The organism is Psychrobacter sp. NPDC064578, from assembly GCF_044901245.1.
Lineage (GTDB): Bacteria > Pseudomonadota > Gammaproteobacteria > Pseudomonadales > Moraxellaceae > Psychrobacter > Psychrobacter cibarius_C.
This window is the reverse complement of record NZ_JBJDPI010000005.1, coordinates 115,343-173,013: the sequence shown is the minus strand read 5'-3', so window position 1 is coordinate 173,013 and position 57,671 is coordinate 115,343. Positions and strand designations below refer to the sequence as shown.

The 57,671-nt window shown below is 42.0% G+C and carries 51 protein-coding genes, 1 tRNA gene and 1 pseudogene; 31 read left to right on the top strand and 22 right to left on the bottom strand.

Going from position 1 to position 57,671, the window contains the following annotated elements; translation table 11 throughout:
• Nucleotides 1–543 precede the first annotated feature (543 nt).
• The 9 genes and pseudogenes from pilG (at nucleotide 544) to ACI2JM_RS07675 (ending at nucleotide 13,904) form a co-directional block, all read left to right on the top strand.
• A complete protein-coding gene (gene pilG / locus ACI2JM_RS07715; protein ID WP_045453505.1) occupies nucleotides 544–921 on the top strand; it encodes a twitching motility response regulator PilG in 378 nt (125 codons plus the stop codon).
• A 282-nt stretch (nucleotides 922–1,203) separates the two neighbouring features.
• Nucleotides 1,204–1,566, top strand: a complete 363-nt coding sequence (locus ACI2JM_RS07710; protein WP_045444033.1) for a PleD family two-component system response regulator — start codon at nucleotides 1,204–1,206, stop codon at nucleotides 1,564–1,566.
• Nucleotides 1,567–1,569: 3 nt separating this feature from the next.
• Nucleotides 1,570–2,100 (top strand): chemotaxis protein CheW, encoded by a 531-nt coding sequence (locus ACI2JM_RS07705; protein WP_055124771.1) that lies wholly within the window; start codon nucleotides 1,570–1,572, stop codon nucleotides 2,098–2,100.
• 516 nt (nucleotides 2,101–2,616) lie between these two features.
• Nucleotides 2,617–3,690: pseudogene (locus ACI2JM_RS07700) on the top strand (methyl-accepting chemotaxis protein); the annotation flags it as partial.
• 99 nt (nucleotides 3,691–3,789) lie between these two features.
• On the top strand, nucleotides 3,790–4,764 hold the full coding sequence (locus ACI2JM_RS07695) for a CheR family methyltransferase (protein ID WP_404643334.1): 975 nt from the start codon (nucleotides 3,790–3,792) through the stop codon (nucleotides 4,762–4,764).
• 30 nt (nucleotides 4,765–4,794) lie between these two features.
• The gene (locus tag ACI2JM_RS07690) at nucleotides 4,795–11,703 is read left to right on the top strand and encodes an Hpt domain-containing protein (protein ID WP_404643332.1); all 6,909 of its coding nucleotides are present in this window, start codon (nucleotides 4,795–4,797) and stop codon (nucleotides 11,701–11,703) included.
• A complete protein-coding gene (locus ACI2JM_RS07685; RefSeq protein WP_404643330.1) occupies nucleotides 11,693–12,697 on the top strand; it encodes a chemotaxis protein CheB in 1,005 nt (334 codons plus the stop codon). The genes ACI2JM_RS07690 and ACI2JM_RS07685 overlap by 11 nt, the downstream gene beginning before the upstream one ends.
• A gap of 17 nt (nucleotides 12,698–12,714) precedes the next feature.
• The gene (locus tag ACI2JM_RS07680) at nucleotides 12,715–13,230 is read left to right on the top strand and encodes a hypothetical protein (protein WP_404643328.1); all 516 of its coding nucleotides are present in this window, start codon (nucleotides 12,715–12,717) and stop codon (nucleotides 13,228–13,230) included.
• 146 nt (nucleotides 13,231–13,376) lie between these two features.
• Nucleotides 13,377–13,904 carry a cytochrome b gene (locus ACI2JM_RS07675; RefSeq protein ID WP_404643326.1) on the top strand — a complete coding sequence of 176 codons (528 nt, stop codon included), beginning with the start codon at nucleotides 13,377–13,379 and terminating at the stop codon, nucleotides 13,902–13,904.
• Nucleotides 13,905–14,013: 109 nt separating this feature from the next.
• On the opposite strand, the gene minE is transcribed toward ACI2JM_RS07675, so the two are convergent.
• The 5 genes from minE to ACI2JM_RS07650 form a co-directional block, all read right to left on the bottom strand.
• Entirely contained in the window at nucleotides 14,014–14,304 is a 291-nt protein-coding gene (gene minE / locus ACI2JM_RS07670; RefSeq protein ID WP_404643324.1) for a cell division topological specificity factor MinE, read from the bottom strand.
• Nucleotides 14,304–15,119 (bottom strand): septum site-determining protein MinD, encoded by an 816-nt coding sequence (gene minD / locus ACI2JM_RS07665; protein ID WP_045444058.1) that lies wholly within the window; start codon nucleotides 15,117–15,119, stop codon nucleotides 14,304–14,306. Before minD ends, minE begins: the two co-directional genes overlap by 1 nt.
• A gap of 450 nt (nucleotides 15,120–15,569) precedes the next feature.
• Nucleotides 15,570–16,448 (bottom strand): septum site-determining protein MinC, encoded by an 879-nt coding sequence (gene minC, locus ACI2JM_RS07660; protein ID WP_404643321.1) that lies wholly within the window; start codon nucleotides 16,446–16,448, stop codon nucleotides 15,570–15,572.
• A 126-nt stretch (nucleotides 16,449–16,574) separates the two neighbouring features.
• The gene (locus ACI2JM_RS07655; RefSeq protein WP_404643461.1) at nucleotides 16,575–17,636 is read right to left on the bottom strand and encodes a hypothetical protein; all 1,062 of its coding nucleotides are present in this window, start codon (nucleotides 17,634–17,636) and stop codon (nucleotides 16,575–16,577) included.
• A 340-nt stretch (nucleotides 17,637–17,976) separates the two neighbouring features.
• Entirely contained in the window at nucleotides 17,977–18,939 is a 963-nt protein-coding gene (locus ACI2JM_RS07650; RefSeq protein ID WP_404643319.1) for an acyltransferase, read from the bottom strand.
• Between the two features lie 351 nt (nucleotides 18,940–19,290).
• Between ACI2JM_RS07650 and ACI2JM_RS07645 the strand changes: the two genes are divergently transcribed.
• The 7 genes from ACI2JM_RS07645 (at nucleotide 19,291) to ACI2JM_RS07615 (ending at nucleotide 28,179) form a co-directional block, all read left to right on the top strand.
• Nucleotides 19,291–19,944, top strand: a complete 654-nt coding sequence (locus tag ACI2JM_RS07645; RefSeq protein ID WP_055124860.1) for an OmpA family protein — start codon at nucleotides 19,291–19,293, stop codon at nucleotides 19,942–19,944.
• 490 nt (nucleotides 19,945–20,434) lie between these two features.
• Nucleotides 20,435–21,895, top strand: coding sequence for an imelysin family protein (locus ACI2JM_RS07640; RefSeq protein WP_404643317.1), 1,461 nt, complete (start codon nucleotides 20,435–20,437; stop codon nucleotides 21,893–21,895).
• A gap of 307 nt (nucleotides 21,896–22,202) precedes the next feature.
• Nucleotides 22,203–23,870: a di-heme oxidoredictase family protein gene (locus tag ACI2JM_RS07635; protein WP_404643459.1), complete on the top strand. Its 1,668-nt coding sequence runs from the start codon at nucleotides 22,203–22,205 to the stop codon at nucleotides 23,868–23,870.
• A 184-nt stretch (nucleotides 23,871–24,054) separates the two neighbouring features.
• Nucleotides 24,055–25,203 (top strand): imelysin family protein, encoded by a 1,149-nt coding sequence (locus tag ACI2JM_RS07630; RefSeq protein ID WP_404643315.1) that lies wholly within the window; start codon nucleotides 24,055–24,057, stop codon nucleotides 25,201–25,203.
• A gap of 3 nt (nucleotides 25,204–25,206) precedes the next feature.
• Complete coding sequence (locus ACI2JM_RS07625) at nucleotides 25,207–26,748, top strand: DUF1513 domain-containing protein (RefSeq protein ID WP_404643313.1); 1,542 nt, start codon at nucleotides 25,207–25,209, stop codon at nucleotides 26,746–26,748.
• A gap of 2 nt (nucleotides 26,749–26,750) precedes the next feature.
• Nucleotides 26,751–27,419 (top strand): M48 family metallopeptidase, encoded by a 669-nt coding sequence (locus ACI2JM_RS07620; protein WP_404643311.1) that lies wholly within the window; start codon nucleotides 26,751–26,753, stop codon nucleotides 27,417–27,419.
• Nucleotides 27,420–27,573: 154 nt separating this feature from the next.
• Nucleotides 27,574–28,179 carry a methyltransferase domain-containing protein gene (locus ACI2JM_RS07615; protein WP_404643309.1) on the top strand — a complete coding sequence of 202 codons (606 nt, stop codon included), beginning with the start codon at nucleotides 27,574–27,576 and terminating at the stop codon, nucleotides 28,177–28,179.
• Here ACI2JM_RS07615 and ACI2JM_RS07610 read toward each other — a convergent pair.
• On the bottom strand, nucleotides 28,157–28,840 hold the full coding sequence (locus ACI2JM_RS07610) for a hypothetical protein (RefSeq protein ID WP_404643307.1): 684 nt from the start codon (nucleotides 28,838–28,840) through the stop codon (nucleotides 28,157–28,159). The two genes, ACI2JM_RS07615 and ACI2JM_RS07610, sit on opposite strands and share 23 nt — an antisense overlap.
• A 45-nt stretch (nucleotides 28,841–28,885) precedes the next feature.
• Complete coding sequence (locus ACI2JM_RS07605) at nucleotides 28,886–29,794, bottom strand: hydrogen peroxide-inducible genes activator (protein ID WP_404643305.1); 909 nt, start codon at nucleotides 29,792–29,794, stop codon at nucleotides 28,886–28,888.
• A gap of 348 nt (nucleotides 29,795–30,142) precedes the next feature.
• Between ACI2JM_RS07605 and ahpC the strand changes: the two genes are divergently transcribed.
• Nucleotides 30,143–30,709: an alkyl hydroperoxide reductase subunit C gene (gene ahpC / locus ACI2JM_RS07600; RefSeq protein ID WP_045453533.1), complete on the top strand. Its 567-nt coding sequence runs from the start codon at nucleotides 30,143–30,145 to the stop codon at nucleotides 30,707–30,709.
• A 173-nt stretch (nucleotides 30,710–30,882) separates the two neighbouring features.
• Here ahpC and ACI2JM_RS07595 read toward each other — a convergent pair whose 3' ends face one another.
• The gene (locus ACI2JM_RS07595) at nucleotides 30,883–31,131 is read right to left on the bottom strand and encodes a YdcH family protein (protein WP_045444089.1); all 249 of its coding nucleotides are present in this window, start codon (nucleotides 31,129–31,131) and stop codon (nucleotides 30,883–30,885) included.
• 502 nt (nucleotides 31,132–31,633) lie between these two features.
• On the opposite strand from ACI2JM_RS07595, the gene ahpF reads away from it, so the two are divergent.
• Entirely contained in the window at nucleotides 31,634–33,211 is a 1,578-nt protein-coding gene (gene ahpF, locus ACI2JM_RS07590; RefSeq protein ID WP_045453535.1) for an alkyl hydroperoxide reductase subunit F, read from the top strand.
• Between the two features lie 91 nt (nucleotides 33,212–33,302).
• Here the strand turns inward: ahpF and ACI2JM_RS07585 are convergent, their stop codons facing one another.
• The 5 genes from ACI2JM_RS07585 to ACI2JM_RS07565 all read right to left on the bottom strand — a co-directional run bounded on the left by ACI2JM_RS07585 (nucleotide 33,303) and on the right by ACI2JM_RS07565 (nucleotide 38,573).
• On the bottom strand, nucleotides 33,303–34,838 hold the full coding sequence (locus tag ACI2JM_RS07585; protein WP_404643302.1) for a reverse transcriptase domain-containing protein: 1,536 nt from the start codon (nucleotides 34,836–34,838) through the stop codon (nucleotides 33,303–33,305).
• A gap of 463 nt (nucleotides 34,839–35,301) precedes the next feature.
• Complete coding sequence (locus ACI2JM_RS07580) at nucleotides 35,302–35,634, bottom strand: TIGR01244 family sulfur transferase (RefSeq protein ID WP_404643300.1); 333 nt, start codon at nucleotides 35,632–35,634, stop codon at nucleotides 35,302–35,304.
• An 80-nt stretch (nucleotides 35,635–35,714) separates the two neighbouring features.
• On the bottom strand, nucleotides 35,715–36,041 hold the full coding sequence (locus tag ACI2JM_RS07575; protein WP_201600578.1) for a beta-lactamase hydrolase domain-containing protein: 327 nt from the start codon (nucleotides 36,039–36,041) through the stop codon (nucleotides 35,715–35,717).
• Between the two features lie 216 nt (nucleotides 36,042–36,257).
• On the bottom strand, nucleotides 36,258–37,967 hold the full coding sequence (locus ACI2JM_RS07570; RefSeq protein ID WP_198330186.1) for a SulP family inorganic anion transporter: 1,710 nt from the start codon (nucleotides 37,965–37,967) through the stop codon (nucleotides 36,258–36,260).
• Between the two features lie 237 nt (nucleotides 37,968–38,204).
• Entirely contained in the window at nucleotides 38,205–38,573 is a 369-nt protein-coding gene (locus ACI2JM_RS07565) for a helix-turn-helix transcriptional regulator (RefSeq protein ID WP_319020723.1), read from the bottom strand.
• A 279-nt stretch (nucleotides 38,574–38,852) separates the two neighbouring features.
• Here ACI2JM_RS07565 and ACI2JM_RS07560 point away from each other — a divergent pair, with 279 nt between their 5' ends.
• The 3 genes from ACI2JM_RS07560 (at nucleotide 38,853) to trxC (ending at nucleotide 40,609) form a co-directional block, all read left to right on the top strand.
• On the top strand, nucleotides 38,853–39,725 hold the full coding sequence (locus tag ACI2JM_RS07560) for an MBL fold metallo-hydrolase (protein ID WP_198330187.1): 873 nt from the start codon (nucleotides 38,853–38,855) through the stop codon (nucleotides 39,723–39,725).
• Nucleotides 39,726–39,891: 166 nt separating this feature from the next.
• The gene (locus ACI2JM_RS07555; RefSeq protein WP_198330188.1) at nucleotides 39,892–40,074 is read left to right on the top strand and encodes a DUF2892 domain-containing protein; all 183 of its coding nucleotides are present in this window, start codon (nucleotides 39,892–39,894) and stop codon (nucleotides 40,072–40,074) included.
• 97 nt (nucleotides 40,075–40,171) lie between these two features.
• Nucleotides 40,172–40,609, top strand: a complete 438-nt coding sequence (trxC, locus tag ACI2JM_RS07550) for a thioredoxin TrxC (protein ID WP_198330189.1) — start codon at nucleotides 40,172–40,174, stop codon at nucleotides 40,607–40,609.
• 160 nt (nucleotides 40,610–40,769) lie between these two features.
• Here trxC and ACI2JM_RS07545 read toward each other — a convergent pair whose 3' ends face one another.
• The 4 genes from ACI2JM_RS07545 to ACI2JM_RS07530 form a co-directional block, all read right to left on the bottom strand.
• Entirely contained in the window at nucleotides 40,770–41,171 is a 402-nt protein-coding gene (locus tag ACI2JM_RS07545) for a hypothetical protein (RefSeq protein WP_045444098.1), read from the bottom strand.
• Nucleotides 41,172–41,318: 147 nt separating this feature from the next.
• The gene (locus ACI2JM_RS07540; RefSeq protein ID WP_404643296.1) at nucleotides 41,319–41,678 is read right to left on the bottom strand and encodes a SirB2 family protein; all 360 of its coding nucleotides are present in this window, start codon (nucleotides 41,676–41,678) and stop codon (nucleotides 41,319–41,321) included.
• A 92-nt stretch (nucleotides 41,679–41,770) separates the two neighbouring features.
• Complete coding sequence (locus ACI2JM_RS07535) at nucleotides 41,771–42,094, bottom strand: BolA family transcriptional regulator (protein WP_055124744.1); 324 nt, start codon at nucleotides 42,092–42,094, stop codon at nucleotides 41,771–41,773.
• A 368-nt stretch (nucleotides 42,095–42,462) separates the two neighbouring features.
• Nucleotides 42,463–43,275, bottom strand: coding sequence for a M48 family metallopeptidase (locus ACI2JM_RS07530; RefSeq protein ID WP_045453551.1), 813 nt, complete (start codon nucleotides 43,273–43,275; stop codon nucleotides 42,463–42,465).
• A gap of 653 nt (nucleotides 43,276–43,928) precedes the next feature.
• On the opposite strand from ACI2JM_RS07530, the gene ACI2JM_RS07525 reads away from it, so the two are divergent.
• Nucleotides 43,929–44,003, top strand: a tRNA-Gly gene (locus ACI2JM_RS07525).
• Between the two features lie 289 nt (nucleotides 44,004–44,292).
• Complete coding sequence (locus tag ACI2JM_RS07520) at nucleotides 44,293–45,084, top strand: glucose 1-dehydrogenase (RefSeq protein ID WP_404643293.1); 792 nt, start codon at nucleotides 44,293–44,295, stop codon at nucleotides 45,082–45,084.
• A 202-nt stretch (nucleotides 45,085–45,286) separates the two neighbouring features.
• Here the strand turns inward: ACI2JM_RS07520 and ACI2JM_RS07515 are convergent, their stop codons facing one another.
• Nucleotides 45,287–46,525, bottom strand: coding sequence for an amidohydrolase family protein (locus ACI2JM_RS07515; protein WP_404643291.1), 1,239 nt, complete (start codon nucleotides 46,523–46,525; stop codon nucleotides 45,287–45,289).
• 431 nt (nucleotides 46,526–46,956) lie between these two features.
• Here ACI2JM_RS07515 and ACI2JM_RS07510 point away from each other — a divergent pair, with 431 nt between their 5' ends.
• From ACI2JM_RS07510 to ACI2JM_RS07495, 4 genes are all read left to right on the top strand, one after another.
• A complete protein-coding gene (locus ACI2JM_RS07510) occupies nucleotides 46,957–47,316 on the top strand; it encodes a hypothetical protein (protein WP_045444104.1) in 360 nt (119 codons plus the stop codon).
• Nucleotides 47,317–47,504: 188 nt separating this feature from the next.
• Nucleotides 47,505–48,233, top strand: a complete 729-nt coding sequence (locus tag ACI2JM_RS07505; RefSeq protein ID WP_404643289.1) for a BLUF domain-containing protein — start codon at nucleotides 47,505–47,507, stop codon at nucleotides 48,231–48,233.
• A gap of 4 nt (nucleotides 48,234–48,237) precedes the next feature.
• Nucleotides 48,238–48,771 carry an ATP/GTP-binding protein gene (locus tag ACI2JM_RS07500; RefSeq protein WP_060491787.1) on the top strand — a complete coding sequence of 178 codons (534 nt, stop codon included), beginning with the start codon at nucleotides 48,238–48,240 and terminating at the stop codon, nucleotides 48,769–48,771.
• An 8-nt stretch (nucleotides 48,772–48,779) separates the two neighbouring features.
• Nucleotides 48,780–49,196 carry a hypothetical protein gene (locus ACI2JM_RS07495; RefSeq protein WP_140412966.1) on the top strand — a complete coding sequence of 139 codons (417 nt, stop codon included), beginning with the start codon at nucleotides 48,780–48,782 and terminating at the stop codon, nucleotides 49,194–49,196.
• Between the two features lie 156 nt (nucleotides 49,197–49,352).
• Here ACI2JM_RS07495 and ACI2JM_RS07490 read toward each other — a convergent pair whose 3' ends face one another.
• The 4 genes from ACI2JM_RS07490 to nadR all read right to left on the bottom strand — a co-directional run bounded on the left by ACI2JM_RS07490 (nucleotide 49,353) and on the right by nadR (nucleotide 52,639).
• On the bottom strand, nucleotides 49,353–49,562 hold the full coding sequence (locus ACI2JM_RS07490; RefSeq protein WP_198329500.1) for a hypothetical protein: 210 nt from the start codon (nucleotides 49,560–49,562) through the stop codon (nucleotides 49,353–49,355).
• Nucleotides 49,563–50,105: 543 nt separating this feature from the next.
• Complete coding sequence (locus ACI2JM_RS07485) at nucleotides 50,106–50,558, bottom strand: DUF962 domain-containing protein (RefSeq protein ID WP_198329499.1); 453 nt, start codon at nucleotides 50,556–50,558, stop codon at nucleotides 50,106–50,108.
• A 195-nt stretch (nucleotides 50,559–50,753) separates the two neighbouring features.
• Nucleotides 50,754–51,485, bottom strand: a complete 732-nt coding sequence (gene pnuC / locus ACI2JM_RS07480) for a nicotinamide riboside transporter PnuC (protein ID WP_404643286.1) — start codon at nucleotides 51,483–51,485, stop codon at nucleotides 50,754–50,756.
• 113 nt (nucleotides 51,486–51,598) lie between these two features.
• The gene (gene nadR, locus ACI2JM_RS07475) at nucleotides 51,599–52,639 is read right to left on the bottom strand and encodes a multifunctional transcriptional regulator/nicotinamide-nucleotide adenylyltransferase/ribosylnicotinamide kinase NadR (protein WP_404643284.1); all 1,041 of its coding nucleotides are present in this window, start codon (nucleotides 52,637–52,639) and stop codon (nucleotides 51,599–51,601) included.
• Nucleotides 52,640–53,202: 563 nt separating this feature from the next.
• Here nadR and ACI2JM_RS07470 point away from each other — a divergent pair.
• From ACI2JM_RS07470 to ACI2JM_RS07455, 4 genes are all read left to right on the top strand, one after another.
• Nucleotides 53,203–53,415, top strand: a complete 213-nt coding sequence (locus ACI2JM_RS07470; RefSeq protein ID WP_045454060.1) for a PspC domain-containing protein — start codon at nucleotides 53,203–53,205, stop codon at nucleotides 53,413–53,415.
• Nucleotides 53,416–53,902: 487 nt separating this feature from the next.
• Complete coding sequence (glyQ, locus tag ACI2JM_RS07465; RefSeq protein ID WP_404643457.1) at nucleotides 53,903–54,892, top strand: glycine--tRNA ligase subunit alpha; 990 nt, start codon at nucleotides 53,903–53,905, stop codon at nucleotides 54,890–54,892.
• A gap of 9 nt (nucleotides 54,893–54,901) precedes the next feature.
• On the top strand, nucleotides 54,902–56,995 hold the full coding sequence (gene glyS, locus ACI2JM_RS07460; protein ID WP_404643282.1) for a glycine--tRNA ligase subunit beta: 2,094 nt from the start codon (nucleotides 54,902–54,904) through the stop codon (nucleotides 56,993–56,995).
• Nucleotides 56,996–57,352: 357 nt separating this feature from the next.
• The gene (locus ACI2JM_RS07455; RefSeq protein WP_372860152.1) at nucleotides 57,353–57,649 is read left to right on the top strand and encodes a hypothetical protein; all 297 of its coding nucleotides are present in this window, start codon (nucleotides 57,353–57,355) and stop codon (nucleotides 57,647–57,649) included.
• Nucleotides 57,650–57,671: the final 22 nt, after the last annotated feature.

Below are 57,671 nucleotides of genomic sequence, written 5' to 3'. Positions count from 1 at the left end.
TTTTATATTACTGACCAGTTCGAATATTGGCTCACTCATAACTGGAAATTAGTCGATAACTGTGCTAAAACAAACATAACAAAATACAATGATACATTTTTATCACAAAAGAAAATTATTCAGCAATGTGCCAAGTGTTTCTATATAATGCAGAAATATCATAAGGTTGATGGTTATTCTACTTCGGGCTTACCTCTTTTATCGTCAAGGTCATCAGTAATAAAAGGTACTTTACCTTGTTTTAGACCAAATACGGTTGCAGTGGACGATAATAAAAGCAAAATAAGTCGTCTAGAAAGCCATAGATTTGGCGCAATTTAGTAAGCTTATTAATTAGAAAGTGCGTATAGTAGCCCATGTTGACGCTCTGTTTGACAGGCAGATACTGGCAGATGATATGTCGACTGTCATAACATATGGTAATGCAAATTTAGCGTCTCATATCAGTCCAATAATGAATGATATGACAAGTTGAAATAACCGTTAAATTTTTGCATTGATGGATGGTATTAAGAATAAATAGTCGTTTATAGGACACTGATAATGGAAAATAATTTTGATGGTTTAAAAGTAATGGTGATTGATGATTCAAAAACCATTCGCCGTACCGCAGAGACTTTATTACAAAAAGCGGGTTGCGAAGTTGTGACCGCCATTGATGGTTTTGATGCTTTAGCAAAAATTGTCGATAACAATCCAGATATTATTTTTGTCGACATCATGATGCCGCGTTTGGATGGCTATCAGACTTGTGCGCTAATAAAAAACAACCCTGATTATGCCAGCAAACCTGTGATTATGTTGTCGTCTAAAGATGGCTTATTTGACAAAGCGCGTGGTCGTATTGTGGGTTCAGATGAGTATCTGACCAAGCCATTTAGTAAAGATGAGCTGTTCGAGGCAATTAATCAGTACCGCTAATATAAATAAGTCCACTTGTAGACATATCATTAAATATTGTCTTACAAGTTGGTATGATTTATGCATTGCTATGCTTTATATAGAATCAGATAAATTAGGCTAGGCATTACGGTTAAGAGATTTAGTATTGATAAAATATTACTAATAACTGCTCAATATTTAATCGAAACTGTTAAGAGAGTTGCCCTGCCATTCATGGTTGGCGTGCTACTTTCAGTCGGATTGTCTCAATAATATAACAACATATCCTTATGGATACTTTCGAAAATAAAGGAAATTCCTATGACTACAGTTTTAGTCATTGACGACTCACCATCTGAGATGGCGAAATTTCGCGACATGCTTGCCAGACATAATTTTAAAGTATTAGAGGCGATAAATGGTGAGCAAGGTTGCCAGATGGCCATTGATCACTTACCAGATGTCATTTTAATGGACGTGGTTATGCCTGAGATGAACGGTTTTCAGGCCACTCGCAAAATTACTCGAGGTAAAACCACCGCGCATATTCCAGTGATTATGATCAGTACCAAAAATCAGGAAACCGATCGAGTTTGGGGAAAACGCCAAGGCGCTAAAGAGTATATGGCAAAGCCCGTTGACGAAAATGGATTGGTTAATATCATTCGTAAAGTAATGGAGTAGATTGTGGCTTCCAGAGGGTTTATTGAGCTTCTGCGTTTAGCAGACTTGGCACGCGCGCGCAAAAGTGGTCGCCGCGGTGGACAAGAGTATGACTGGCAAGGTGTGGTATTCGAGATTGGCGGACAGCGGTTAGTTGCACCGATGGGTCAAGTATCAGAAGTATTGGCCATGCCAGAGTATACCAGCTTGCCTCTAGTGAAGCCTTGGATGCTAGGCATCGCCAATATCCGCGGACGCCTATTGCCAATCACTGATTTGTCTCAGTTTTTACAGGTTCCTAGTCGTTTAACGCAAATGAGCCAACGCAAAGTCATTGTCATTGAACATGACAATCTCTTTTCAGGACTGTTAGTGGATCAAGTTATTGGGATTGAACAATTTACGCATGATCAATACCGTGCCGAAGCTATAGAGCCTAATTCGCCCTTTGCTCCTTATAATCACGGTAAGTTCTTTAAAAATGAGCAAGATTGGTATGTTTTTATGCCAAGCCTGCTCGCACAAGACCTGCAGTATACCGATGCTGCAATATAGCAGTCGATAACAGCTATCTGGCTGCTATAACGATGACGAAATAATAGCGAATGACATGATACGGTTGGGTGTCAGTATTCATACAGGCTTTGCTAATCACTGTTGTTTTTATAACAATAAGATTGTCAAAGTCAGTCACGATGAGACTTTGATGATTGTTTGAAAGGAATACGTACGATGAGTGATGTTATAAAGAAACCTGTAGCTGGTACGAACAATACAACAGATGGCAAGGACGCTAATAGCAAGTGGAAGTTATTGTTAGGGTTTTTTGTGCTAATCAGTGTGGCCTGCCTGATTTGGCTAGTCAATTCGTTATCGTCAGTAAGTCAGTACTTGGCTGATTTTAATCAATCCGTTACTTTACCAGCGATTATATTTGTCGTAGGGGTATTAGGCATCCTCTTTGCTCTGTATCAGTTACTGAAGCAGCGTGGGGGATCAGAGCGCCTACTCATTGAAAAAGAAACCTTGCGTCGTCGTCAGGAAGCAGAAGCGGAATCTGAGCGAGCGCGTCAAATTCAAGAAGAAAACGAACGTAACCAGATTGCTATTCTACGTTTACTTGATGAATTGGGTGATTTAGCAGAAGGTGATTTGACGGTTAATGCCACCGTATCAGAAGATTTTACTGGGGCAATTGCTGACTCAGTGAACTTTGCGATTGACCAATTACGTCAATTGGTTTTGGTTATTAACAACACGGCTGACCGCGTTTCGCAGTCTTCAGACCAAACACAGATGAATGCAGTCGAACTTGCTGAAGCATCTGAGCACCAAGCACAAGAAATTGCTGGTGTATCAGCGGCTATTAATGAGATGACAGTATCGATTGACCAAGTTTCGAACAACGCTTCAGAATCAGCGACTGTTGCTCAGCGCTCAGTAGCTATCTCTCATAATGGAGCGGAAGTTGTACAGCGCTCTATTGAAGGTATGAACGTGATTCGTGATCAGATTCAAGAGACCTCAAAACGTATCAAGCGTCTTGGTGAGTCTTCGCAAGAAATTGGTGATATCGTTGGTTTGATTAATGATATTGCTGACCAGACCAACGTTTTGGCATTGAATGCTGCTATTCAGGCATCGATGGCAGGTGAGGCCGGTCGAGGCTTTGCGGTCGTTGCTGATGAAGTCCAACGTCTTGCTGAGCGTTCAGCTAACGCTACCAAACAGATTGAAACCTTGGTAAAAACCATTCAGGCAGATACCAACGAAGCGGTTATGTCAATGGAATCGACGACCTCTGAAGTTGTGCGCGGTGCACGCTTGGCAAAAGATGCTGGTGAAGCCCTAGAAGAAGTGCAGAGCGTTTCTAATACCTTGGCTGACTTGATTCAAAACATCTCAAACGCCGCTTTGCAGCAGGCCGAATCTGCTGGTCACATCTCCCATACGATGAATATTATTCAAGATATTACCTCACAGACCTCTTCTGGCACAATGGCAACCGCGCGCTCTATTGGTGAGCTGAGCGAAATGGCTGCAGCATTGCAAGAGTCAGTCACTGGTTTTAAAGTATCAAACGATGATGAGCTACTAGAAAATGAGATGTTGGATACCGAAGAAGCGTTATCAGCAAATGTGTAATGACAAGTAGGTGTTAGACCACTGACCTTTTTTAAATTAATGTGTTAATAATATACTGTGCAGATACGATGATTTGCAGCAGTGACTATAGCAGGTGACGTGAATAATTTTACTCAACCAGACAGCAATTCTATCAAAGCAGTCAAACCCTCGTTGATTAAGGGTCTGCTGCAAACAGACAGTTTTGATGTGCAGCAGTGGCAGCGATATATAGAACAAGAGATTGGTTTCGTTCTACCCAATGTCCAGCTGCAATGGTTGATAAATGCAATTGAGCACACGGCATTATCACATGGATTGACAGTTGAAAAGCTGTGGTGTCAACTACCAAAGAATGATGAAATACGTCAGCAGTTATTGGATAAAGTACTGATTCACGAAAGTCGTTTTTTTCGCCATATGCCTTCTATCGATTTTGTCACAAAGTGTGCATTACAGCATCAGCGCCAGCAGCTTACTGCCACTAGTACTGATCGTGGTCACAACAATGATGCTAATGATTTATTTCGCATTTGGAGTGTTGGTTGTGCCAGTGGACAAGAAACATGGTCATTGGCGATGAGCTTGGCTTCTGAACAATTGATTAATTATACGATATTGGGTACTGATGTTAGCCAACAAGCCATTACAAAAGCACGACTAGGGCAGTATGATAAGCGGCAGCAGTCGTTAATTCCAGACCTGTGCCAGCAGTTCGTTCAGCCATGGCGAGCTAAGTGTGATATCAGTCAATCGCATTTTTATAAGGTGTCTACCGCAAAAAAGGCGATGACTGGCACTCAGACCGACTGGCAGATTGCGCCAATGTTACGACGCTATGTTAGCTTCGCTTTACACAATATTATTGAGCAAAAACCACCCACTTCGCACCTTCAGCATGTCATTATCTGTCAAAATATGCTGCTATATTTTCGCAAGTTTGATCAGCGTGATATTTTGGCAAGGCTATCAGAGCAGTGTGCGTTAGGTGGATATATTATATTGGCTCCAGGTGAGGCGTTGTTTTGGCGTCCTTCAAATATGCGCCGTATTGCGCACCCACAGGTTAATGTGTGGCAAAAAATTAATGTCTAGATTAGTGCCTAGACAAGCTAGGATAACCCTATGAAAAACCAGCCCAATGACATAGTGACGCTTGAGTGGTTATTACCACTGTTTAATCAGCAATTATCACAGATATCTGATGGCTGGCAGTTAGACGCTGATAGCACTTATTACGATCAGATGGTGCAACATTATCATCAGGTTGGCGGCGCGCTAACGATGATTCGCCTTAATTTGTTAGCAGATCTTGCCAATAAACTGAGCTTGCTGGCAGACGTGAGTAGTCGCGATCGTATTTCTGCTAACGACCGCCGCATTGGTCAGTTTTCTCATCGCTTGCTACAGCGTGAATTGAATCAATACGCAGGTATGGGTAATCACAACACCATTTTAATTGATAATGCTGCTGACGAGCTTACTCAAGCGCTAGCGAAACTGGGGGTAGCGCCAGATATCTCGGTCAGCTTGGCGAATACTCAGCATAAGAATCTAAATAATCATGCTATCGATGATCATATTATCGATGGTATCAATAGCATCGAAGTGATGATGCCGGCGAATAGAACGGCGACGCATTTAGCTGATTATCACTATCAACAATTATTACTGGTTTGGCGACAGCAAGTACAAGCGTTATTGGGTGCCAATACCAATCAACCGTCCTTATTGGCTACACTAGAAAGAGTCAGCCAATACTTATGGCAGACCACTCAACATGATGACTTACAACGCCTTTGGTACTTAACGGAACTGTGGCTAAATGACCTTGCTCATAATGATACCCCATTACCTGAGCATTATGCGTCATTGCTAAGTCAGCTGGATCAAGTAATAGAGTCTCGCACTCAGCAAGCTGAGTTATCATCAAGCGTTATTCGAAGCTTAATCATAAGGGTGTATATTGAACTAAATAGCCTTGCTCAAAGTAGCAAGCGCACTCAGTCACTCCTAAATGATTTGTCGCAAACGTCGCCAATGGGATCACGTTTTTTACCACGTATACTCAGCGAGCTTGAGACACTTATCTTTACTTTGGATAAGCCAGACACGCTTCTCATTCCTTTACAGAAAATACAAAGTCAACTCGAAGGTCGAGGTTGGACTTATTACGTGTCGCAAATACATGCAACTGTTACAGACATAGAGCAGGCTCTATCATCAGAAACAGGGTTTGCGCAAGAACAATGGCAGATTGAGCGTCAGCTTCAAGAGCTATATAACGCTATCTATCATACCGAACAGACGATATCTCTCAAGATAGGGGATGCCGCTTCTTTTACGACATTGTCTGCAACGTTTGAAGATATTGAAACGCAGTCGGAAGAAAGTCCTGCGACGGCTTCCGTTGGTGGAAGTTTACGTGAGCTGCGCATCGCGGTAGAAGATGTCAAACAAAGCTTCCATGAATATGTACAGCGTCAAGACATTGACTTACTGCCCATTGCTGCTGATTTTACCGATATTGGTGATGCTTTTGCCGACATGGGATTGCCATCAATTCGTCAAACCATGAATGATATGGCAAGCATATTTACACAATTGACCATTCATGAGATTGACGTACTCAGTTGGGATGTGACTCAGGCATTGGCTGAAGGGCTAACGTCTATTGAATTGTTGCTTGACTACCTTGCACAGCAGGTTTTTGACCAGCAGCTATTAATGCGGGCAAATGAGTATACTGCGACGGCCGCCCAACTTCTTACTCATTATATTGCATCGCCAGAGACCATTAAAGACACTTTCCTTACCCAAAAATCCGTAGCGACCAACGTATTGCGTTACGATGATAGTGGCGAGATTGCTCCTGTTAATAGTCAAAATGATGTTGCTAACCAAGCTTTGACTGATGTAGATAATGAGCGTGTGGTAGGGCAAGATACGGCTGATGGTGATAGTACTGAGAGTGACGCATTAACGCGTGCTCGTGAGCAAGTTAAGCCTGATAATTTTGAGATGGACGCAGAGATTCGTGACATCTTTATCGAAGAGGTGACGGAAGTCATTGCTGATTTAGAAGACTTTTTACCTATTTGGCAGCAAGATTCAAAGGATTTAACCCCACTCACTGAAGTGCGTAGAGGGTTCCATACCTTAAAAGGCTCAGGACGTATGGTTGGGGCTTTTAGCATCAGCGAGATGGCATGGTCAATCGAAAATCTGCTCAATCGTCTGTTAGATAAGACGCTGCCTGTCACAGATGAAGTCGTAAATCTGGTAATGGATACGGCAAAACGGCTACCAGCATTAGTGGTAGATTTTGAAGCGCAACAATCTCCAAGCTTTGATCCTGCTATTACTATTCTACAAAGCCATAATCTCATGACACAGCAACCTATCAATGCTGGGCTGACCATATTAGATGCTGTCACTGCTGATTCAGACTCAGCATTAGAACTATCGCCTCCATTCGATGATGATGCTGAACTGCTAACTGCTCTCGACATGAGCAATGAGTCAAACGAGACAACTGCTGACAGTACAAAGAGCACTGCTGTTGCTTCCTTATCTGCTATTGATATTCCAGCGATACTCGAACCCTTTATGCAAGAAACCGAGCAGCTAGCGGCAGATGCTCATGATGCCGATCCTGATATTAAAGAGATATTCTTAGAAGAAGCTGATGAAGTATTGGCTGAGATTGTACCTTTATATGAAGATTGGCGATTATTGCCAGCTGACTCAAGCGGATTGGTGGATATTCGTCGAGGGTTCCATACCTTAAAAGGTTCCGGTCGTATGGTCGGTGCAAATTATACTGCTGAGCTGGCTTGGGCTATAGAAAATATGCTTAATCGCATTTTGGATCATAGTGTGACTGTCTCAGCAGATATGCGTCAGCTTATTGCCGATGTGCTAGCTGCCTATCCTGCGATGCTAACAGTATTTGGAAATGACAGCCAAAATTATCCAGCGATGGTGCCTTTATGGATCGCATGCGCCAATGCTTATAGCAAACAGCAAGGGTACGAATTTAGCTATTCTGCCTTGTATGAGCAAGCATCAAATAGTTCTGAGGATGAGACCATCCAAGCGTCAGTACTGTCGCCTGCTATTGATGAGCATAGCCCTACCCAAGATAATCTTAATACAGCGATAGATACCACGCTGCAGACGATTAATTCTGTCAATGAAATGATAGCAGAAGCGCCTATTTATTTAGCACCGCAAAGCGAAGAAGAAAAAATGTTTTGTGAGATTTTTATCGACGAAGCAGAAGGACTATTGCAAGATATTGACCAATTCGTTGATGAGCATCAAGATCAGTCTTATATTGAAGTGACGGATGAGATTGTACGCGCATTCCATACCTTGCGAGGGGCTTCAGGTTCTAGTGCTTTAGCAGCGATCAGCGAGGTTAGCGCAACGATAGAGCATAGCTTAGAGCTACTACAGCAGCAAGATACTGCGATGAATGCTCAACATCTAGAAGCATTGGCGAAGTCTGCTACGCTAATGGACGGTTATTTAAACAACTACAAGCAAAACGTTCAGCCGCAAAATATATCGATCGAAGATGCACAAAGTCAGCAAGACATAGCCTCATTGCAAGCCATGCTTGGTGAGCAATACGTCATTAGCGATGATAAGGTCACGGCTGATAACAAACCAACGATAGAGCAGTTGTTAGATAATAATATTGATGAACTATTGGATGCTGAGTGGGAGTTAGATGACGCACTTAATCATTCTGAGACAGCACATGTTCAGGGCTATATATCGCAGCAAATATCGCAAATAGCTTACTTAGCCAATAAAGCAGAAGCGTTTCCAAAATTCACTTTTATTCTTAATGAGTTGGGTCACGCTTATGCCTATTTGAAAAATAATATTGATACAGCAAGAAATATCGATACCCAAGCGGTTTTACACGCTGGTCATGCTCAATTGGTTGGTTTGTTCGACGCGTTGGCTGGTAGCACGTCATTGAAGATTGACCAACAAGTTATTAAAGATCTACAACGTATTTACCAAGACGATGATAGCAATGGTGATGAGAGTGTCTTTGTCGTGAGAGCCGTTGCAGCACCTGAGCTACAGCTTGAATCTATTGATACTGATGCTGAGCTATTAGAGATATTTTTAGAAGAAGCTCAAGAGCTTGATGCCGCGCTGGATGAGAGTTTTAATAAGTGGCGTACTGATATCAGCAATATAAATGCGCTAAAAGTTTTACAGCGCCATCTGCACACTATCAAAGGTGGTGCGCGAATGGCAGGTATTCGTAGTATTGGTGATCTGACCCATGAAGCTGAAAGTGTCTATGAAGCATTCGTAGAAAATAGAAGAATACCGACAGCACAATGGCTTGAAATAATGCAAATAGTGCAAGACACAATGTCGTTGCAAGTACTGCATATCGTAAATCATAAAAAATCATTTTTTGCCTCAGCGCTGATTGAGCAACTACAACAGTTTGTAAAAGCCCAAGCCTTGCCAGAAACGGTAGAGCTAATCATACCTATACCGAAAACCCACTTCGAACCTGAAATACAAAGTAGGGTGGCTAACAACGCTCACCTCAGTGCTGACGTATCTGATACCTTGAGCCTAGACATGATGATTAAACAGTCATGGGCGAATGGTTTGCCAGATCCTGATATATTGTCGGTGTTTTTAGAAGAAGCTGAAGAGCTCACCAATCGTAATAAGTATCTGCAACTGTTCTTAAAAGATATCAATAATACGACAGCATTACAGGCATTGCAGCGTGATTTGCATACCATCAAAGGTGGCGCACGAATGGTCACCGCAGCTGGTATCGCTGATCTGGCACATGAAATGGAATCGGTTTATACAGATTTTGTAGATAATCGTCGTCCTGCTACCAAAAAAGTATTGGAGTTGCTGGTTGCCAGTCATGACTGGCTTGCTGATGCGATCTCTATCCTTAGACAACATGTCAATCCACCGACGCCTGCGCTATTGATTGAGGCATTGCAGCAATTTAGTAAAAATCCTGACAGCTTAAAGCAAATCCCTAAAGAATCCCTACAATCGCAGCATGAAGCGCTCTTTATTGCTAGAGAACAGCAAGACTCACAGTATCTGGCAAAAGATATTAGCGAGATGCCTTCTATGCTCAGCAGTACGGGTGAGGAAGATCAGAGTGCCAATAATAATGAGATGATTCGTATCTCAGGTGGTTTGATCGAGCATATGATTAACTTGTCTGGTGAGTCAGCCATCAACCGTGCTCGTATCGATATGGGCATGAGTAGCTTGACCAATAGTATCGAAGATATGGGTATTACGGTACAGCGCTTGGCTGATCAGTTACGTCGAATGGAAATCGAGCTTGAGGCGCAGATCTTGTCGCAGATAGACGATGAGCTGATTAATCATGAAGGGTTTGACCCTCTAGAGATGGATCAATATTCTTCTTTAAATCAGTTATCCAAATCTTTGACAGAGTCAGCCTCAGATTTGATTGATATTAATCATACCTTATTAGAAAAAACACGAGACAGTGAAAGCCTTTTGTTACAGCTGTCTCGTACACAGACCGAGTTACAAGATGGGCTTATGAATTCGCGTATGGTGCCGTTTACGCGCTTAACGCCACGTCTTGAGCGTATTGTACGACAAACTGCCAATGAGCTGAATAAATCTGTTGAATTAACGATCATCAATGCCGATGATGAGATGGATAGAACCATTCTAGAGCGCATCACTTCACCGCTTGAACATATGCTCCGTAACGCCGTCGATCATGGTATCGAAAACACCTCAACGCGTTTAAAAGCAGGTAAAGAGCGTAGTGGGCGTATTACTCTTGAGGTAAATCGAGAAGGTAGTGAGATTGTCATTCAGTTAATAGATGACGGTCGCGGCATCGATGTAGAAGCCGTTCGTAACAAAGCCATTTCTCAAGGCTTGATTGATGCAAATGATAATAGCCTAACAGATCTTGATATCATGCAGTATATTTTCCATGCTGGATTGAGTACCAGTAAGCAAGTGACGCAGATTTCTGGACGTGGCGTGGGCATGGACGTGGTCATCAGCGAGATTCGTCAATTAGGTGGCGCTGTATCAGTTGTTTCAGAGCTGGGCAAAGGCTCACGCTTTACGATGCGCTTACCACTGACGGTTGCGGTATCTGATGCATTGGTTGTGCGTGCTGCGGATCGTTATTATGCGATACCTTTGGTACAGATTGAGCGTGTGGTACGGATTAATCCAGAGAAGCTTTATGACTATTACCAGTCAGGCGATGCAACGTTGAACTTTGAAGATGTTGATTATCGAGTGCGTTATTTAAATGAGATTTTGTCAGGCAACGAACTGAATGAGCTGGTCGTTAATACCAATACCAGTTTGCCACTCATTATCATTAAGAATCGTAGCGGACAGAATATTGCATTGCAGGTTGATCAGATTGCAGGGTCACGTATCGAAGTCGTGGTCAAACCTCTAGGACAACAGTTATCGAATCTACCAGGTATTTCAGCAGCGACTATCATGGGCGATGGTTCAGTAATGCTTATCTTAGACCTGATTGCTTTGATGCGTAATGCGCAGTTGGTCAAAAATATCTCGCAATCTGCTGATTCTAAACGGAGTCGTTTAGAGTTTAAGTCTACTATTTTAGTGGTTGATGACTCTGTTACCGTACGTAAAGTGACGTCACGTTTCTTAGAGCGCCAAGGGTTTACTGTGGCCGTGGCAAAAGATGGTATCGATGCGATTGAGATATTACAAGACATGATACCAGACATGATATTGCTCGACATTGAGATGCCACGTATGGATGGTTTCGAGGTGGCTACTCAAGTGAGACACAGCAAGCGCTTACAACATATCCCAATCATCATGATCACATCACGTACAGGTGAAAAGCATCGTGAGCGTGCACTGGAAATTGGTGTGAATGATTACATGGGTAAGCCATTCCAAGAACAAGAGCTACTTAATAAAATCCAGCACATACTGGGTCAAAAGGTCAGCTTAACTTATGAAGGATAATGCACGTGTTTTGGCGCTAAGAGGAAAAAACAAGGATGATATTAAGGTGATGGTAGTGGCAGAAGACCATCATCAGCGTATGGCCTTTTCAGATACTGTACGCAGTTGTGGTTTTAGCCTTGTTGGCTGTATGTCACGGGCGCAACTGCAAGAAAAACAGGGGCGCTCTGATACCTCGATTGACATCTGGCTAATAGATAGTGATTACGACGACAGTGTGGTAGCCGCGACCACGGCATCTAAACCTGCTGCAGTGTTGGTGGGTTTTAGTCAAGCACCTTATCTAAATGAAGCGCCGCAATATGCCAAATGGCAGCGCAAATTAAAGCGTAAGCTGGCACATATGCTGGCATTACCCGTTTTAATGGATGCACCCGTGCACAAACCTGATAATGCTGATGCAGACTGGCGCTACGTAGTATTTTTGGGTGCTTCTATGGGTGGGCCGAGTGCTATAAAAGAATTTTTGGATAACTTGTCGGCGACGCTACCGGTGTGTATTTTGCTGGCGCACCATTTTAATAAAACGATGATTGGCACACTGCCACGCATCCTGAATCGCCATAATGACTGGCATTGTCAGGTAATTACTTCTTCGCAGCGTTTAAGAGCAGGACAGTGTCTTATAGCTCCTATTGATAAACAGATTGTTTGTGACTCTACCGGTCGAGTCATATTGCTAGAGCAAGCTTGGGAGGGTGAGTATAAGCCCGCGATTGGTCAGATTCTCAAAAACACCAGCGACGTTTATGGTAGCGAGCTTATCAATATTATATTTTCCGGCATGGGTAATGATGGTTCGCAGTATCTGGATCTCATTCAAGAAAACAACAGTCAATTGTGGGTACAAGATCCCAGCTCAAGCGCTTGCCCAAGTCAACCTCAGTCGATTATTGATTCAGGGTATTGTGGTTTTATTGGCAGTCCAGCAGATTTAGCACAAAAACTAACAGATTATATTGATGAAAGATTAGTAGTAGCCTCTTTGCATTAACTGATTGTGAGCGATGTATGAAACAAATTTTGAAACATTCGTTTGAGGCAGTGAGTTTACTGACCACGAATAACGGTATGCTTGATGTCACTATTGTGCCAGCATTTGACCAACCTGACTGGCTTATTCCAAGCAGCCTGATTTTGAGTGTGGATGATTATAATGAGCGCACGGCAACCTATGAATGGCAGCAGCAAAAGATAGTAGTATGTCATCTGCTATCACAGGATCAAATGCCAGATACCATGATTGTATTAGAGGGCAATACTACCGATCATCGTTTAGCTTTACAAACGGCAGGCGAGCTGCACCACCGACAAGTGCGTATTTCTGAGGTCAAAGATATCGACGTTCCTGAGCAATTTAACAGCCCTAAGCATGCCGATAATATAGACAGCGACAAAACAGCCCTACCTTTTGATGAAAACGTTATGCTATCCTATCTTTTCCAAACGGTTATGATTGATGATAAGGCTTATTTGGTGCCCGACTTAGACAAAATTGCGCATCAATTGGTCGATTTAGACAGTTAGCTTCTTGCTTATATCAGGATTATTTTTCACTATCAGAGAAATAGGGTTATCCAATTACTTTGATGATTGCTAATCGTTGAATGAGTGGTTGTTTTGTCTATAACATTGATGATAGATAATTAGTGATGAGGGTAATAGGACAGCTCATGAATAGTACCAATTCAAATGTGTCAAAGTGGCCAGTCAGCAGCCGGATATTTCACTGGATCAGTGCAGTTTTACTGTTGGTTACGTGGATAATGATTCTGTTGTACGATAATTTGGATAACAATCTTTATATTGGGTTGCATAAAGCGTTTGGTATTAGTTTGTTATGTTGGATGATAGCACGGGTGCTTAATCGTGTATTTATTAAGGCGCCGCCACCTGTACCGATGCCAAAGTGGCAGTTATTAGCCTCTAAACTGTCGCATTTTGGCTTATATGCTTTATTAATTGCAATGCCAATAGCTGGTTTGCTGATGTCCGTTTATGGTGGACGCCCCGTCGATATTTTTGGCTTGTTTCAAATCCCTGTATTTGTCACACCAGATAGAGGGTTGGCACGCTTTTATAATGACCTGCATACTGATATTATTTGGCCGACCATTATTGCCTTCACACTTATTCATATCGTTGCTGCTCTATATCATCAGTTTGTCAAAAAAGACAATTTAATAGCGCGTATAAAATAATAGTATCAAAATAATCGTAGGCTGCTATAGGTAAACCTACTATTTCATGCAATATAAAAAAGCCCTAAGTGATGATACTTAGGGCTTTTTTGTTTTTCTAAGACAGCGCTTATTTTTTGTGTTCAGGTAGACTGATATTCATCTCTAATACGTCTAGGCTGTCCTCAGAACGATGATTGATATTCACATCATCAATCTGTACGCCATTGACATATTTGTTGACCACTTCTAAAATCTCACGTTTCATTTTTTCGATACGATCAGCTGTTAAGCGGTTGTTTAAGCGATTTTCGCTCGCGACGATAACCTTAAGACGCTCAGTAGCCATATTAGCGCTACCTGCGCTACCACTGTCGTCATTACCAAATAGGCTACTCCAAAATCCTTTTTTCTTCGTCATCATTGACCTCCAAACCAGCGCTGTAATAGACTCTTTTTCTTCACGTCAATATGACGTAGTGGGCGTTCTTCACCTAAGAAGCGGGCGACGATGTCATCATAACATTGACCAGCAACTGAATCGGTATAATGAATGACAGGCTCACCATGGTTAGATGCTTCAAGCACTGAGTGACTTTCAGGAACAACCCCAAGTAATGGAACTTTTAGGATATCATTTGAAATGGTATCAATGTCCATCATCTCGTTGGCTGCTGCACGCTCAGCATTATAACGAGTAATAATCAAATGCTCACGTACAGAGCCTTGGTTTTCTTCAACCTTTTTGGTCTGGCTTTGCAAAATACCGATAATACGGTCTGAGTCACGCACTGAAGAAATCTCAGGGTTAGTGACGATGATTGCTTCATCAGCATGATACATGGCGAGTTGTGCACCGCGCTCAATACCAGCTGGTGAATCACAGATAATATAGTCGAACTGCTTAGACAGCTCAGACATAACCTCTGCCACCCCTTCGTCTGTCAGGGCGTCTTTATCACGCGTTTGACTGGCGGGTAGGATGTACAAGTTTTCAAGTTGTTTGTCTTTGACCAGTGCTTGCGACAAGCGTGCGCTACCAGTGATGACATCAACAAAATCATAAACAATTCGGTTTTCACAACCCATGATTAAGTCTAGATTACGTAGACCCACATCAAAATCGATAACGACTGTCTTATAGCCACGCAATGCTAAACCTGCGGCAAAAGAGGCACTTGTCGTGGTTTTGCCCACACCGCCTTTACCTGAAGTGATTACAACTATCTTCGCCACAATGGCACACTCCTATGAATCAATGGGATATCTTTTATATAAAAAAATAGCGCAATTGCACATTATTCACATGCTATATATACACTACCTGCGAAGGTAGCCTAGCATAAATAAACAAAAATTTATAGCACGTCCATAGTAAAGCAGAAAAACAGCTTATATATGGATCACAAAGCGGTGCTACCTAGAATTTGCTGGTCAATATTGCCTATTGTGAATAATAAAATAGACGCTGACGAGTAGTGTAGATAGTGGCAGAGCTAGCGATTCATCATAGAACAGTTTTGTTAAATAAACTTACTATAATATTAAATGCGCTGTTTAAACGTTTACTATTGAGATTTTCTAATAAACGTTTTTTGATAAGCGTCATATATGATGAAAATCGGCTTAGCCTGTTTACATTTATAAAAATCACGGACGCATCTATTGTTGTTAGCGGCAAAAGATTTAAGCGTCATCCATTACCGTAAATACTAAGCCTTCACCTTCTACAAATCTTACTTGTACAGATTTGTCAATCACGTGCTCAGGTAAGTTGTCTCGTAAGCAATAAGTTCCTGCCACTGACACCAAAGAAGGGTTAAAAACTTGACAAAAAATACGAGCATCCTTGTCACCAGTAGCGCCAGCAACCAAGCGACCTTGGGCACGACCGTAAACGTGCAAGCTATTATCGGTAATCGCTTCCGCCCCGCTATTGACACTATTGGTCAAAATCAAATCACCGCCCACGTGATTCAGGCTTTGTCCTGAACGTAGCATTTGATCGTAAATTAGGCTGGTAATATGCTCAGCGCTCACCAATGTCTCTGCTGTGGTGGTTGCTATCGTTGTTTCTGTGTTTGACTCGCTTATGGCTGCAGTATCATTGTTACTGTCTGAATTGGTACTGGTTGAATTGGTACTGGTTGAATTGGTGCTGGCTGATTCTGTATGTCTATCATCGGGAGCTTTACTCACTTGAGTTGCAGCTTTCTTGCTAGGTAATATACGCTCAATACGTTTGCCATCAGCAGGGAAGATGGCCAATCGCTGCTCACGGGCTTGCGCATCTAGTGTGCCAGTCACGACGCCAATAGGTTGTAAGCCCCACGACCATAAAAGCTCTACCAATGCTGAGAGATCTTGTTCAACCTCGCTATCGATAAGGATAGGGATGTTACTAGATTTATTACTAAGCGTTGCGGCAAGCTGGGCGTCTATCTCGCTTAAATCATCTGTGCTAAATTGCAAACGTGAAAAAGTCAGCATCTTGCCATAAAATGCCAATGCTGGTAATGCTGGCGCGGCGCTCGAGCCTTGGCTGTCGTTGTCTGAAACTGTCATATATAAATCCTCAAGAGATAATTCTGTCACTGTATTCACGGTGTTGTTTTTATTATCGAGTCATACCATTCATTTGCTTGCCAAGCCTAATGTTTTTTAGGTAGGGCGTGCTATTAGCAGTATGGATTATAGATGAAGCATCTCTTGATGCTTCCACTGCTGCACTTTTACCTGCGCTTCAAATTCTGTCAAACTGTCATCAATGATACTCGAAATCAAAGTATCTAACGCAGTATTATCCGTATCGATACTGGCAATGCCGTTGGCAATCGCTACCATCAATGAATCGAGGCGTTCGGGGTCTAGAAGGCGTTTATTCAGTGCGTAAACGACGTTTTCACCTATATTGTGACCGACGTGTTGCAGCTGTGATTCAATCAAGCTACCGGCAATCGGTATCATGCGTAGGTAGCGACGCAGCTCAGGCGTATTGGCCAAACCCTCTTCAATAGCATTGCCCATCTCGCTGGCTAATATACTGCCGCCACCTGATACTGCCGTCAACTCCTGCAGTTTTGGTGCTAACTCTGTGCGCAGTATCGACAGCACTGCTGCCTCAATCTCGTTACGATTATGAGTTATCGTTGATTCAATAAAAGATTTATGCGTTTTAGGATCGGTCAGTTGCTGCCGAAAGTTTTGGATAGTTGTCAATATGACGCGGTCGGATAGCTCTTCTAATAATAAGTCGATATAGAACCTAATCCGATTGATCCATGGCTGCGGCAGCACTTGGTAACCAAGCTGGTATAAGCGTCGCCCAATGATGACCGCTCGGAATAAACGTAAGGCACGCAGCTGCGGAAAGCACCCCAATACTTCATACCAATGTACAAAAGGAAAAAAGAACCAGCGATAGTAGACGTTTTGTTTAATCGCAATCGCCCAACGTAGCAGTAGCTCAAAGATCAAAAATAGGGTAAAAAATCCACCAGCGGTACGCAAAGGCTCATGTAAGGTATTTTGATACCAGTTGAGAGCATCGCTAATACTGAGCCATCCTGCGGCATTGCTACTAAAGCTACTCATCAAGATAGCATCAATACTAATCAATAATAGATCGATACTGATGGCAATAATCATCACGATATCGTAAGTGAGTTTTAAGCGATTTAGCGTTGGTCGGTTTGGCGGTGGCAGCGTATTATCAGGCGGCTGATGGGATACAGGCGCTGAGTCTAGAGGCAGGCTAGTAGAAGAGGAAGCGGGCACAGTCAAACCTTATAAATGATAAATAGCACGAAAAACAAGCGGCTCAAATAGTACAGGGCTATCAAGTCACTAACGGTCAAAAAGTCATGGGCTCATGACTATTCACATTATCAATGAATAGAGCCAAAAAACAACCCATCTTTCATTATAATTACGCATTATCATTTATGAGTTGGGGTTTACAGTCAGCATGTACGAATCGGCATTTACAAATTGACATCTAGCATTAGCATTTTAAACAACAGCGCTCAATCGTAGTTTAAAAACGACTTAAAGCAATTCACTGTTGTATGCCGTTGCTCTGTTAACGATGTCTCTAAGCGCTCGGAGCTTTAGGGTTTGTTTCAAACTCAGCCAACATATCGGTAATACGCTGATCTTTTTGCTGCCAAATTTGCTCTACCCAATCAAACATTTGTGATTTTACCGCGTCATCAGTTTCGTAACCACCATTTTTAATATTGTTAAATAATGCATCAGGCATCTCAATATAACGCACATCGACGCCCAAACGCTTGATGTTGCCTTTCCACAAATCACTATAACTCGGCACACCATCAGGATAAACGATGGTCATATCTAGCATGCCATCGATGTCTTCGCCTAGCGCGTTAATGGCTAAAGATAGGCCGCCTGCCCGTGGCTTCAATAAATGAGTATAAGGAGACTGTTGCTTTGCATGTTTGGCTTTGGTGAAACGCGTGCCTTCTAAGTAATTTAACAAAGTAAAAGGTTTGTCTTTTAACAGGGCACAGGCGCGTTTGGCTTCTTCGATGTCTTTGCCTTGTAGAGCAGGGTTTTTAGCGACGGCTTCTTTAGAATGCCGACGCATCATTGGGAAGTCTAAAAAGTAAAAGGCTTGACCCACAATCGGAATGTAAATCAGTTCAAATTTGGTAAAAAACCGTGTCAATGGCAAGCGTTTTTCACTAATGTACTGCACGATACTGGTATCGACCCAAGACTGATGGTTGCTGACCAGCAAATATTTGCCATTGATGTGAACGTCATCGGGTAAGCTGATGCGCCAATCTTTACGTGGCAACATGTCATCGATCAAGGCACTGTTGCTACTGATCCAATAAGTCGCGATTTTGATGACCGCTTTGTCTGCGATAGGAGCACCAGTGATGACTTTGCCGACACCCATTAACCATAAGGGAATACTACCACCGAAGCTGTTGGCTGCAATAACCCCAGTCGCTGTCGCAAGTGAAACGGCTTTGCCTAATTTAGGGTTGCGTTCGTGTATTTTTCGAATAGTAGATGTCAATCGCATGCTAAATCCTTTTCGGTCAGTCTTATTAGTATATAAATGATTCATTGCCAGTTTTATTGCACAATTTTAGCAGAAACGGTTCAGAGTGTACGAGTGTAAACGTGACTTGTGATAACACCTTGCGCTAATGGGTAGTTAACAGTGAGAATACAAAGGTATCCAGTCATTGTGAAAGTCTCATTAAATTATTCTGCACTTCTCATACACAGGTGTGACAAAATATTACACATGATTAGATTGTAATTGCCATAATAATGACGAGTGTATATTAAGCATGTAGATGGAATTAACAGAAAATATTTATAAAAAGCACACTTTGTCTATAATTTTTTAAACTTAAGAGGAAATATTATGCGTAATACATTAATGATTGCAGCAGTAGCGTCAGGTCTAGCTCTTAGCGGTTGTGCTACTGATCCAAATACTGGACAACAACGCTTGAACAAAACTGCTATTGGTACATTGGCAGGTGCTTTAGGCGGCGGCGCAATTTCAAAAGCAACAGGTGGTGATAACACAGGTCGTGATGCCGCGATTGGCGCAGCTTTGGGTGCTGGTGTTGGTTACTACATGGAGCGTCAAGCCAAGCAGCTTGAGCAGCAAATGGCTGGTACGGGTGTAACCGTTACGCCAAATGCGAATGGTAATATTGACCTAGTAATGCCAGGCAACATCACGTTCTCATTTGATGATGCGTCTTTAAACCCATCATTTAGACCAACGCTTGATAAGCTTGCATCAACGCTAAATGAATATAACCAAAACACGATAACGGTTGCTGGTCATACTGATAGCAAAGGTTCTGATGCTTATAACATGAAACTGTCACGCGATCGTGCTTACGCAGTAGCGAACTATTTAAGCGCACGCGGTGTGGCTTCTAGCCGTATCAATGTCGTCGCTTATGGTGAGTCTCGTCCAGTTGCTGATAACAGCACCGAGTATGGTCGTCAGCAAAACCGCCGTGTTGAATTAACCATCAATGCGCCAAACAACGTACGTTAATTCATATGATGTTTTAGCTGTCATTATAGTGTTGAAAAAGGTCAGTGATAAACTGGCCTTTTTTTATGCCTGATATTTAGATTTGAAATTCAAAATGATTTTATGTATTAGGATTCCGTTAGCTTCAAATCAATTTAAAATATTTTTGGTACTTTTATTTATAAAACAATCGTTAGCTAAATGGTTATATTAATATTAATTAAATATTGATAATGATTATCAATAACACTATAATTTACAAAGCTTTGTTATTGTGGCGATACTAGGGTAGGTTGTCAGTTCATTTGAGGCTGTTCTAAATGGACCAAAAATAGCTAAATTTTGTCTAATAGTATCAAATTCTGGTCAATATCTTGATATTATGTGTGCTGTTTTTCTCCTTTGATTGTCATTTATCTCATTTTTATCAGCATTATTTAAAATGAGGATATGCCCTAATGCTCTTTATTCAAAGCCCATTTTTCTTTTGCGATACTTTTTGAGGATATGTATGACGATTACCACAGTAACGAGCCGTAAGATTTTACCAACTACTTTAGCTGCTGCGCTTGCAGGGTTGTTAATGGTGTCGGGTTGTACCAAGCAAGCCAAGGAAGACACGGACACTACCGCCGATACGCAAACAGCGGTGCAAGACACAACCGCTGTAGATACGACGAAACTATCAGCGGTTGATCAAGCTTATACCGATAGACTTATGATCAGCTATGCCAACATGGCGCATGCGGCTTATAAAGATTCGCTAGATACTGCTAAAGCCCTGCAAACAGCAGTAGAGACATATGTGACAATACCAACCCAAGCAAACCTTGATGCGGCAAAAGCGGCGTATAAAGCAGCGCGCCAGCCGTATTCGCAAACTGAGATTTTCCGTTTTGATGAAGGCTTTGTGACAGCCAATGATAAACGAGCACTCGGCAGTATCGATGGTTGGGAAGGACAAGTAAATGCTTGGCCACTTGATGAGGCGCTGATTGATTACGTTAGTGATGGCTATGAAGGTGAATACAATAGCCAAGACAATATCATCAATAGCGATAGCATTACGGTCGGTAGTATCAAACAAGATACCAGTACTATCACTCCTGAGCTATTAGCAGAAATGAATGAGATTGGTGGCAGTGAAGCGAATGTGACGACCGGCTACCATGCGATTGAGTTTATGCTGTGGGGACAAGATAACAACGGTGTTGGCGAAGGTGCAGGCAACCGCCCAGTGACTGACTATGTAACTGAAGCGGGTCAATGTACCAGCGGTGAGACGGTCAATGCAGATGCTGGTATATGTGAGCGTCGTGGCGCGTTCTTAAAAGCAGCGACTCAATTATTGGTTGATGATTTGACTGCAATGGAAGCTGAGTGGCAGCCTGAGAGTGAGAATACCTTACGTAGCGACCTGATGGCTCGCAAATACGATAATGGTCTACGCCAAATCATGTATCAGATGGGCAGCCTAGCATTGGGTGAGCTTGCTTCTGAGCGTATACAGGTTGCGTTTGTAACGGGCTCTACCGAAGATGAGCACGAATGCTTCAGTGATTTGACCCATCTAAGCTATGCCAACAATGCCCGTGGTATCCAAAATGTCTTTAACGGCAACTATAAGACAGTCGCTGGTAAGAGCGTTGGTGGTTATGGTGTTAAAAACTACCTCGTCGATACCAACAACAAAGAAGCGGCTGATAAATTGGCGACTGACTTTGCTAAGGTAGAAGCCGCCTTTAATGTGATTGTTGAAAAAGGTGAAAAAGAAGGCATCAAAGTTGATCAAATGATTGCCACCGCTGGTCAAGTAAGCAAACAAGGTATTTCAGCTGAAGAGCAAAATATCCGTCGTAGCTGGATTGAAAATAGTATCACTAGCCTACAAGAGCTGACAGCTGGTATCGAAAATGCGGCAAAAGCGGTCGGTATTGACAATTTAGATGCTGACGCAGGTTCGCAGTTTTAACCGATCACGAATTTACTGGCTTAACAGCAAGCATAGCAGTGATTGACATAGTATTGACCGACATAGCATTGATCGATAATGCCTGACAAGTCGTTATAAGCTAATGAGAATTATTTTCATGGAAAAATAATTTAGGTATAATACACACGTTGTCGACTACCGTTGGCAGCGTGTTTTTTTTACCATATTAAAATAGCCTGATAGGTCAGTACATCGCTGTACCTTATCGACTAGAAGTGAAACACTTTATAGCATGCGATTTTAATGGTTCTAGATTAGAACTAAGGTACTCTTTATGAACACCACGATGAACACCACAAATATCTTCAAAACCAAAACCCCTGCCTCTTTTTATGCGCCTTTTGTCAGCAAAACCACCCTGTTAAAGCCAATGCTTGGTATTCTATGTGTGCTATCCCTTAGTGCTTGTCAGCCGACGGACGGTGTGTCTGATGACGTTTCTGAAAACGAAAAATCTGCCATTAATAATGCTGACAGCCCAACGCTAACACCTGAACGCCTGCAAACCATCGAAACGCTCGCTGGCGTACCAATGCAGCAATTGGCAAGCTTTGATCCGCAAGAGGTCAAGCAAGGTGGTGATACAGGAATCAGTATTAGCAGCGCTGAGAGTTACTCTAAACCTTCATCAAACTTGACAGCATCACGAAAAGGGCATTTCTTTATTGGTAATGCGTTCTTTCGGCAACCGTGGGTGATTGCCCCTGCCAGCACTGACAGCCGCGATGGTCTGGGCGCATTGTTCAATGTTGCTGCCTGTCAGTCGTGCCATGTCAAGGACGGTCGCGGTCATGCACCTATGACCAGTGATGACGATGCCGATAGCTTGCTTATTCGCCTTGCGATGCCAGCGACCACCGATGAGCAGCGTCAGCAACTGCAAAACTCACTTATCGAAAAAGTCGTTCATCCTATGTATGGTGGTCAGCTACAAGATCGAGGCATCCAAGGTGTGCCTGCTGAAGCCAGAATTGCGGTGCAGTGGACAGATAAGCCTGTTACTTTTGCAGATGGTCATATCGAAACATTGCGTGCGCCCACCTTTAATTTAACCAAACCGGGTTATGGTGAATTTGATGATGATTTGATGGTGTCGCCGCGAGTGGCTTTACCGATGATTGGGCTTGGATTACTTGAGCAAATACCGGATGAAGCGATTAAAAAACAAGCGGTTGATAATAAAAACAGTACGAATGACGATATCAGTGGCAAGTTCAATTGGGTCATGGATCCACAGACTGGCAAGCATGCCCTTGGCCGCTTTGGCTGGAAAGCTGGGCAAACCAAGCTGATTACTCAAAACCAAAGTGCTTTTAATGAAGACATGGGCTTGACCTCAAATATACGTCCTCATGAATCCTGTATGCCGACACAGACGGCTTGTATGAATGCGACGACTGGGGCTGATGAGCAAGGCGATGGCAAGCCGCCTGTTGAAGTCAATGATGAAGTGGCTAAGTTTGTGGAGTTTTATACACGCAATTTGGCAGTACCGCATCGGCGTGATGCTGACGATACGCTAGTATTAGCAGGTAAAAAACGCTTTTATGATATGGGTTGTCAAAGTTGCCATACGCCAAGATATCAATTGCCAAAAACTGACGATGACCATCTTGAGCAGCATGGACAAGTGATTTATCCTTATACGGATTTGCTATTACATGACATGGGTGATGATCTTGCCGATCGCACGATTGCTGGAAAATTACCCGCAAAAAATATCCAAGTTGAGTTTTTAGCCAATTCTTATGAATGGCGTACGCCTGCTTTATGGGGCATTGGTCTGGCGCAAACGGTCGATCCACAAGCGACATTTTTGCATGATGGTCGCGCCCGTACGTTGATGGAAGCGGTGCTATGGCACGGCGGTGAAGCCCAGAAGCAACAGCAAAAAGTACTCAAACTCGACAAACAAGGTCGTTCTGAATTGAATGCGTTCTTACAGTCATTATAGAGATAAGGTCATTTATCTATGCTAAATGACTGAGTAATAACTGAGTAATAACTGAGTAATAACTGAGTAATAACTGAGAAAGTAAGTGAGTGTTGATGAGGTTATCCGCCCAATCAAACACTAGAGATTAAAGCTTGTAAAGATTAGAATTTAAACCATTATTGATAATAATATTGAGAAATTTATGAAAATAAACCATGCTTTAGCGATGGCCTTATCGGCCTTAAGCGCAGGCTTGCTGATCAGCTGTGTTAAACCGGCTGATGACAATAAAGCGCCAGAAGTAGATAGCCAAAAAGTTGCGCAAGACAGTGCGGCATCTACCAGCGCTGCAGAAAAAGATAGTAGTGGAGATAAAATTACCGCTGTCGATATTAGTGCCGAGACTGAAAAGACCTATTTGACCCATGTGGCAAATGACATTGTCATTCCAGCCTATGCGGATGCCGCAAAGCAAAGTGATTTATTGCATGATTTGGCACAAAAGCATTGTCAGCAAGCACCAGTCAGCGGTGACGAGTTGCAAACACTGCGCGATCAATGGCTAGTGCTCGCACAAGCATGGGCAGGCGCTGAGATGATTAACTTTGGTCCAGCGACCGCCAGCATGAGTAATTTATATATCAATTACTATCCTGATGAGCGCGGTCTGGTACACAGTGGCGTTGCCGATCTAATCGCTGCCAATCCTAAGCTCACCGCCGAGCAATTGGCTAACGAGAGCGCCATCGTGCAAGGGGTGCCAGGACTAGAAGAAGCGTTATATGCCAATGACAGTCTGGATGCTGCTCAATGTGCTTATGTGATTAGTGCAAGCAGTGCTTTGAGCACGCGCCTAAAAGATATTGAGAAAAACTGGCAGCAAAATGCCACTAATCTATTAGCCATTGATAAAACGGCTGACAGCGATCAAGGGTTGAATCAATGGTTTAATTCTTTACTCTCGTTGGTTGAGACCATGAAGTCTAATGCCATCGATCAACCGTTAGGCTTAACAGGAAAGGCAAAAGGTCATTTGCCAGCCGCTACCGCAGAGCAAAGCCGTGCCATTATCAATGCTAAATTGGCGACATTGAATGAAGCACTGACAGATCCCGTTTTGACAGCTATCTTAGGTAGCAATAATGAAAATGAAGTCGCGGATAACTTATCGACCGCGCTTGCTGATGCCACTACACTATTAGCGCAAATGCCAGAAGACTTAGGGACTGCCGATAAAGCCACTCAACAAGAGCTGTATGATCACCTCACGACTATTACACGTCTTATTAAGCGCCAATTGATTCCGACGCTGGGTATCCGTGTCGGCTTTAACAGTACTGATGGCGATTAAAAAATGCACTCTATCGATACTAAGACAGCAAATAAACCACAGCCGCAGCCAGAAGATAAGCAGTCTAATAATGAGCTGCTGGCAACATCAGCATTGACGATGCTTTCTACTATAATGGGTACCGTAGCGTTTGTCGCTATTCATCATCGTTATCGCAAGCAGCTTCAGCCTGATGCCCGCTTGCAGGATTATGTCGTAGGCATACGTTCGCAGTTGCAGTCGTTAACCTCTACACCAAAACCCCAGCTAGCACGGTTTAGTTACGCTTGTCAGCAAGCCGCTACTGCATGGCAACATGCTTATCATTTATCGCTAGATGATAGGAATAATACCAACCATCATAGCGTCGCTGACTTTAGCGCGGCACATACCACCACCGTACTGACGCGACCCGTTTGTTGGGTTAGCGGTGTTGCCTCTATGCCAAAAAACAGCGCATTAGCAAATGATGATCAGCGTGATGACAATGATTTTGGTGTGGTCGGTATCGACGCTGATCGACAAATCGTTTGGCAAACGACCATGCCTGAACGTGTCCATGATATTGTCGTTCAGCCTGTGCTTAGTGATCAAGATAGTACGATGAAGAATCATAGCAGTCGTGACGTCGTGGTGATGGGTCGTCGTCCTAGTGAAAAATTTTGGGTGCTTGATACTGCGACAGGACACGTAAAATTCGCCATTAACGCTGCAAACAACCGGCATTTTTATGGACACGCTTGTTATAGCTTAGATGGTAAGTTGCTGTATGTGACCGAGAATGACACCATAAGTTTGGATGGTAAAATCGGTATCTACGATGCTTACGATAATTATAAAAAAATAGCAGAGTATGACTCGTATGGTATCGGTCCGCATGAGCTGATTATGCATCCTGATAGCGAGACATTAGTCATCGCTAACGGCGGTATCAAAACCGAGCAAGCGTCGCGTGAAGAACTAAATTTAGACAGTATGCGTCCATCATTGGTTTACGTTAATCGTCATACTGGCGCTTTACTTGAGCAGATTATGCCTGAGCACAATCAAATGAGCGTGCGACATTTAGCCATGCATGACGATGGAACGGTGATGATGGGCATTCAATTCCAAGGCGAAAAGCATATTAATGTACCGTTAGTATTGACCCATAAGCGCGGTGATGCGGATTTTAAACCTCTTATTATGCCCAATGATCAATGGCAGCGCTTTCATCAGTATATCGCTAGTGTAGCGGTCGATAGTGCGCGTAATCTGCTATGCGTGACCACACCAATTGGCGGTTGTGCAGCGATTTATGATTTAAATACTCGTACATTGATTGATGATGTTAGCCTGCCAGATTGTGCAGGTGCAGCAGTATTGTCTAATAATAATACTGAAAAAGCAGAAGATAATCATGAGCAATCAGGTTTTATCGTTAGTGATGGTCAAGGTCAGTTAGCGGCGTTAACTGTTAATAGCTTGGCAGCTGCTGAACTTGCTACTATAGATCAAGGTGAGCGTATTTTTATTAACAGTAAATATCATATGATGTCGTTTGATAATCACTTGCAAGCGCTCTGAGCATGAATGTACCGCCAGCAAATCAGTCTCGCTTATTAGAAAAATCGATACAGTATTTGGCGCAAGCAGGTATTGAGCTACATATCAGCAAAAAGCGGGTGAAAAATATCAATTTCCGCTTAAAGCCACATCAATTACTAGTATCTGTACCACTATTTATTAGCCCAGCCCAAGCTGCGCAGGCTGTGATGAAACGCGTGTCATGGGCGATAGCAAACCATCCGCAAGTATTAGAGCAGTATAAACGGCAACAACTTCCTTTAGCGCAAGCTTTAACTGCTGATAGTACCTTGCCATTGTGGGGTGTAGAGCAATCGTTCACTTTGAACCATGATGAAAAACTTGCCTATTATCGGCAACATCTCGCCGAAGCGATACCTGCATTATTTGCAAAGTGGCAACCGATTGTCGGTGCGACAGCCAATGAGATACGCCTAAAAAAAATGCATACGCGCTGGGGCAGTTGTAACACGCGTGCGTGCCGAATTTGGTTGTCTGTGTATCTGCCTGCTTATCCTATTGCGTGCACCGAATACGTCATCGTCCATGAGCTGTGTCATTTACACCATGCTAATCATAGTCGTGCCTTTTGGCAAACGGTCGCAACCGCAATGCCAGATTATCAGCATTGGCACGATATGCTGGCGGGGAAGACTGGAAAATTAGATTAAACGATTTATCTAAATAATATCCATAATCGTAAGGCGTGTCCTCATTTTCATCACCATCTTTAAAATGAGACACGCTCTAATAAGCCTGATATGATAAGACATAACGATACAAATCGTGTCGTTTAAATAATAAGTTTATCTACAGGGATGTCATATGAAAAACGTCAATCAAGCGGAATTTTGGCAGCAGCGTTATGAGCAAGATAGCATCGGCTGGGATATGGGACAGGTATCGCCACCGCTCAAAGCTTATATTGACCAACTGCCCGAATCTGCCAAAGAGCAAGCGATTCTGGTGCCGGGTGCGGGTAATGCTTACGAGGTAGGTTATCTACATGAGCAAGGATTTACCAATGTCATCTTGGTTGATTTTGCCCCTGCGCCGATTGCAGCGTTTGCTGAGCGTTATCCTGACTTTCCAGTTGAGCATTTAATCTGTGCCGACTTTTTTGAGTTATCGCCTGAGCAGTATCAGTTTGATTGGGTGCTTGAGCAGACGTTTTTTTGTGCGATAAATCCATCACGCCGTGACGAGTATGTGCAGCAGATGGCAGCGTTACTGAAACCGAATGGTAAGCTGATTGGTTTGCTCTTTGATAAAGACTTTGGACGAGAAGAACCACCGTTTGGCGGTACAAAAGCTGAATATCAGCAGCGTTTTGAGCAGCATTTTGATATTGAAATCATGGAGCCAAGCTATAATTCACATCCTGCACGGCAGGGCAGTGAGCTGTTTATTAAGATGCGTGTAAAAGCGTAATTTCGTGCTCAATATTTTTTCGAGCCTGTATTTCTAACCGTGCATAGTAATAATCCGTCAGATAAAGCGTTGGATGTGCCAGCAATTCTTTTAATACTGCTATGCGTCCGACGCGATAGTCGTCATCTGAGACATGCGCATACTCTTGGCGTACGGTGTGAGCATAGTGTTCATACTCCGACCAAGATGACCCTAAAATACTTAAGTCCATATCTAGTAAATAAGCGGCATCGTTGTATTTTTCTCTCTCTTTAGTTTCGTTTGACCATTTGTCAACTTGATGACTAGCCGTCATCATAATCAACGCGTAGATATGTTGGCATTGCTCCGCACTTAAATAATCAGTTAATGACTCTACTGCATATTCTGCACTTTTAAGCTCGTTATCTGAGCGCGTCGGCTCATATATCACATCATGATACAACAGTGCTAACGCAATGATATGCGACTCATGCAAGTTATCCTTAACCTGATCGAACTGCCCAAACAACTGCTGAATATGCTGCAAGCTATGATAAGCACGCTGCGGCTCGTTATATCGTATGGCGATATTCTGCCAAAGTATGCTCACTTGCTCTAGCGTGATATGCCTACTCATAGCGGATAAATGCCACGTGAAAATCGTACCAAGCTCAGTATTTAGTTGCGACAAGTCGTCCATCGTTAACCTTCATTTGATAACTGCTGGCAATTTACAACCAACAGATTATTCTTTATTAGTAGCCTCTTCAAAGGCTTGCTTAAACACTTTACCCAATAAATTGACATCATCGACGCGGGCGTAGTTCAAACGGGTGACAAAGGCAATATGACGATGCGGTCCTTGCTCAGCGAGTGGTATCGCGACGGCATTTTGGTTCTGCAGATGCAGCTGATCCAATGCCATTTCTGGCACCAATGTCGTTCCCATATTGGCAAGTGCCATCTGAATCAGGGTGTTTAAGCTAGCATCTGAAAAGCTTGATTTCATCTGTGCACGGTCAAAATGACAGACAGACAGGGTTTGATCGGTCAAGCAATGCCCTTCGCCGAGCAGCATAAGATTGGCGGTAGCCAGCTCATCCGCGTTGATGGTCTTAAGCTTGGCATGCACATCATCTTTTGGGAATACGGCAAAGAAATCCTCGCTCCAAAACTCAAAGCTGTGCAAACCATCGACTGCATAAGGCAGCGCAATAATAGCCGTATCAATATGACCGTAACGCACTTGCTCTAGCAAACGCTCCGTTTGTTGCTCAACGATGGTCATACGAAATTCTGGATAATTTGCTCGCAGGGCAGGTAAGACTTTTGGCAGCAGATAAGGCGCAATCGTTGGAATGATACCGACAGTCATCGGATACGCCAGCGGCGATTGATGGCTATGGGCGCGTGTGGTCAAATCATTGACTTCAGAAAAAACTCGCTGCGCCCGCGTTAAAATGTCTTCACCGATAGGGGTAATCAATACTTGCTTATTATTACGCTCAAAAATCTGCGTATCCAGTTGCTTTTCTAACTCGGCGATACCCAAGCTCAGTGCCGATTGTGAGATATTACAGTCTTCTGCTGCACGTTTGAAGTGACGGTGCTTGGCCACGGCTAAAGCAAACTCAAGTTGACGTAAAGTAATCATAAAACCTCTCTATTAATGGGTTTTTAACGTGATATATTATGCTGATTCATTGGGTGTACCAATTCGATATCCAAACTCGATGTCATCTTAACGTAACCTAACGGCTGTATAGTGACTGACGCATGCTCTATAGTGGCTGATGCATAATGCACTGATGATAAAAAGTAGAGAGAATAGTTTAACAAGTTTAATAAAACAAAACATCACATTAAAAACTTTTAACTGGATTAACGATAGGATTCGCGTATAGTTTGTCAGGTAGCCCAAAGCAGTAAAGGCTTAATAGAAACAATCATACCAAGAAATTTCAATCAACTTAACTATCAATCAACTATAAAGGAGCCAATCATGGCGTCTATTATTAATCAAGAAATCCCAGAATTTTCAGCTGATGCGTACGTTAATGGTGAATTCAAAACCATCACTTCTGAAGATGTAAAAGGCAACTGGGCAATCTTTTTATTCTACCCAGCTGACTTTACCTTTGTTTGCCCAACTGAACTTGAAGACATGGCGGCTCATTACGACGAGCTTAAAGGTTTGGGCGTAGAAGTATACTCAGTATCTACTGATACTCATTTCACGCATAAAGCATGGCATGATTCTTCAGAAGCGATCGGTAAAGTACAATACCCAATGATCGGTGATCCTACTGGCCGTATCACTCGTGGCTTTAACGTCATGATCGAAGAAGCAGGTTTGGCTGAACGCGGTACGTTCCTAGTTGATCCAGACGGTTTGATTCAAGTTGCTGAGATTCATGCTGGCGGTATTGGCCGTAGTGCAAAAGACATGCTACGTAAAGTGAAAGCAGCTCAATATGTTCGTGAAAACGATGGCGAAGTTTGCCCTGCCGCTTGGGAAGCTGGTCAAGAAACGCTAAAACCAAGTCTTGATCTTGTTGGTAAAATCTAACTCTTGATTTAACGAACTGGTTCAATACTTTAGATATTTGTAGTGCTGTATATCCTACTTTGAGTTAAATCAGCATTATAAATTAAGACCCCATCAGCATAAGTTGATGGGGTCTTTTTATGTGATTTATCAATAAATGTTTTTATTCATGCATCGTGATAATAAGTGAAGCGCTAAGCATGAGATTGTAGTTTATTTTTATCAATTATCTTATAAATCTCATCTTTTAAATGCAGTTTTCGTCGTTTCATCAGTTCAATTTCTTCATCGCGACTGGTGTGTGTCACCAAGTTTTTATCCAACTGATTAATCTGCTGATCTAGCTGGGTATGCTCATCAAAGATCGTCGCAAAATGACTGTCTTTTAGCTTAAGCTCAGCAATAATGTCTTTGTTATCTTGCCATGTATCAGTCTTTCTCATGTTGTCATCCTTGTTATGAAGCGCAAGCTTGTAGTAAGCATCCGCGCATGGTCGTAAGATTGTTTTGATGAATTGCTATGATTTTGAGACTTGATTTTATTAAGCCAAAACACTATTTAGCTCAATATAGATAAGACCTAATAGTAGCAGAAAGCTTCTTTGATAAACTTGCATAAAAGACAATCTGCAACGAGGGAAATAAGAGTTTTTCCTATTAACCTCATTTGATTGTAGCGAAAAAACAGCCTTGTTACCACGATAATAATTTAGATGTGTATTGAAATTTAATTTAAAATAATAATTAATGATTGGTTTTATAAAATATAAGGTTTGAGTTTCTCAGCTTGCCGAAACCCTCAGAACCTATGATAATAGAGACATCAAAGGGCATAAACTTATGGCCTATAATATTTTAGATAAAATTATTAATACCAAATAGTCTATATTTGAACGAGCAACATGACAGTTGCCGTTACATATCCAGTAATGATGAGGAACAAACATGATAGATAAAAGTTTATTAGATGCCATCAAAAGTTACAGCGAAAAAATGACTCGTCCAATTACCTTCGTATTGGGTAGTGGCGAACATAGTAAGCGTGCTGAGTTGATTGATTTTTTGACTAAAATCGCTGGCACCACAGATAAAATCAATTTTGATGCAACAGCAACTGATGATAGCTTACCAAGTCCAATTAGCTTCAAAGTGGTCAGTCATGTCGATGGTGAATTGACTGATACGGGTATTGTTTTTAGTGGTATCCCCGGTGGTCATGAATTTACCTCGCTGATTTTGGCTATTTTGCAAGCCGGTGGTCATACGCTAAAATTGGATGAAAGTATTCAAAAGCTGATTAAGCGTTTTAATAAGCCACTACAGTTTCAAACTTACGTATCGCTATCTTGCCACAGTTGCCCAGAAGTGGTACAAGCGCTCAACCAGTTTGCACTATTGAACGATGGCATTAGCAACGAGATGATTGATGGTGCTCTATTCCAAGAGCAGGTTGATGCTAATAACATCCAAGGTGTACCAGCGGTATTCTTAAATGGTAAACCGTTTGCCAATGGTCTCATCGACACGGCCAAATTGATTGGAAAGTTGCAAGAGCAATTTCCTGACTTGTTAGCAGAAGCTGATGACGATGCTGAGCAGTTAGAGCAGCAAGATGTGACGATTATTGGTGCAGGTCCAGCTGGCGTTGCCGCTGCAATTTATACCGCTCGTAAAGGCTTAAAAGTGACGATGGTTGCTGATCGTATCGGCGGACAGGTGAAAGACACGCAGGATATCGAAAACTTGATTTCTGTGCCTTTAACCACTGGTACTGAGCTATCAGCGAACTTTGAAAAACATTTACGCGAATACGATATTACTTTAAAAGAGCACGTCAGCGTCAAAGAAATTAGTGAGACAGAAGATGAAAATTATCGCATTCATCTAAACACGGGTGAGACGTTTGAGACACGCAGTATTATCTTAGCGACGGGTGCTCAGTGGCGTAAGCTTGGTGTTCCAGGTGAAGAAGAAAACATCGGTAAAGGCGTGGCTTTCTGTGCTCACTGTGATGGCCCATTCTTTAAGGGTAAAGATATTGCTGTCGTCGGTGGTGGTAACTCTGGTATCGAAGCGGCATTAGATCTTGCTGGTATCGTGAAGCATGTAACCGTGCTTGAGTTCGCGGATGATTTAAAAGCGGATCAGGTATTGATTAACAAAGCCAAAGAGAAAGCCAATATCGAATTTATCACTGGCGCAGCGACGCAAGAAATTAAAGCGACTGATGGTAAAGTGACTTCGATCGTTTATCAAGATCGCAGCACAGGTGATACTCATGAGCGTGACTTGGCAGGGGTGTTTGTACAGATTGGTCTAGTACCGAACTCTGCGTTTGTTAAAGGCTTTGTTGATTTGAACCGTTTTGGCGAGATTGAGATTGATGAGCGCTGCCGTACTGATCGCAAAGGTATCTTTGCTTGTGGTGACGTCACGACTGTGCCATTTAAGCAAATTAATATTGCGATGGGTGAGGGTAGTAAAGCGGCGTTATCAGCGTTCGAGTACTTGGTTATGCAGTAAGTTATTTCACGCTAAATTTAGTCTAACAAGCCACCTCTTTTGAGGTGGTTTTGTTGTAATAGACAGCTGGAAATTTTTTATATGTAAGTCATCATTTGGATTTCTCAATTTCTTTATGTAGATTTTTCCAATGATTTTTAATTTGTGAGTCAATTCTGCTGTAGTTACCCATTATTTTATGGGCATTTTTAGCATATGTTATATAGTTGCCCCAGTTTATGGCATACTTGTCAGGTTGCCATTGATCTGTAGTATCTTGTACACGTTTATATTTTATGCAGCGTTTAGCGCCAATATACGAGTATCTTTTATACAGTCTTTTTCTAAAGATTTCACCTCTTGTATCATTATTTATCTTGCTGCTATAAAACCCACTTCTTCGCACACCTTTTTTCATTTTTCGGTAGTAGTTGGCTAGAGAGCTTGTCTTTAGGCGTACATACTCACCGTCAAAACTGAAACCGAGATACTCAAAATTTCTGTTGATACTATTTGGCGTTATTCGGTCATTAAATTCTTGCTTGCAAATGACTTTACCTTTATGGACGGAAAAATGAAAAACTTGAGTTTTTCTCTTGTGAATATTTAGTTTTATTTCTTTAATTTTATTTTCAAAAAGTTGAATGATATGTGATTTGTGTTTGACTGGACAGATAACGACCATATCGTCAGAATAACGCCGATAAAGCCCACCAATTTTTGATATTTCATCATAAATTGCTTCATCAAAGCCCAGCATATATATATTTGCTAATGTTGCACTGATAGCAGAGCCTTGACAAATGCCATCTGTTACAAGTGTGCTGCCAATTCGTTTACTCGATCTTATTAGTCCTTTCTTTCGAATTGTGTGTATATCTTGCATTTTACAATAGGCAATAGCATTTTTATTGTATAAATGCTCAATTCGCTTTATGGACTTATTCGTAAATTTTCCGTCATTTTTTCTGATTAAGATACTATCTTTGAATAAATTGAAAAGATGATTTTCTGCGACATAGGAAAATCTAGTGATATTCTTAAACACGTTATAATGGTCTTTTGGTAGGTTATCTGTATCAAGTACTTCACACCACTTATTTTTAAGAACGGTATGGTTTAAGCTAGGAAAGAAGTTCTCAATATCAAAAGCTATAGCAACAACACTATTGTCGTCATCTATATTGTTTTTAATATATTCAAAAACTTCGTCTGCGAAGTAAATGTTATTTTTTTTAGGAGGTTTTTGAGTGCGGTCAGGTTCTAGTTTTTTGGGTGTCTTTCGGTAAGCAGTAACTACCTTGGTTAGGTTTCTATCTTCTAATATATCTTCATACTTTACGTTTAGTACGTGAGAGTAGTAGGCATAAATATTTGAGTCTAGATTATTCGCATAATAGATATCTCTATTTTTTGTACTCTTGTCAGTGCGTTTTCCATTATTTATCAATTTTCCATCATTGTCATACTCTTTTCTATAACGATTCGTAGATATGACTTTATGAATGAATGGAGCGAAACCATGGACAGCTATTTTATCTCTATTTTTTATATATGATATGGTCTGTCGACGATTTTCAGAAGGTAGTCCAATATGAGGATATCTTTTAATTTTATACCAGCTATCTAGGTCTTCTTCGTTTTTCATATATTTATAATTTATATTAGAAGTGAGGGAACGGGGCTAGCATTTTTGCGCTTAGAGCGATTAATAAAAACGTGATAAAACTGTCCTACCGTTACCATAGGAGGTAACACCCCTTTTATTGGAAATAATTACTTTCATGCTTACGGAAATTGTCACTATGATGCTTCAATACCTTGTTACACTAATCGTACATAATCTATGTGCTAACTGCTCACAATATGATATTTGCTTAACTAAGCAGCTTTCTACTTAGCGGCGACCTTTGCAGGTACCTAGTTATAGAACCAAACTTAAATTAATTGCTTTTTCCCTCACAATATTGAATTTAGCACACCCCTGATTTATTGTAAAATTATTTACTAAAGAAATGCAGCTCGATGTGTTTAAGGAAATAAATAAAAAACGCCCATTCAAAATTTGGACGGGCGTTTTTTCAGCAGTAGCGATTATATTTAAATCACTATCAATCGTCTAATAAATCCATACGCTTAGCTGCTTCGTAGATACCCGTTGAGCGGTTGCCAGTACGGCAAAAAATTAGCATTGGCTGTTCAGCTTGATTGAAGAAATCAGCAAACTCTTCGACATTGTTTTGATTAAGCTCACTACCAGCGAAAGACACTTCTTTATAAGCAAGACCTGCTTTTTTAGCGGCAGCTTCAATCTCAGCGCTGGTCGGTTGATTCGGCTCTTCACCATCTGGACGGTTGTTAATAATGGTTTTAAAACCATTTTCAGCAATCATAGGTACTTGATCAGGGGTGATTTGTCCGGTAATACTAATTTGATGGCTCATAAGAGCTCCTTTTTATTTTTTAGCGTAAAAACGAAACTTTTGCGCTTGGATTAAAATATTTCAATAAGGTATAGCGGTTTTTACAACAAACCTTGCATCAATGCGCTTTGATACAACAATTTAGCACGTGCACCTGTTCCGCAAAACATCAATATTGGTTTAGGCATAGAGCGATAAAACGCCGCAAACTGCTCGACAGTCGCCATGCTCAAGCGCTCATCATCAAAGGGTAAATGATGATAAGTAAGGTTGGCTTTTGTCGTCGCACTGGTAAAGTCGCCGCTATTGGGCTGCGTTTCTGTCTCGGCATCAGGACGAATATTGAGCACGGAGCGGTAGCCAAGCTCAGCAATCTTGGTGCATTGGCTTGGATAAATTTGCTTATAAATGGTTAAGTTATCGGTCATAAGTAGCTTCGGTCGCGTATATTAAAAGACGTTTGGAGGTATCGTATTGTAGCTAAGTGCCATTTTATAAAGGCTGTACTTTAGGTATCTCTTCTAAAGGCTGTATTTTTTAAGGGCTTATACCAATTTAGCATAACACAGCTTTTATCATATCTATATTTTGTCACAGCATAATAATAATTATGCTTGATTGAGCAACATAGTCTCACAGACCGATTAGACATCCTTTAGCGCATTTACCGCATCCATCGTGCTTAAATAAACTTGACCTGAGAGGTTAGTAATGACCGGAGTATGCTCGATGATGTCCATTACTGGCCCTTTAATAAAGCTAAAGTTTAAATGTTTATTTTGGTTCAACAGCTCTTGATTGAGGCTAATCAGCATCTCTTGTCCGGTCAAATCAATATGATTGACTGCTGACATGATGAGTATGACCTCATGCGCTTCTGGATATTGCTGAGTGGCTTGTATGACCCTACGATGGACGGATTCACTATTGCCAAAAAATAAGCTCTCATCGATACGCAGCATCAATAAATTGCTAAAGGTCACCACATCGTGACGGTTTATATTGCGAAAATGCCCTGTGCCAGCTAGCTGACCAACCACAGCGACGTGCGGTTTACTCGATTGCCAAATGAGGCTAGCAAACGACACCATCAAACCAATCACCAAGCCAGTATTTAATCCAAATATCAATACGCCGATGAATGCCGCCAAAAAGCTGGCCGCATCTAGACGGTCGCGTTGCCATGCCGATTTCAAGGTTGCCATATCAATGAGACCGATGATCGATGCCATGATGGTTGCGCCCAATAAAGCGTAGGGCAATGGTGCGAGTACATTGCCAAAAGCGATTAAAGCAGCAATCATGACCAGCACAGTTACTAAACTTGCAACTGGTGTTTTGGCACCTGAGTCGGCATTGATGGCGGTACGCGAAAAGCCGCCAGCGACGGTAAAGCCTTGAAAAAAGCCACCCGCCATATTGGCGAGCCCCAGTCCAGTCAGCTCACTATTGGCGTTAAAAGCCTCACCGCGCAGGCGTGCATAGTTGCTGGCGACGGAGCTGCTAGAGACAAAGATAATCAATGCTATCAAACCTGCGCTAGGTAATAGATTCAGCGCCTCATCGAAGTCTGGTACATAGGGCAGGGTAAAGGTTGGTAAGCCTTGTGGAATACTCCCAATCGTGGCCACGCCGTTCGTGGTCCAGTGTAAGCTGATGCTCAAAACAATCGCAATACCGAGCAAAATGAGCGGAAATAGTCGCTCAGCCCATTTGGCATAAGACGCTGATAACCAAGATTTCCATAGCCATTTGCTACCGTAGCGATTGGCCACCAACAGTGCAAAAGCAATGACGCCAATAACTAAGGTTAGTGGATGTAGCTGGCGCGCATACATTTGCATGCTTGATAGATAACCGATTAAGTTATTTCCCGCAATAGGAATCGCAGTCAGATATTTAAGCTGACTGACAAAAATCAATACGGCTGCACCACTGATAAAGCCTGCTGAAACGCCGCGACTGATAAACTGCATAATCCAGCCAAGTTTGAGCCGCCCTGCTAGCCATAACATCGTACCAACCATCAATGACAGCAAACTTGCCATCAATATATACTGCTGAGAGCCCTCTGTAGCATAAGGGTGCAGGCTGCTGGCTGTCATAATCGCTGTAATAGCGACAGGCCCTACTGCTTGCACATTACTCGAGCCTATCCATGCATAGACCAACACGGGAACGATGGCCGCGTAGAGTCCATAGACGGGTGGTAATCCTGCCAATACCGCATAACCTAAGCTTTGTGGAATGACGAGCACCCCAACCACCAACCCAGCAACAACGTCAGTTGGCAAGGCAGACAGCTGGTATTGACGCAACCAAGCAGGAATCAGACGAGCGGTGATAGAAGGCATAGCAATATGTCATCACAATATATAGTCAAACCTATATAAATCAGATACGGTGTCAGGCTCGCTTAGTCTACTATTTGTAGTACTTTCGCTTGCCTTCCTTGTATCTAAACTATATTGAACCGACTATAGTAGAAAAAATTGAATAGAAGAAAATTTAATTACAGCTAAGCGCTAAATTCACAAGGTAATGCTGAAAAATGACGCTAACAAGTGATTCTAAAAACTCAAGCCAATAAACTAGCTGTCAGTTTTGGCACAAAAGCGTTCATACAATAAATGTAACACCGCCAAGGCATCGTCACTGGCAATACTATAATAAATTTGCTTGCCTTCGCGGCGGGTCGTCACCAGCGCATCTTTGCGTAGAATACCAAGCTGCTGTGACAAGCTTGGCTGACCAACACCGACTAAGCTTTCAAGCTCGCTGACGCAATACTCTCCTTGAGTCAACTGACATAAGAGTAATAAGCGATCCGGATGTGAAAGCGACTTTAATAATTGGCTGGCTTGCATGGACGCTTGCTGCATTTGCTCAGCAAGGTCTTTAGGGGCAAAGTCTGCTACGCTAGATGACGCATCATCAATGCTAGTAGTCGAGGTGCTCAATGCTGAAGTAGAAGTAGTCAGAGCAAGCTCCTTATATAAGACATAATAAAAAATTTAGGATTAATAGCTAAGATAAGATTAATTATCAATGATATTGCCACGGATAGCAAGTTATCATTATTTACATTATATAAATTGATAAAATGTTAAATCGTTGCTATATTGGCATGCATCGTTGATAAATATGTGGCGGTCAATACGATAAGCTGAAGCCGGTGCATATTATACTGAACAATTTATCAAAAAATAAAATATTCATCTAAAAGCAAAGAGGTAGCCATGCAAGTTCATTCATTCTTACATAGCGACACAGAAACTTATACTCACGTACTCGCGGACGTTCAACAACAAGTCTGTGCCATCATCGATCCGGTGTTGGATTTTGATGCTAAGTCAGGGCGCACTAGTACTACTAGCGTCGATGAGGTGATAGGGTTCGTCCGCGAGCATGGTTGGGAGCTGGTTTACATAATAGAGACTCATGCGCATGCTGACCATATATCCGCCGCGATACATGTCAAAGATACACTTGGCGGGCAGTTGGTAATCGGTCAACATATCACCGAAGTGCAAAAAATATTTAAGCAAATATTCAACTTTGATACCAGCTTTCGCACCGATGCCAGCCAGTTCGATATTCTAACGGATGAGGGCGATACTTTGGTGCTTGGCAATATTACTATTACGGTCATGTATGTACCGGGTCATACGCCGGCAGATATGGCCTATATTGCGACTGATGATGAAAAGACCGTGGTCTTTGTTGGTGATACTTTATTTGCTCCTGATGTCGGGACGGCTCGCTGTGACTTTCCAGGTGGCGATGCCAAGACGCTGTACCACTCAATCAAGAAGCTCCTTGCTCTCCCTGAAGACACGATAATATATCTGTGCCATGATTATCCAAGCAAGGGTCGTCAACACTGTCCAACCACGACTGTCGCTGCACAAAAACTGGGCAATATCCATGTCAAAGATGGTATCAATGAAGCAGAGTTTGTGCAAATGCGTGAGCGCCGCGATGCCACTCTTGATATGCCGCGTCTAATTATTCCATCGGTACAAGTAAATATCGATGCAGGTCATTTCCCAGAGCCAGAAGACAATGGTACCCGTTATCTCAAAGTACCGATTAATGTACTTGGGCAATAAGACAGATATCAGGATAAGCAGACATCAGAATAAGCAAACATTATAAACATGCATCACGTTACGTAAGCACAATACGAGTATAAGCCATCATAATGCTAGTCTTTACCGTAAACACATGGCTATATTACTCCTCTACCATTAAGCCTTCACACTTAAGGATTGAACCATGGAAATTAATATCGGCAGTACTGAGCGTTTACTACGTATCATCGCGGGTGTTGTGATTATCGGCTTGGGTTTGTATTTTCAAAGCTGGTGGGGCGTGATTGGCTTAGTGCCTTTACTCACGGGACTCTTCCGCTTTTGTCCTTTGTATAAAATGCTTGGGGTGAATACCTGCAAGCGTTAAAAAGTCGCTAGATTTATTGTCATAAATACATAATCAAGCATGGGTATTGGATACTTTGATCGACCAATACCCATGCTACTTGTATAGGAGTTTTATAATGAGTGAGCAAAACTCTCATCTGGTCTGCCCACATTGTCAGGCAACCAACCGCATACCAGCAGCCAAACTTAGTGCTGCGCCAAATTGTGGCAAATGTGGTCAGCCGTTATTAACGGGGAGTCCTCATGAACTAAACGCCCAAACGGTTCGTAAAGTCATTCAAAAAAATGAAGTCTTGACCATCGTTGATTTTTGGGCGAGTTGGTGTCAGCCGTGTCTGATGATGGCACCGCAGTTCAAGACGGCAGCCAGTCAGTTGCCACAAGTAGTGTTTGCCAAAATACAAACCGATAAATATGAGCAAGCGGCGGCACCTTATAATATTCGCAGTTTGCCAACCATGGTGGCTTTTAAAAATGGTAGAGAGATAGCACGGCAGTCAGGTGCGTTACCTAGCGATCAAATTGTTCAGTGGGTACAAAGCTTACATTCTTGAGTTTTAACGGATTATGATTATAAAAAAGCCAGTATGCTTATTGCATGCTGGCTTTTTTATAACAAATACTATCTAAAGTCATCAAAGAGTTGAGCAGTTAAATATTACTTATCAAACTTAACTTATTAAATATAATCTATTACACATAATCTATCACGTATTACTCGCCATAAATCTTAACACCATTGGCAAAGCTACAACGCTGAATGCGGGCGGATTGAATGATGGCATCACGCTCGCCATAGAGCCTTGATAATTTTGCATCGCGCGCCTTGGTATTGTTGCTTTTGCCCACGCCAAAGCTAATATTAGGGGAGATGCCCCAACGCCCTGCAGAAACCCCAACCCCGACACCTGAGGCGGATAAAGTTGATTGCTCATTGCGCGCCGCGTCGACATAGCGATTGACGCGGGTATATTCTTGACTAAGGGCTTGGCAATCGTAACTTTGATACGTGCTTGGCGGTACATATTGTGGCGTGACATTACCCGTCGAGGCACAGCCTGAGAGACCAAAAATGCCAGCTGTCGCCAGTAGTGTCGCTGCAGTAAGAGTTTTCATAGTGGCTCCATTAGGCTAGGTTGAGGCGATTGTATTTATGTAAGATAGCAAAAATAATGGGATTAAGATATTGAAAATATAGCACTTATTAAATATTTTCAATGCTAGTAATATAAGTATTTGCACAATCAAAATATGATATGTTTATTAAAATAAGTTACCAGGTTTAGCAAAGGCTAGTACCACAATGCCCACATATGCCGCTCCAGCAATAAGAATACCGGTCTTTCTTTGGCTAGATGTGGCGTTATTATTAAACGCTTTGATACTGGCACTGATAGCCGCAACGAGTAAGATTATTTTTGCAAATACCCATTGTATGGGTGCATTGGCACTCATCAGCTGCATTAGCATGACTGCCCCTGACACAATAATGAGGGCATAGAGAATGTGCGAAGAGATTTTAACCACGCGTGGCGCTTGCTTGTTTGAGCTTAATACCAAATAGCTCTGATATAAAAACAGGGCAATGAGTAATACAGCCATGAGCATGTGTAGATGTTTCATGAGATATTATTTCCTTTAAAGGTGCAGTTTCAGCGCTTACTGGTTACATATAATTATGGTATGGAAAGCACTATCTTCGCAATCGTTCGTTATTAGCCCTTGTTTTGTCCAGCACATAACGGACTATCAGGGCTTTGACCTTGCCATTCTATTGGGGTGTAAGCATGAATCGCTAAAGCATGGATTTGACCGCCTTGCGAGGTTAATAAGGAGTTTGCCAGTCCATATACAAGCTGATGCCGTGCGACCAATCTTTTGCCTTCAAAAGCATCACTAACGATCGTAAGCTTAAAATGGCTTTCTTTACCATCAAAATAACCAGAATGATTCATTGACTCATTCAACAATTCTATATGTTGCGGCTGCAACGCTTGTAGCTCAGCATTGAGCGCATCAGCGGTCGGTGTTTTACTCATAATAATCTTTCCATATATTTTGCCTAATAGTACTTGGCGGTATCATACTTAGCAATTTGTGAATTGCAAATAATGCCCATTATAGCAGACGCTATTAGCAGTAAAGCCTGCTATTAAGTGGCGTGTGCCTGTAAGCGATTACACTTTTGAGCTATCCTGTTTTTAAAAAATATAGCAATGAAAGATATTCTTTTTAACATACTGTCTTTAATGACGATAAATAATAGCCAGTCATGACAAGTAGCGGTATCTGTTAGCTATCAGCATAAAAAAGCAGAGCACAATTTATAACCTGTACTCCGCTTTTATAAGTAACAATCATTATAAGTAACAGCCATTTACTCAAAGCATGAAGTCAAACCACTTCATTAGCGACGCGCTTTTTGATAAAGCGGCATCACTTTAGGCATTAACGATTGCAATTGAGCAATACGATTGCTGCTGGTCGGGTGAGTGCTTAAGAACTGTGGTGGCTCACCTTGACTCGCGCTTTGCATTTTTTGCCATAAGGTAACCGCTGCTTGCGGATTATAGCCAGCACGTGCCATTAACTCTAAACCAATTTGATCGGCTTCAGCTTCTTGTGTGCGACTGTGTGGACGGCTCAGCCCCAAATCCCCAGCGACGTTTGCTAGCTCAGCTTGACCTTGCGACAGTCCAAAGATGCTTGCCGCTACACCGATACCAGTCTGCGTGGCATATTGGCGTGAGAGACGTTCACGTGAGTGCTCACGCAGCGCATGTGACATCTCATGACCCATAATGGCCGCAATCTCGTCATCGGTGAGATTCAGGCGGTCAATGATACCCGAGTAAAACATGATTTTGCCACCCGGCACCACAAAGGCATTCAGCTCATTAGATTTGATCGTATGAACTTCCCATTGCCATTTCGCCGCATCTGGACGGTAGACGCCGACCTGACCGACCAAACGATTAGCGATGTTCTTTAAGCGATTAAGCTGAGCCTTATTGGTATCTAGTACGCCGCGCGCTTTTGCTTCTTGCAGCGTTTTCGCATAACTCTGTGCAGACAGCTGCAAAACTTGCTCACTAGAAACCAGTAATAGCTGCTGACGGTCAACGCCGACGGCACCAGTACTGGTGGTGCTGGTACAACCTGTCAGGGCTAGTGCCGACAATGAAGCGGCCATCACGGTGCTGGTCAGTAATTTTTTCATAATAAACATCCTCGCTGTAAATGATAAAAAGTAAAATAGAACAAAGTGGCGGTTAATAATAAAGCGGTTGTCGTTAAAGTGATTATCGTTGAAACAGTTGTCGTTCAAATGACTCGTATTAAATTTTTTGTGGCATAAAGAGTTAAAGCAGCAAATAAGGCAATTTTTTATTAATGTTCCACCTATGCTTGCTACGTGACCTGAACAGTAAAATTTTACCCGAACTGTCATTAGGCATAAGTATAATAATGTTACTAAGGCAAAACCAATGCAGGAAAAGTAACAATACAGCGTAGGATTGTAAGTGAGAGGAACGTTGACACCAACAAATCTATTTTTCGCGACTAACGTCTATAAACTTGATAGGCGGCATAAATCTCAGTCAAAAAATAGTCTCATAGGCAATGAGATACTACCTACAAGGACAGAGCTTTAGATTTCTAACATTATTGTGAAAAATAACTGATATTATTGTAAATAAATAATGATCGCTAAATCAATTATTTATGATAATCACATCAATAAATAGCGAGTTAAAGACATAATATTGGAAATAAACGTTAAAAATGAGGTTGACAGGGTTAGAATATCTGATAGAATAGCCAGCCTATCGAGACGGAGTTGTTGTTAACAACACTACAATTCGATAATCAGCGGGAATAGCTCAGTGGTAGAGCATAACCTTGCCAAGGTTGGGGTCGAGAGTTCGAATCTCTTTTCCCGCTCCAAATATGGCTTGAAAAAGCATCAAAGCCTCACTTTATTGTGAGGCTTTTTTTTGTCCTGATTTTAAGGGTTGTCATTGTTTCTTAAGAATATTTCGATGACATTCCAAGCTACTATCGACGGAATTCACGACATAGATTACTAAAAGTTGTAGCGCCAAAACTAAGTTACAAAAAATGGTCAATTTGACACATTAGCCTCAGTTTAATCACGCATAATTATAGAGATCGTTTAAACGAATATAACAAAAAATAATCCATCTATAGACCATGATGATAATAAGGAATAATTATGCAAGAATTCAAACATAGAGCATTCAATGAATTATTTGATCTGTCAGGAAAAACTGCGATTGTGACGGGTGGTGCAAATGGTATTGGTAAAGCAACGGCGCTACGTCTAGCACAAGCTGGGGCAAATATCGCCATTGCTGATTTGAAATTAGAAGATGCAAAGGCTGCGGTCAAGGATATCGAAGCGTATGGTGTAAAAGGCTTGGCAGTCGAATGTAATATCTTGAAAGATGAAGATTTAGTCGCTATGGTAGATAAGGTCGTCGCTGAATTTGGCACTGTCAATATTTTAATCAATAATGCTGGTGGCGGCGGCGGTGGTCGTGAAAACCCAGCCACAGCATCGGTCGATGATATTCGCCGTGACTTTGAGTTGAATGTTTTTAGTGGCTGGCGCTTGTCTCAATTATGCGTGCCACATATGAAAGCGTCGGGTTATGGCTCGATTGTATTTACCACTTCGATGTCGAGTATCAATAAAAGCCCGAACATGAGTGGTTATGCGGGTTCAAAAGCGGCTGTCAATCATATGGTGGCGAACTTGGCACATGATTTTGGCCCTGAGGTACGCGTCAATGCGGTTGGACCTGGTGCCACGCGTACTGATGCGTTAAAAACTGTACTAACACCAGAAATCGAAAAGAAAATGCTAGAGCATACGCCGATTCAACGTTTGGGTGAAGCCGATGATATCGCTGGTGCTATGCTGTATTTTGCCGCACCACTATCTGAGTGGGTCAGTGGTCAGACCATATTTGTGAATGGCGGCGGTGTGCAAACCTTAGACTAAGCTTATCTACATATGAAGGTATTTAAACCATGATGTTAAAGCTATAGTAAATAGTAAAAAAACCGTTATGAAAAGCGTCGTCCAACGTATAGTTGGGTGACGCTTTTATCGTTTTAAGCCTATGTTTCATGATGAAGATGCTGGCGCATTGATAGGCTGCATCTTTCAACTGACTGAATATGCTCAATTGATGATATTCAAGTTACTCAAAGCAAATATGGGCGACCTCATTGCAAAAAGTTTGCTTGCCATTTTTAAAACCTGCGATGGCTTGTGAATTGATTCTAATCGCTTCTACCGCGTCTTTCGCTTCTAATATGACTAGGGTAGCCGGTGCTCCTACTTTAACCTCCGTTTGCCGTGACAAAAGCTTCGCTGCATTTTTGCTAATCATATCGAATACCTCCGCTATCTGCTCATCTTTTGCTAATTGAGTGATATTGGCATACATATTTGCCATTCTAATCAGTGAGGCATCACCGTAAGGCGTGAAAGCATTTAAAATATTATTGCTAGGAATAGTCGTATTGATGCCCATCGCTAATAGCTCATTGGCGTTGACCATGCCTCTAGGAATGAGCGCCTCATAATCACGCCCATTTAAAAATATGTCGGTGGCTGGTAACACCGTCAGGGTCATGTCAGCAAATTTCAGTAAGGCAGCCATTTCTATACGTTTGTCTTTGTCCATCGCTGACAGTTTAGTCACATGACCAATAGACACGCGACCTTGATAATGGCGCTTGATGGTTTCTTCAACCAATTTTGGAATGCTCGAGCCTTGTGGATCCAGATCAAAATCTAAATGAAAATCAACATCGACGTCAAACTGCTCAGCCAAGTCAAACACCATTTCAATATGCTTGTGAGGATTCTCATCTTTGTATGGACAGCCGCCAACCAAATCAGCGCCTTGCGACAATGCCAGTTTTAGTAGCTCATAAGTATGCAGGTCATTGGTCAATCCTGATTGCGCAAAGGCGCAAATCTCTATATCGATGGCAAATGCATAGGTGTCGCGGGCTTTTTTGATGGCATTAAAGGCACGCATCTCTGTTTTTGAATCTGTTTCAACAAAGGTGCGCAGACCAACGGTGCCTTTTTTAATCGCCATCTCAATCACTCGTGAAGCACGATTAAACACATCTATTTCCGTAAAATCCTTTTTAGCCTTACCTGTTTCTTCAACAGCCTCGTTTAAATCACCTTGCTCTATAGTACAGCGATCAAGGATGCAGGCTTTATCAAGGTGAATGTGGCTCTCATAGAATCCTGCACAGACAAAGTAACCTTTAGCATCGTAAATTGCTTTTGACGCATCATCATTTTCAGTTTTTTCCGCAATATCGTCAATACTCTCGATATAAGCGCCGTTTATACTGATATTGACCAAGTTTTTATGATTTGGTAATTGGGCATTTTTTATAAGTAAATCAAACATCGTTTTTCCTTGTTTTTTTGCTTGGAGTGATTCAACGATCAATGGCATTTTAGTGTCAAGAGTGGGGGTTTTAAACTTTAAATCCGCATGACTATTCGATGTTTTTATTTTTTCCTACTCAACGGTCGTTTTTTGTTCATGAGTGGTTAGGGGCAAGCGTCATCGAGTCTAATATATGGAATATAATGACCACCGCTACGGTATGTAGACTTTGTTTATAAATAGACTATATCGTTTTTACCAAAAAACATACTTAGTTATTGATATTTTATTGTTATAATTATCTTATAAGTTTTGAGTGTAAGTTAAGATATACTAATAATAAAAAGAGTAAATAATAAGCTAGATTTAGCTTTATACCTTGAAACTACGAAGGCATTTCTGTGATGGAATGACTTTATTTAAATACAATCAGATAAATAGGAAAAAGTATGTCAAATATCGATGAGTCGTTACAAGAATTAATGAATCTTGATGGTGCAATGGGTGGCTGTATCGTCGACTATATGTCAGGCATGGTACTTGGTATGGCTGGCGGCGGCGTTGACTTAGAACTTGCAGCAGCAGGTAACTCGCAAGTGGTAAAGGCGAAGGTAGCAACGATGAAGTCATTAGATATCAAAGGTGAAATCGAAGATATGTTAATCACTTTGGAGTCTCAACTGCACATCATTCGTCCTACAGCCAAGCATGAAGACTTGTTTATTTATTTGGTGCTTGATAAATCAAAAGCCAATCTTGCATTAGCCCGCCGTAAGGTACAAGCGGTAGAAAATAAACTAGAGGTATAATTCGGTTGGTCGTGTTCAAAAAATGAGTGATTTATCAAACCCTCCTTGTTGCTTATCGCGCCTTAAATAAGACAAGACTGGCAACAAGGTCAAATTCGCTATGTACGTACTGTACATAGCGAATTATTATTTTATAGACAGTAGGAATAACTTAACGAGCGTGAGCCGTTTTATCAAGTGGTGGCAAAATGAAGTGTATTGCATACGTCAGTAGAGTGCCTATCAGTGATCGCACTATTCGAATGCCTACTGGGTTATCAGACATCGTTAGCGTCTCTCGTAAGCACAATCCAAAATCGCAAATTACGGGTATCATCTCTTACCGTGACGGTCAGTATCTGCAAGTGCTAGAAGGCCCTTATCTGGAAGTAGACAAGTTAATGAGTAAGATAGCTTCTGATCCTAGACATGAAGATCTTTGGGTGTTTTTGGATGTGCGCGTGATCAAACGCAGCTTTCATAATTGGGCTGTGAGCGTGTTTGATTTTGTGGATCAAGGCAACTTTTTTAATGCGTTCATTGAGAATAATAGCGCTGTGTTAAACAGCTTTAATGAGTCTCAACAAAGACGTATTCAACCGTTTATTGATATAAAAAAATCTGATACGGTGCCTGAAAAGTATTATGAAGGTAAGGATTTAAGATTACTGGCATGGCCTGATCTCAACAATGAAAGCCAGCCGCAGATGATGATGAACCTGTGTATCAAATTGACTAAAAAGCCTTATTCGTTTAATGCACTAGCGGATAGTGGTGATTTTGGCAGCCATCATCAAGTCACACAGATTATCAGAGAGTTTGATCGTTTAGGTTTATTGAGTGTCACAGAGGCAGCACCGATACATAAGCAAACCGTAAATGAGAAAAAACCTAATAAATTTTATGGTGCGATCAAAAAATTCTTAGGAATGAGGTAAAAAATTGAATTATCAGAAGCTAGCAATCATTGGTGAAGTAGGTGCTGGAAAAACTCGGTTGGTCAAAACCCTAAGCGAGATAAGCCCCATCGAAACAGAAGCAAAATCTAGTATTGATATCGGTAAAGAGTACACGACAGTCGGCATCGATTATGGGCGTATCACTCTGTCTGACGATATGGCACTAGGTATTTACGGTGTGCCAGGTCAAGAGCGTTTTTCTTTTTTATGGGAGTTCGTCAATCAGTCGCTATGGGGATTGCTCATTTTGATTAGATATGGCGAGACACCCGATTATGCCAATTTAGATAAGCTGTTACACTTTTTTGCGCCAGAAAAAAATCAGACCACGTGTATCATTGGTATCACTCATTGCGAGGATGCTGACAAAGATAGCCTTTCAGCACTGGGACAAGAAATAAGAGTGATGTTGATGCAGCATAACGTGGTGGCACCTGTGCTCCATACAGATCCTAGAAACAGAGAGTCCGCCGTGTCTCTGTTGTCATTATTTAATACCCTTAATAATCAAGACTAATGCCAGATATGACTATGTTAAAAGAAAAATTAGACGAAAAATCACCAGCAAAAATAGCGTTATTAAGCCACATGAAAGCATTGTGTGACGCCAATAGAGAAGTCATATTGGTTAGCTTATGCACCACAGATGGCTTTCCCATTAGTTGTTTTTCGATCAGTGAATTGAGCAATCAAACGGACAAGTTTGCAGCGATGAGTAGCACACTATCAGCACTGAGTGATTCATCCGCGAGTCAAATGAAGCAGGGCAAGTGCGACATCACTATCGTCGAAGCCACTGCTGGAAATATGCTATTTGTCAAAACTGACTATATTGGTAAACCTTGTGTATTGACTGTGGTAGCGCAGAATAAGATGGCACTAGCAGAAGCAAGATATAAAACCAAAAAACTGATTGGTGTCATTTCTGCTATCACTGAGTAAGGCGCACAAGTAACCAAGATTGCTGGATTCGGTAGGGCTATAAGCGATAATTCGACTGTGATAGACATGTGATATTATTTGCGTGAGCAAATATCGACACTGTATTCAGATATCGACCTTGTATAAAGGTAATGCCCTGACCTTTGACGGCCATATCTACCAAAACTCAGCATTAGTGGCATTAATTTTGCCATGAATCCTGTGCTTAAGCTTTCTGCCTTCTTCGTCCGTCAGCTCTAGATTGCTTCTTTTGCCCAGACCATATTGTAAAAATTCATGATTTCTCAAATCTGCTAGCGTCTCAAGTAATCCCATTCTGCTCAGATAATCGGGACTGGTACAGAGCGAATAACGAGTCAGCGCCATCCGTTTTGCTTAGTCGCTGGAATCTTGCAGCTCTTAATACTCGACCAGCTCATACCCTTCTTCGATCAAGTCAATGTGTCGATCAGAAAAATCCAACTCAACGTTTAGGACGGGACAGCAGTGCTGTATCTATCGGTGATGGCGCGTAATGAAGAATTTCTATAGTACATTGCGTAGAGGCTAGAGGCTTGTCACGTATTAACTATCGGGTGAATAGGCTGAATTTATGCTGTTGGTTCTATTCTAAAATGAATGGTTCTATTTTGAAGTAAACGGTTCTGCTGTGGTTATTTGACGCTATATTTACAGTGTTATTGTTCTGAAATTTAGAGGAGTTAATTACAGTCAATAAATTTTTTTGATAGCTTATTTTTTATAACCTGTTCTTTGATAGCGTAATATACAAAGCACCACTTAACGGATTGTTGAGCGGTGCTTTTTTGAGTCAAAATATCAGTTTTAAATAGTGGTTTTTTAGGTACTCATTTTAACGATACTGAGTTTAAATATACTAAGCTTAAATATACTATCAAGGATAAATAGTTAGGCTTGGCTTTTTTTACGACCCATCAAGCTATTAGCTACCCATGCTGGACCAATTAATAAAAATTGTAAGTCTTCAAAAAACGAGGGTTTTTTACCTTCAATTTTATGACCAATGAACTGTCCAATCCAAGCAACCACAAAAACAGCTGCCCAAACCTTAAAGCCCCATGGTAATAATGCCATTACTGACAAACAAATAAGAATAAACATTCCCATCGCCAAGAATAACGGCGTGGATAGACGCATATAAAACAACAATACCAACGCGCTAAGTACTAAGGTAAACCAGACTGATAGCGACATGCCCATGCCTAACAGGCTGACAAATATCGTGGGAACGCATAGCCAATGGATTTTTTTATTGACTAAGTTTTGATGACTAACAGAATATTCACTAAGCCATTGCTCAAGTGTGCGTTTAGATAGGCGTTTTTGCTGAGTACGAGACATACTAACCTCCATGTTAGTAGATGAATGGAAAAATCTCTCCTATCAGTTGTAGCACTAATTGAGCCAGTCCACCACATTATCTGATAGACGGCACAGTCAAAACCTATAACGTTATCAACATGTTTGCCAATATCTGCGAGCTCTTCGGTTTTATTCTTTTAAGATATCAGCATTTATGACCATACAAGATAACCGTTAACCTTGTTCACTGCGCTGCCATTCATACAGACCAATGAAGGCGTTTATTTGATATATCATGGTTTGAATGGCAAAAATGTAATTGCCCGACATTAGATTGACGATGAGCCAGACAAAGTTAACGATAATCCATAACCACCAGTTAAATGAATAGCGTAAAATCATCGCGGCTTGTGCAGTGATGGAGAGGACAAAAGCAATGACGTTGATCCAAAAGAAGGAGATAAATCCTAGGAATTTACTATTATCATTTTCAACCACTGCATAGCCATAGCTGGCGAGTAAATCATTCACCGTGGGGAAAAGTGCGAGACCAATAATAATAAAAGCGGCGGTAATCAACCAAACCGCTTTGCTCGCCGCCTTTGGTATCATGTCGCCATCAGGATCGGTATGTTTTGACCAATAAAAAATACCGTAGACATGGGTGAAAAAGTTAAAGAGCGGCGCGAGCATCAAACCGACTGCACCAGACGTCGCCTGCACGACGACTTCTCCCGCCGTCGCTGCCATTCCCAACCCGTTGCCCATGACGTTTTTGCGAAATGATAGCGAAACCACACAGACCAAACCAACGAAAGACACGCCCAAATAAAACATATCAAGTGTGGTGTGTTCTGTCGTGAGCCAAAAACCTGCGGATAATGCTATCACCCCGCAAATGAACCAAGTGACAATCCATTGCATCGCCCACTTTCCAGTAATATTATCTAATAGCTGAATACGCATAAAGCCTTTTTCCTTAAAGTATTAAAACTACAATGAGTTCTTATTTTATTTTTTAGTATCATATTATTTTTGTATTATCGCTATTCTTGCCATCGCTATTTTTACCCTGTCGTCTATCTACCATAAACATACTGTTCGATAAGTAGCAGCGCTTGCTGATAACGCGCATCGTAATCTGGCTGATCAACCATATGTGGTTTGATATCATGACGAGCAAAAATATCGACGAGACGTCGCTCAAAGCGTCCACGCGCCTCAGGCGTGCCCAATGAGCGCATGCCATCATCAATCCACGGCGTATTGTTATCCAGCATAATGGTATGATCCAAGCGAAACTCATCGATACAAGCCGCCACAAAAGGATGGCTGCGACCTTCATATTCTTCACAAAATGCTTGAGTGGTCACAAAATCGGTATCAACGATGGTGACAGGAGCGGTCGCATTAGCTGCCGCATCTCTTATAGCTTGAGCATGCTGAAGGGCAATCGGACCATAGTCATTGTATTGTAGACCGACTTCACTACCGCCCAAATCTGTACCGACATATAAGCGTCCCATCTCTAAAGCAAAGCTGGCGCCATAATAATTGGCCAGTTTATGCACCAATGTGGTCTTACCTGAACTTTCGCCGCCAACAATCGCCACCGTTTTGGTATAGTCGCCGCGCGCTTGGGGATGAATAGCTGACCAATGCGCGACTGGATTACGAGCGATGGCATAAGAATCAAACTCAGGCTGTAGCGGGGTCGTGACGACTGGTATCGATAATCGCTCATAGACACCACTCTGCGCCAATGGATGGTTTTCTGCGACAAACAAGGCTGTATCTGCTGGTAAGTCGAGCGCTGTCGTCAAACGTTGTAGTTTGGCATTGCTGGCAGGAATGTCGATTGTCACATCAACGAAGCTATCATGTAGCGGTAGCTCAATCTCATGAGTGGTATGAATTTGGATAAATGGTAAATCAGCACACGCCATCTGTAGCCAACGTGCTTTGTCTTGCAAAGTAATGTCAAAGTCTGGATGCGGTGCTGGATGCGCCATAATGATAATATGCAAGGTTTTCGCTTGTCCTGCCGCAGCCAATATACTGCGCATTTGACCTAAATGTAGTGGCTCAAAATGTCCAATCATCAATCCTGACTCGTACATAGCTTTCCTTAATTTTTATTTATTCTTAATTACACTAATTTTATCGATAGACTGCTGGAATATCTGTTATTTACCAGCATGTTATAAAGGTTTAAGGCGATTTACAGGTAGGTTATTGTAAAGGGGTATCTTTTTATACGACTTTATACGACTTTTTTCTGATAAAAATATGACCAAGTTATTAATTTAACTGTGATTGTTTGAGTATCTCACCATTTCTGAGGTTGCATCTACAAAATATCTATGTGCTGAGAATGGCTAAATATTGGATTTGTAACAACATGTTTAGTATGGCAGCAATAAAGCTAATCGTGAAACATTTTGAAATAACTATTTAAAATCAGCAGTTTATGAGACTTTATGACAGATTAGGGCAAGCTTGGTTAGCATAAACTCACAAAGTACGTCTATACGTTCAACAGATAAATATTAAATAGTTGCTATACTTATTCATAAGTTAAGAGGGCTAAGCAGCTTCCTGGCTAGAATCGGAAAAAAGCATAAAAATAGAAGCAAAAAGCAGAATTTTAAATAACTATAGAAATAATAGAGAGGTATTTGATTTGGCTAAACTAGCAAAACTACATCGCTCACAGAACAATCGCATGATAGCAGGTGTGATGGGCGGTATTGCCGAATACGTTGGCTGGTCACCGACTTGGGTGAGAGTATTATTCGTGATTATCTCATCCTTGAGTGCAGCAGTACCTGGCATCTTAATTTATATAATTTTATGGATAATCATGCCAAAAGCGACTAGTGCGTCTTACCAATAAGATTTTTTTATATTTGCTCTTATCTTTTTAATAGCTTAATATTAGTACCATTTTAATAGAATTACTATCGAGATTGGCTCAGATAGATTTTTAGCAAAAAAAAGAATAGCAGTTCGACTAAAAAACAAAAAGCCTGACTCATCAGGATACCAAAGACATACCTTTCCTCCTGCCCAGATGCTCGCGCATTTGGGTATTTTTTTATCTGCTACTTTTGTGCCTTCTATATTGCAGCAGTTTGATTACAAATGAGCCTTATAACGACTGGTTTAGGTCCGCAGCATAAATTTAATTGATGTAAATATAGATAAAATAGTCAATTTTTAGTAAGGTGAGCAGGCAAATAGAGTCGTTGCCGAATAGGCTATACGAGTGCTATCAAAACTTTATTTATAAATATCCATTCCACAGTGGCTTTACTATGAAAACCCAAACTATGACATCCCAAGCGACAACTCCGATGATAGAAAATACAGACCCTCAACCGATGACGTTTCAGGATTTAATTCTAACCCTACAGAATTATTGGGCAGATAAGGGCTGTGTTATCTTGCAGCCTTATGATATGGAAGTCGGCGCGGGTACTTTTCACACCGCGACATTTTTACGCTCGTTAGGTCCTGAGCGTTGGAATGCTGCCTATGTGCAGCCGTCACGTCGTCCAACCGATGGTCGCTACGGTGACAACCCCAACCGCTTGCAACATTACTATCAGTTTCAAGTGGTGCTTAAGCCAAATCCACCCAATATCCAAGAGCTGTATTTGGACTCGCTAAGAGCCATTGGTATTGATCCATTGGTGCACGATGTGCGTTTCGTTGAAGACAACTGGGAGTCGCCAACGCTGGGTGCATGGGGACTAGGCTGGGAGATTTGGCTCAACGGTATGGAAGTGACGCAATTTACGTACTTCCAGCAAGTAGGCGGTCTTGAATGCTTCCCAGTAACTGGTGAAATCACTTATGGACTTGAGCGCTTAGCAATGTACGTGCAGGGTGTTGACAGCGTTTACGATTTGGTTTGGGCGGATGGTGAGTTTGGCCGTGTTACTTATGGCGATGTTTTCCATCAAAACGAAGTTGAGCAATCGACTTATAACTTTGAGCATGCCGATGTGCCGATGATGGGTCAGATGTTTGATTTTTATGAGCAACAAGCGGACAAGCTAGTGGCTGAAGGTTTGTCATTACCTGCCTATGAGATGGTACTAAAAGCCTCACATGCTTTTAATTTACTTGATGCTCGTGGTGCGATTTCAGTGACTGAACGTCAGCGTTTTATCCTACGAGTACGTACGCTTGCTCGTAAGGTTGCCATTGGTTATGTCGAAGCACGCGCAAAATTGGGTTTTCCATTGGCAGATGAGGCGCATCGTCAAGCGGCGCTCGATAAGTATTTGCCAAAAGAAGAAGCCGCTGAGAATACAGAAATCAATCAAGCTATTGATAACAACCAATCTACTAATAACAATAAATAGGAGCATCCCATGAGTACCATTTTATTTGAACTGGGGTGTGAAGAGCTACCTCCAAAAAGCCTAAAACCTCTACGTGATGCGCTACAAGCGAGTGTCACCGAACAATTAAATGAAGCAGAAATCAGCTTCGATACTATCAAAGCCTTTGCTGCACCGCGTCGTTTGGCGCTTCAAATTCAGGGCATTAGCGATAAGCAGCCGGATCGTAGCGAGCAAAAACGCGGCCCTGCGATTAAAGCCGCGTTTGATGCGGAAGGTAATCCAACACGTGCAGCGATGGGTTTTGCCAAGGGTTTAGGTATTGAAGCCAGCGAGTTGATAACGATTAACACCGACAAAGGTGATTATGTCGGTTATGAGCAAATCATTCATGGTCAAGCAACTACTGAACTGTTAGCTGCCATTTTCCAGACTGCACTAGACAATCTACCGATTGCTAAGCGTATGCGTTCAGGTGCCAGCCGCAATGAATTTGTGCGTCCAGTACAGTGGGCGGTATTGATGCAAGATAGCACCGTCATTGATGCGATCATTCAGGGGCATCAGACAGGCACGCAAACTCGTGGTCATCGCTTCCATAGTCCTAATTATCATGAGATTGCGCATGCCAATGACTACGAAGAGTTACTAGGTGGTTTAAAAGTGGTTGCTGATTTTGATAAGCGTCAAATGCTGATTAAAAACCAAGTCAAAGCCTTGGCTGATGAAGTTAATTCAGATGCTATCGTGCCGCAAGATTTGTTGGATGAAGTAACCGCATTGGTTGATTTCCCTATTGCTTTACGTGCAAGTTTTGAACCGCGCTTTTTACAAGTGCCACAAGAAGCGCTTATCTCTACCATGCAAGCCGATCAGAAGTATTTTTGCTTAACCGATAAAGCGGGCAAATTACAGCCGTACTTTATTTTCATCACCAACATTGAGTCAAAAGATCCCAATCAAATTATCGAAGGTAATGAGAAAGTCGTGCGTCCACGTTTGGCTGATGCCGAGTTTTTCTTCTTACAAGACCAGAAGCAGCCATTATTTGCGTTGACAGAAAGCCTCAAAACTCGTGTCTTCCAAGACAAGCTGGGTACGATTTGGGAAAAATCTGAGCGTATTGCCAAGCTTGCCGCCTTTATTGCCGCCTTGATGCAACAGCAAGGTCAGCAGATTGATATCGATGAAACGGTGCGTGCGGGTATTTTGTCCAAAGCCGATTTGGCAAGCTCGCTCGTAGGTGAATATCCTGAATTACAAGGTATTGCAGGCACTTACTATGCGCGTTTGAATAATGAGCCTGAAGCAGTCGCGGCAAGTTTAGAAGAGCAATATTTGCCCAAGTTCAGTGGCGACGTATTACCACAGACGCCAATTGGCATTTGCTTAGCATTAGCCGACCGTTTAGATACGCTTGTTGGTATTTTTGCCATTGACCAAGCACCGACGGGTTCAAAAGATCCGTTCAGTTTGCGTCGCTCAGCCATCGGTATCTTGCGTATTTTGATCGAAAAGCAATTGCCAATTAATTTGGTAGCGCTCGTTGAACAAGCGATCAAAGGCTATAGTGACGCTGAAGGCAGCAAGATTGAAAAAATGGGCGATACGTTTACTCAGGTCATGGCATTCTTAAACTCGCGCTATCGGGCGATGTATACCGAGCAGGGAGTGAGCGTCGATACCATTCAGGCAGTGCAAGCGATTAACCCGCATATGCCGCTTGATTTTGATCAGCGTATTCGCGCGGTACAAGCCTTTAGCGAATTGTCACAAGCTTCAATGCTTGCTGATTCAAACAAGCGTGTCGCCAATATATTGGCCAAATCAGAAGTGAGTGTCGCTGATACTGTCGATGAAGCGCTATTGTCTGAATCTGCCGAGCAAAGTTTATATGCAAGTGTGCTGCAAGCGCAGACGGCGGTTAAACCGCTGCTAGAACAAGCTGATTACACACAAGTGTTGCAAACGCTTGCCAGCTTAGATAAGCCGCTGACGCAATTCTTTGATAATGTGATGGTCAACAGTGAAGACGCCGCCCTTAAAAACAACCGCTTAGCGCTGCTTAAGCAAGTACGCGCATTGTTTTTAACCGTCGCTGATATCAGTGAGTTGCAGCTATAGTTTCACTAATATAGATCGCTCACTTTATTTTCTGTTTAATACAAAAACTGGCCCGCTATGGCCAGTTTTTTACACAGTATCATGGCATTTATTGATAAATTATCATGATAAATGGATGGACAATTAACTCGCTAAAGCATAGCACTATCGTCAAGGAATTTTAGAATCGCTACAAGGCGACCGACCGCAGATAGTACACTAAGTACATCTAGGGCGGGTAACACCGTAGCGGTTTAAAAATGCTCTGACTATATCGTCAGTATTGCTGGTTAAGTTATACTGTTCAGACGTATTGAATAATCCGCCAAGCGGCTTCTATCATTCATAGCGCTTACTCATATTCAAAGGAGCACTGCCGTGTTTGCTGTTATCATTATCATCATCGTTATTTGGATAGTAATGTGGGGGTTTTATAAATTTATGTACCCGCGTGCGCCCAAAAGCATGATGCCAAAAAAAGGGGATGTGATTACACCGCGTCAGTGCAATTTTTGTGGCAACAGCTTGGCTGAATACCGCGGCGTCCTTGAAACCAAGCCCGACTTGGCTGCAAATAGTGAGAGTACTATTGGCGAAAACCAAGCATTGTTTTTTTGCAATTATGAGCATCAAGCAGATTTTCATGCAGGTAAGGTTTATAACCCTGAGGTATAAATAATTAGATTATGGCTTAGGC

Bases quoted from the DNA above. Each gene is read 5' to 3' on its own strand.
- pilG (WP_045453505.1), top strand. From the start codon at position 544: ATGGAAAATAATTTTGATGGTTTAAAAGTAATGGTGATTGATGATTCA.
- ACI2JM_RS07710 (WP_045444033.1), top strand. From the start codon at position 1,204: ATGACTACAGTTTTAGTCATTGACGACTCACCATCTGAGATGGCGAAA.
- ACI2JM_RS07690 (WP_404643332.1), top strand. From the start codon at position 4,795: ATGAAAAACCAGCCCAATGACATAGTGACGCTTGAGTGGTTATTACCA.
- ACI2JM_RS07685 (WP_404643330.1), top strand. From the start codon at position 11,693: ATGAAGGATAATGCACGTGTTTTGGCGCTAAGAGGAAAAAACAAGGAT.
- ACI2JM_RS07680 (WP_404643328.1), top strand. From the start codon at position 12,715: ATGAAACAAATTTTGAAACATTCGTTTGAGGCAGTGAGTTTACTGACC.
- ACI2JM_RS07675 (WP_404643326.1), top strand. From the start codon at position 13,377: ATGAATAGTACCAATTCAAATGTGTCAAAGTGGCCAGTCAGCAGCCGG.
- minE (WP_404643324.1), bottom strand. From the start codon at position 14,304: ATGACGAAGAAAAAAGGATTTTGGAGTAGCCTATTTGGTAATGACGAC.
- minC (WP_404643321.1), bottom strand. From the start codon at position 16,448: ATGACAGTTTCAGACAACGACAGCCAAGGCTCGAGCGCCGCGCCAGCA.
- ACI2JM_RS07650 (WP_404643319.1), bottom strand. From the start codon at position 18,939: ATGCGATTGACATCTACTATTCGAAAAATACACGAACGCAACCCTAAA.
- ACI2JM_RS07645 (WP_055124860.1), top strand. From the start codon at position 19,291: ATGCGTAATACATTAATGATTGCAGCAGTAGCGTCAGGTCTAGCTCTT.
- ACI2JM_RS07640 (WP_404643317.1), top strand. From the start codon at position 20,435: ATGACGATTACCACAGTAACGAGCCGTAAGATTTTACCAACTACTTTA.
- ACI2JM_RS07635 (WP_404643459.1), top strand. From the start codon at position 22,203: ATGAACACCACAAATATCTTCAAAACCAAAACCCCTGCCTCTTTTTAT.
- ACI2JM_RS07630 (WP_404643315.1), top strand. From the start codon at position 24,055: ATGAAAATAAACCATGCTTTAGCGATGGCCTTATCGGCCTTAAGCGCA.
- ACI2JM_RS07625 (WP_404643313.1), top strand. From the start codon at position 25,207: ATGCACTCTATCGATACTAAGACAGCAAATAAACCACAGCCGCAGCCA.
- ACI2JM_RS07620 (WP_404643311.1), top strand. From the start codon at position 26,751: ATGAATGTACCGCCAGCAAATCAGTCTCGCTTATTAGAAAAATCGATA.
- ACI2JM_RS07615 (WP_404643309.1), top strand. From the start codon at position 27,574: ATGAAAAACGTCAATCAAGCGGAATTTTGGCAGCAGCGTTATGAGCAA.
- ACI2JM_RS07610 (WP_404643307.1), bottom strand. From the start codon at position 28,840: ATGGACGACTTGTCGCAACTAAATACTGAGCTTGGTACGATTTTCACG.
- ACI2JM_RS07605 (WP_404643305.1), bottom strand. From the start codon at position 29,794: ATGATTACTTTACGTCAACTTGAGTTTGCTTTAGCCGTGGCCAAGCAC.
- ahpC (WP_045453533.1), top strand. From the start codon at position 30,143: ATGGCGTCTATTATTAATCAAGAAATCCCAGAATTTTCAGCTGATGCG.
- ACI2JM_RS07595 (WP_045444089.1), bottom strand. From the start codon at position 31,131: ATGAGAAAGACTGATACATGGCAAGATAACAAAGACATTATTGCTGAG.
- ahpF (WP_045453535.1), top strand. From the start codon at position 31,634: ATGATAGATAAAAGTTTATTAGATGCCATCAAAAGTTACAGCGAAAAA.
- ACI2JM_RS07585 (WP_404643302.1), bottom strand. From the start codon at position 34,838: ATGAAAAACGAAGAAGACCTAGATAGCTGGTATAAAATTAAAAGATAT.
- ACI2JM_RS07580 (WP_404643300.1), bottom strand. From the start codon at position 35,634: ATGAGCCATCAAATTAGTATTACCGGACAAATCACCCCTGATCAAGTA.
- ACI2JM_RS07575 (WP_201600578.1), bottom strand. From the start codon at position 36,041: ATGACCGATAACTTAACCATTTATAAGCAAATTTATCCAAGCCAATGC.
- ACI2JM_RS07570 (WP_198330186.1), bottom strand. From the start codon at position 37,967: ATGCCTTCTATCACCGCTCGTCTGATTCCTGCTTGGTTGCGTCAATAC.
- ACI2JM_RS07560 (WP_198330187.1), top strand. From the start codon at position 38,853: ATGCAAGTTCATTCATTCTTACATAGCGACACAGAAACTTATACTCAC.
- ACI2JM_RS07555 (WP_198330188.1), top strand. From the start codon at position 39,892: ATGGAAATTAATATCGGCAGTACTGAGCGTTTACTACGTATCATCGCG.
- trxC (WP_198330189.1), top strand. From the start codon at position 40,172: ATGAGTGAGCAAAACTCTCATCTGGTCTGCCCACATTGTCAGGCAACC.
- ACI2JM_RS07545 (WP_045444098.1), bottom strand. From the start codon at position 41,171: ATGAAAACTCTTACTGCAGCGACACTACTGGCGACAGCTGGCATTTTT.
- ACI2JM_RS07540 (WP_404643296.1), bottom strand. From the start codon at position 41,678: ATGAAACATCTACACATGCTCATGGCTGTATTACTCATTGCCCTGTTT.
- ACI2JM_RS07535 (WP_055124744.1), bottom strand. From the start codon at position 42,094: ATGAGTAAAACACCGACCGCTGATGCGCTCAATGCTGAGCTACAAGCG.
- ACI2JM_RS07530 (WP_045453551.1), bottom strand. From the start codon at position 43,275: ATGAAAAAATTACTGACCAGCACCGTGATGGCCGCTTCATTGTCGGCA.
- ACI2JM_RS07520 (WP_404643293.1), top strand. From the start codon at position 44,293: ATGCAAGAATTCAAACATAGAGCATTCAATGAATTATTTGATCTGTCA.
- ACI2JM_RS07515 (WP_404643291.1), bottom strand. From the start codon at position 46,525: ATGTTTGATTTACTTATAAAAAATGCCCAATTACCAAATCATAAAAAC.
- ACI2JM_RS07510 (WP_045444104.1), top strand. From the start codon at position 46,957: ATGTCAAATATCGATGAGTCGTTACAAGAATTAATGAATCTTGATGGT.
- ACI2JM_RS07505 (WP_404643289.1), top strand. From the start codon at position 47,505: ATGAAGTGTATTGCATACGTCAGTAGAGTGCCTATCAGTGATCGCACT.
- ACI2JM_RS07495 (WP_140412966.1), top strand. From the start codon at position 48,780: ATGACTATGTTAAAAGAAAAATTAGACGAAAAATCACCAGCAAAAATA.
- ACI2JM_RS07490 (WP_198329500.1), bottom strand. From the start codon at position 49,562: ATGGCGCTGACTCGTTATTCGCTCTGTACCAGTCCCGATTATCTGAGC.
- ACI2JM_RS07485 (WP_198329499.1), bottom strand. From the start codon at position 50,558: ATGTCTCGTACTCAGCAAAAACGCCTATCTAAACGCACACTTGAGCAA.
- pnuC (WP_404643286.1), bottom strand. From the start codon at position 51,485: ATGCGTATTCAGCTATTAGATAATATTACTGGAAAGTGGGCGATGCAA.
- nadR (WP_404643284.1), bottom strand. From the start codon at position 52,639: ATGTACGAGTCAGGATTGATGATTGGACATTTTGAGCCACTACATTTA.
- glyQ (WP_404643457.1), top strand. From the start codon at position 53,903: ATGACGTTTCAGGATTTAATTCTAACCCTACAGAATTATTGGGCAGAT.
- glyS (WP_404643282.1), top strand. From the start codon at position 54,902: ATGAGTACCATTTTATTTGAACTGGGGTGTGAAGAGCTACCTCCAAAA.